This is a genomic window from Chromobacterium indicum (assembly GCF_039708975.1).
GTDB lineage: Bacteria > Pseudomonadota > Gammaproteobacteria > Burkholderiales > Chromobacteriaceae > Chromobacterium > Chromobacterium piscinae.
In genome coordinates this window covers 57672-102610 of sequence record NZ_JAYFSJ010000018.1, presented here as the reverse complement: position 1 = coordinate 102610, position 44939 = coordinate 57672, and the positions used below count along the sequence as shown (strand labels likewise).

Here is a 44939-nt window from a genome sequence, read left to right as displayed (position 1 = left end):
ACTTCGCGCAGCAGCTCCACCGCCCGCTTCCACGCCGCGCCGCGCCCCAGCCCGGCGTGCAGCGTCAGCGTCTCGACGATCTGCTCGCCCACCGTGAACACCGGGTTCAGCGAACTCATCGGCTCCTGGAAGATCATCGCCACGTCCTTGCCGCGCAGCCGGCGCAGTTCGGCCGCGCTCAGCTTCAGCAGGTCGCGCCCGTCGAAGCGCAGCTCCGACGCCGGATCGATCTCGCTCGATTGCGGCGGCAGCAGCTGCATGATGGCCATCGACGTCACCGATTTGCCGGAACCCGATTCCCCCACCAGCGCCACCGTCCGGTGCGCCGGAATGTCGAAGCTCACGCCCTTCAGCGCCTCGAAGCGCCCGCCGTCCTCCTGGCGGAAACTCACCCGCAGATTGCGGACCGACAGCAAAGTCTTGTTGTTGCTCATGGTGTGATCCTCACTTTACCTTCGGGTCCAGCGCGTCGCGCAGGGAATCGGTCAGCATGCTGAAAGCGGTCACCAGCAGCGACATGAACACCACCACCATCGCCAGCTGCCACCAGTAGCCCTGCATCAGCTCTTCCGGCACTTCGGACAGCATCGAGCCCCAGCTCACCTGGCGCACGTCGACGCCGAAGCCGAGGAAGGACAGGATCACCTCGTACTTGATCAGGCCCACCATCAGCAAGGAAAACTGCACCAGCAGCAAATGGGAGACATTGGGCAGGATGTGGACGAACATCCGCCGCGCGCTGCTGGCGCCAATGGCATCCGCCGCCTGCACGAACTCGCGCGAACGCAGCTTGATGAACTCGGCGCGCACCAAACGGAAAGTGCCCGGCCAACTGGTCAGCGACAGCACCAGGATCACGGTGCCCAGGCCGCGGCCGGCCACCGCGGCAAAAGCCAGCAACAGCAGCATGTCCGGCATCGCGGTGAACACGTTGTAGAACCACATCAGGAAATCATCGATCTTGCGGCCGAGGAAACCGGCGCAAGCGCCAAGCGACGCGCCGATCACCACCGACAGCAAGGCGCCGAAGAAGCCGACGAACAGCGAAGTGGACGTGCCCTTGACCACCTTGTCCAGGATGTCGCGGCCGCGGATGTCCGCGCCGAACGTCAGCGACTCCGCCTTCTTCACCTCCGGCACCACGTACTTGTCGCGGTTCTTCATCGCCGCCTGGGTTTCCGTCCAGATCGGGTCTTCCTCAGGGCGCAGGCCCGTGCCTGTGACCGTCTCGGCTTTTTTCGCGCCAGAGGCCTGGGCAGCATCATGCGCCTGCTGATACAGGAAAGTAGGCGGCGCATAGGACACCGCCACTTCGGCGCTCCAGCCGCGTCCGATCAGGCCCACCCAGCTGCACAAGGCCAGCAGCATGAAGCCGCTCACGATCCACAGGCACGCGAAGCCGATGCGGTCGCGTTTCAAACGTTGCCAACCCAGCGCCCACAGGCTGCGGGACGGGACGGCGGCCGGCGCGGCGCCGGCGGTATTCTGCAATGTCGTCATCGTCTCTCTCCCCTTACTTCAGCTGGACACGCGGATCGATCCACTTGTACAGGACGTCCGCCAGCAGGTTGAACACCATGGCCGCGGCGGCGATGGTGATGGTGATCGCCTTGATCACCGGGAAGTCGCTCTTGTCGACAGCGTTCAGCAGCTCATTGCCCATGCCGGGGATGCCGAAGAAACGTTCCAGCAGCATCGAGCCCAGCATCAGGAAAGGCAGCGACATGGTGATGTTGGTGACGACCGGGATCAGCGCGTTGCGCAGCACGTGCTTGAACAGCACGCGCGACTCGGGCAGGCCTTTGGCGCGCGCGGTGCGGACGTAGTCGTGGTTCAGCTCTTCCACCACGAAGCTGCGGTAGAAGCGCACGCTGGGCGCCAGCGCCACCAGAATGCCCAGGATAAGCGGCAACGGCAGGTAGACCAGCAGATTGGTGGCCAGGCTGCTGTCGTCCCACCCCATCACGGGGAACCAATCCATCACGAAGGCAAGCTGGTATTGGCCGACGATGATGTAGACCAGCGAACTCACCGACATCGCCACCGTGCAGATCATGGTGACCAGGCGGTCGGTCAGCGTGCCGCGGAAATAGGCGACGGCGACGGCGATGGGCAGCGCGGTCAGCAGTTCAAGCACCAGCAGGCTGCCCGCCAGTGTGAGCGATGGGCCGACGCGGTTGGCCAACGTGCCTGCTACCGACTGCTGCGTGGCCCAGGAGTTGCCGAAGTCGTAAGTGAACACCTGTTTGACGAACAGCAGGAATTGCTCCGGCAGGCTCTTGTCCAGGCCCAGCTGCACGCGGATATTGGCCAGCATCTCCGGCGTCAGGCGCTTGCCTTCCAGAATGAAGGTGGGGTCGCCGCCCACCCAGTTGAACAGCACGAACACCAGCAGCATGACGCCCAGCATGGTGGGGATCATCTGCCAGAGCCGGCGAATGATGAATGCGAACATGTTTTTTCCTTGCTCCGTCCGGCCATCCGGCGGAGTCGAACGAGATGGACTCAGCGCCGGTTGACGTCGACGTAGCGCCAGAAGCCGCCGACTGTGTAAATCGGGTGGGGCTTGTAGCCGAGCACGTAACCTTGCGACAACGAATTGGTGAAGCGGGTAACCCCCAAGACATAAGGCTGGTATGCCGCCACCACCCGGTTCATCTGCTCGAACTTGGCTTCGCGTTCCGGCCCGTTGGGCAGCAAGCGCGAGGCTTCGAAAAGCTGGTCAAACTTGGGCCGGCTGAAGGCGGACAGATTGCTGCCGCTGGCGATGCTGTCGGTCCACAGCTCCACCATGGTGTCGTCGCCGTCCGGCATCGAAGCCGACCCGCCCAGGCTCCACATCTGCAGCTTGTGGCCATAAGCGCTCTTCAGGTTCTCGTTCCACTTGGCCACCTTGAAATTCACCCGGATCTTGAGGCTGTCGAATGTCTTCTGCCAGATCTGGTTGAACTGCTTGTCCAAAGCCGAGGCCTGGGTTGCCTGGGTGATCTGCAGCGGCTTGCCATTGGGCAGCGTGCGGTAGCCGTCCGGCCCTATCTTGTAGCCGAACTGGTCAAGCAGAGCGTTGCCCAGCGCCGGGTCGTACTTGACTTCGCCCCGGAAGCCCGGGCTGGAACCCGCCATCCCGGTCGACACTGCGCCCTGCATCGGCACCGCCTGATTGCCATAGAGCAGCGGCACCACTTCCTGCTTCAGCGGATAAGCCAGCGCGATCGCGCGGCGCAGCGCGATCTTGTCCTTGCCGTATCCGCCGACGACCGGATCCAACATGTTGAAATAGGCGTAGGTCACGTCCAGGTTCAGCACATGGGACAGCTTGATGCCCCGCTTCGCCAGCACAGGGTTCAACGTGGTCTGGAAAGGATCATTGTCGGTCACGTGCAGCGCCGTCTTCATCGCGGCCTTGGGCACCGCGACCACATCCAGCTGCTTGTTCAGGAAAGACAGCCAGCGCGGCTGATCCTCCTCGATCACGCGGATCTCCACCCGGCCGACCACGGGCAGGGTCTTGCCGGCCATTTCCCTGGCGATCTCCTGGTCACGCGGGTCGCTGCCCGGCTCGCCATCGAACGCCACCTTGCGATAACCCGGATTCGCCAACAGCACGATCTTGCTGCCCTGCTTCCATTCGCTCAGCATGAAGGGGCCTGTGCCGACCGGGTGGGACATCGTGTCCTTGCTGTAGGCCTCAATCGCCTCGCGCGCCACCGCGCCGAATTGCTTGGCCGCCAGCGTGTACAGGAAGATGAAGTTGGTCTTGGTCAGCGTCAGCCGCAAGGTGTAGCGATCCAACACCTGGATGCCGGGGATCGGCGACGCGTAATCGAACTTGCCTGTCTTACTCGCCCGCTTGCCGGCTTCCGCCAGGCCCAGCACCCAGTCGGTCATCATATTGGAGACCGGCGAATTGACGACGGGATCGGCGAAGCGTTTGAAGGAGTAAGCGTAGTCCTCGGCGGTCAGCTCCCGCTTCTTGCCCTTGAACACCGGGTCATCGGCGAAATAGATGCCGGGCTGGATTCGTATCGTGTACACGCGGCCGTCGGCCGAAACCTCCGGCATCGCCGCCGCGGTGTTGGGCTTCATTTTCAGCGGCCGGGCCAGGTAATCGTATTTCAGCAGCGGCTCGAAAATGTTTTCGATCACGCCGATCGAATACACATCATTGACCTTGCCGGGATCGAAACCGGTTTCCGGCACCGGAAACGATATCCTGAGCACTTTGTTCGGGTCGGCTGCATGAGCGGACAGCGCGAGCGAACCGCCCAGCATCAGCATGGGCAGCCATTTCAGGTGCGTCATCTTGAATTGTTCTCCTTCGTAGCGCGGGGCCTTCCCGGCCCGCTTTATTCTTTGCGCCCGCCATCGCCAACTGCCGCAGCCATGACAAGCGCGAATGAATGTAAAGCCAATTCGCTACGCGGATCAACAAAAAAATATCAAGATGGCATCAGGAAAATTCAATTAAGGACTTGGATGCCTCATGTCGCGCCGCGGCAAGCGCCGTCGTACCAGCGCTGGGGCAGGAAACGCCGCAGGAACCAGAACAGTTTGGTGGGAAAGGTCACCCGGTAGCGGGCGCGTGGCCGGCGGCTGGTCGCGGCGTGCCACACGGCCTCGGCCACCGCGCTGGCCGGCAGCGTGAACGGCGCGGCGTGGCCTTCTTTTTTCAGCCTTTCCAGCTGCTGCTGATAATTGTCGCGATGCACGCTGCCGTCGATGTCAACGTTTTTCAAAAAACGCGCCAGCGCGTTGGGGCGGAAGCGGCTCTCAATCGGCCCCGGCTCTACCAGCGAGACATGGATATCCGTGCCGTGCAGTTCATGGCGCAAAGTGTCGCACAGGCCCTCCATCGCGAATTTGCTGGCGTTGTAGGCGCCGCGCCAGCGCATCGCGGCGAAGCCGAGAATGGAGCTGTTGTAGACGATGCGGCCATGGCCCTGCGCGCGCATCACCGCCATCGCCGCGTTGGTCAGCTCCCACGGGCCAAACAGATTGGTCTCGAACTGCTCGCGCATCGCCTGGCGCGAAATGTCCTCCACCGCGCCTGGCTGGCCGAAGCCCGCGTTGTTGAACAAGGCGTCGAGCGTGCCGCCGGTCCGCGCCAATACCTCGTCCAGCGCCGAGCGGATCGAGCCGGCGTCGTCCACGTCCAGCCGCAGGCTTTCGAAGCCTTCCGCGCGCAGCCGCTCCACATCTTCCTGTTTGCGGCAGCTGGCGAACACTCGCCAGCCTTTCTCGCGAAACCACTTGGCTGTGTGATAGCCGATGCCGCTGGAGCAGCCGGTGATCAGGATGGTGCGGGCGGATTCGGACATGTCAGGCCTCGGAAAAGAAAGGGAGCCGCCACCCTACACCATTCGCCGCCGCGCCGAAACCGCCCCATCTGACGCACATCGGGCCGGAGCACTGTCGTTTTTCATCGGAATTGGACTAGAATGTCGGCCTGACACGCACGAGGAACTCCGCCATGGCAAAAGCCGCAAAAGCGCCGGCCAGCTTCGAAACCGCGCTGGGCCAGCTGGAGGACATCATCCAGGCGATGGACAGCGGCGACATGCCGCTGGAAACAGCCCTTGCTTCCTACAAGCAAGGCACCGAATTGATCAAGTTCTGCCAGGGCAAGCTCGCCGACGCGGAACAGCAGCTGAAAATCCTGGAAAACAACGAACTGAAGGCGCTGGATCTGCCCAATGGCCAATGAAACCTTCATCGGCTGGATGACCTCCATCCAGCAATACATGGAGCAGGCGCTGGAAAAGCTGCTGCCGGCCGCCGGCTGCGCGCCGCAGCGCCTGCATGAGGCGATGCGCTACGCGACGCTGGAAGGCGGCAAGCGCGTGCGTCCGCTGCTGGTGTTCGCCGCCGGCGAGCTGGTCGGCGCGGAACGCGACAATCTGGCCCGCATCGGCGCGGCGCTGGAAATGGTCCACGCCTACTCGCTGGTGCACGACGACATGCCCTGCATGGACAACGACGTGCTGCGCCGCGGCAAGCCCACCTGTCACATCGCCTATGACGACGCCACCGCGCTCTTGGTCGGCGACGCGCTGCAAACCCGTGCCTTCGAGCTGCTCTCCCAGCCCATGCCCGGCATCGCCCCCGCCAGCCAGCTGGAAATGGTCCACACGCTGGCCCACGCCGCCGGCCATGCCGGCATGGCCGGCGGCCAGGCGATAGACCTGGCCAGCGTCGGCCTGCCGCTGACGCTGCCTGAACTGGAATTCATGCACATGCTGAAAACCGGCGCGCTGATCCGCGCTTCGGTGCTGGCGGGATCGATGGCGGGCCGCGAGCTGTCCGGCGCGGAGAAAGAGGCGCTGGACGCCTTCGCCAAGCGCATCGGCCTGGCCTTCCAGGTGGTGGACGACATCCTGGACTGCGAGGCGGACACTGCCACGCTGGGCAAGACCGCGGGCAAGGACGCCGCCAACGACAAGCCCACCTATGTCAGCCTGCTGGGCCTTGCCGAGGCCAAGCGGATGGCGAAGGATTTGCACGACCAGGCTTTCGCCGCGCTGCAGGGTTTCGGCCCGCAGGCTGATCGCCTGAAACAACTGGCCGACTACATCGTCGCCCGCTCGTTTTGAACCGCTCGTGGAGAAACCATCAGGACGGACCACCGCCCGGCGAGCCACCTCACTGCAGAATCACAACAATGTATCCGCTGCTTGAAAACATAAACAGCCCCGCCGACCTGCGGCAGCTGACCCGAGCCCAGCTGCCGCAGCTGGCGGGCGAATTGCGCGAATTCCTGGTGGAGTCGGTCAGCAAGACCGGCGGCCACTTCGCGTCCAATCTGGGCAGCATCGAGCTGACCATCGCCCTGCACTACGTCTTCGACACCCCGAACGACCGCCTGGTGTGGGACGTCGGCCACCAGACCTACCCGCACAAGATCCTGACCGGCCGCCGCGAGCGCATGCATACCATGCGCCAGCATGGCGGCCTGGCCGGCTTCCCCAAGCGCGAGGAATCCGAGTACGACACCTTCGGCGTCGGCCACTCGTCCACCTCGATCGGCGCGGCGCTGGGCATGGCGGTGGCGGCCAAGACGCTGGGCATAGACCGCAAGAGCGTGGCCATCATCGGCGACGGCGCGATGACCGCCGGCCAGGCCTTCGAGGCGCTGAACAACGCCGGCGCGATGGACACCGACCTGCTGGTGGTCCTGAACGACAACGACATGTCGATCTCGCCCAACGTCGGCGCGCTGAACAACTACCTGGCCAAGCTGATGTCCGGCCGCTTCTATGCCGCGATGCGCGAGGGCTCCAGCAAGGTGCTGGGCATCGCCCCGCCGCTGAAAGAGATCGCCAGCAAGGTGGAGGAGCACGTCAAGGGCTTCTTCACGCCGGGCACGCTGTTCGAGGAATTCGGCTTCAACTACATCGGCCCGATCGACGGCCACGATGTGGACGTGCTGGTGGACACGCTGAAGAACATCCGCAGCCTGAAGGGCCCGCAGTTCCTGCACATCGTCACCAAGAAGGGCCAGGGCTACAAGCTGGCCGAGAACGATCCGGTCAAATACCACGGCGTCACCAAGTTCGATCCGGCCAACGGCCTCGCCGGCGGCAAGAGCGGCGGCGGCAAACCGCAATACACCCAGGTGTTCGGCGACTGGCTGTGCGACATGGCCAAGCTGGACAAGCGCCTGGTCGGCATCACGCCGGCGATGCGCGAAGGCTCCGGCATGGTTCGTTTCGAGAAGGAACACCCGGACCGCTACTACGACGTGGCGATCGCCGAACAGCATGCGGTCACCTTCGCCGGCGGCATGGCCTGCGACGGCCTCAAGCCTGTGGTGGCGATCTATTCCACCTTCCTGCAGCGCGGCTATGACCAGCTGATCCACGACGTGGCGCTGCAGAACCTGCCGGTGATGTTCGCGCTGGACCGCGCCGGCCTGGTCGGCGCCGACGGCCCGACCCACGCCGGCGCCTTCGACCTCAGCTTCCTGCGCTGCATTCCCAATATGACGGTGATCGCGCCGTCGGACGAGAACGAATGCCGCCAGCTGCTGTACACCGCCTTCCAGCTCGACACCCCCTCCGCCGTCCGCTACCCGCGCGGCACCGGCCCCGGCGTGGAAATCCAGCAGCAGATGGAAGCCCTGCCCATCGGCAAAGGCGTGGTCCGCCGCCAAGGCAAGAAAATCGCGATCCTGGCCTTCGGCAGCATGGTGAGCCCCGCCCTCGCCGCCGCGGAATCGCTGGACGCCACCATCGCCGACATGCGCTTCGTCAAGCCGCTGGATGCCGAGCTGGTGCGCCAGCTGGCCGAAAGCCATGAGTTGATCGTCACCGTCGAGGAAAACGTGGTGATGGGCGGCGCCGGCTCCGCCTGCGTGGAGGCGCTGCAAGCCATGCGCCTGGCCACTCCCGTGTTGCAGCTGGGCCTGCCGGACGACTACGTCGAGCACGGCGATCCGGCGCTGCTGCTGTCGCTGTGCGGCCTGGACGCCGCCGGCATCGAGAAGAGCATCCGCGAGCGCCTGGCCGGCTGATGGCCTCGCTGCCGCTGCCCAGCCTGGAGACCCGGCTGCAACTGCACGCGGAAACAGCGCTGTCGCTGGTTTGCGCCGCGCTGTTCACGCTGCTGTGGCGCGGCGCGGATCTGCATGCCATGCTGCCGCGCCAGGGCGAGCAATGGCTGGCTTGGGCGGTGTTCTTCTGGCCGCTGTGGCGCACCGGCCGCCACATCCTGCGGCGGCCGCGCCAGCGCCAGCTGGGCGACTTGATCGGCCTCTATATCGGCCTCGTGCTGCAATTCGCTGTCGTCTACTACCTGTTTGCGTTGCTGCTGAGCGGTGGCAGCGCCTTCCACGGCATGACGCCGCTATACGACCGCCAGGGCGGCCCGCTGCCCGGCTTCTACGGCAAGGCCGCCCTGCTGTTTCTGGACTGTTTCCACCTTTCCATCGCTACCGCGGCCACCGTGGGCTACGGCGACATGTACCCCACCTACTGGCCGGTGCGGCTGCTGGCCGATCTGCAGATCATCTTCACCAGCGCGCTGGTGATCATAGGCTTCGGCCGCCATTTCGCCGGCCAAGGGCCGCGAAGCGCCGGCGATCAGGCCTCTTCCCGCTGACGGATGTAGACCAGGCTGAGCAGAATGAAGCCGACGAAGGCATAGGCCTTCATCTGGCCATTCCACTTGCTGGCCCACATCGCGAAATACTCGCCGCCCACCACCGCGAAGCCGAAATACCAGACCAGCACAGCCACCAGCGCGCCCAGCGTGAACAGGCTCTTGCCCCAAGCCAGGCCATCGCGCCCCGCCGCAGCCCTCAGCATGCCGATACCGCCCGCCGCGCATAGCAGTCCGCAGATCATTTCGCCGGCGATGATGGCGAAATAAGCCAGCTGCTGTCCGAACGGGTCTCGCACCGCCCGGCCCTCCAAAGCCGCGCCGTTGAACCACGGCTCCAAGGCGTCCATCGCCAGCACGCGGCGGACGAATTGCCAGTTGGAGTCGTAATCGATGATGTTTCCACTCGCCACCAACAGGCCAAACACGCCGATCGACAAGGCCAGCGCGGCCTTGCACAAGTATTGGATGCGCAGATGGATGCTCAATTGTTCTTTTTTCACGGATTTCTCCAGCATTTTGACAAACCCGCAGCATGCCATGATCAGCCGGCGGCCGATATAAAAAACGGCCTGGCAAGGCCAGACCGTTTTTCCATTGCGAGAAAAACCGCTCAACGCGCAGGAATCGCCTTCAGCGCCGCCTGCAGCAGCTGCCAGGCCTTGCCGACCGATTCCACTTCCACCCGTTCGCCCGGCGCATGCGCGCCGCGGATGTTCGGGCCGAAGGACACCATGTCCAGATTCGGGTACTTGGAGCCCAGGATGCCGCACTCCAGGCCGGCGTGGATCACCTGCACTTCGGCCTCGCCGCCGAACTCCTTGCGGTAAACGTCCTTGAACAGCGCCAGCAGCTTGGAGCCCGGATTCGGCGCCCAGCCCGGATAGCCGCCCTCCATCTCCACCTTGAACCCCGCCAGCTTGAACAAGCTTTCCACTTCGCGCGCCAGCATCCAGGTACCGGAGTCCAGCAGGGAGCGCACCATCAGGTTGGCGAACACCTTGCCGTCGACCACGTGCACCACACCCAGGTTGTTCGAGGTTTCCACCACGCCCTCGACGCGCTGGCTCATACGTTTGACGCCGTGCGGCGCCGCATGCAGCGCGGACAGGATGGCATCCTGATCGGCGACCGCCAGCACGCCGACGGCGGAAGCCGCTTCGGACAGCACAGCCACGCCTTCGTCGACGCCGGCCAGCTCGAAGCGCATCAGCGCCTGGAACGCGTCCAGCTTGGCCGCCACCTTGGCGGCGTCGGCAGCGGGATACGCCACCACGGCGAAGGCCTCGCGCGACAGCGCGTTGCGGGCGGTACCGCCTTGCAGCGAGGCCAGGCGCAGCTCGGTTTCGGCTTCCAACTCGCGGACCAGGCGGATCAGGATCTTGTTGGCGTTGCCGCGGCCCAGGTGGATGTCGGCGCCGGAGTGGCCGCCCTTCAATCCCTTGATGGTCAGGCTGGCTACTTGGTAGCCGGCCGGAACCGGCTCGACCGCGTATTCGCGGGTGACGTTGACATCGACGCCGCCGGCGCAGCCCATGTAGAACTCGCCCCACTCTTCGGTATCGATATTGATCAGGTATTGACCCTGCAACAGGCCGGTTTCCAGGCCCAGCGCGCCGCCCATGCCGGCCTCTTCGTCCAGCGTAAGCAGCACTTCCACCGGGCCGTGGGCGACGTCGTCGCCCGACAGCACCGCCATGCCCAGCGCCACGCCGATGCCGTTGTCGGCGCCCAGCGTGGTGTTTTCGGCGATCAGCCAACCGTCCTTCAGCACCGGGCGGATCGGGTCCTTGAAAAAGTCGTGCTCGGTGCCGCTATTGGCCTGGCACACCATGTCCAGGTGGCCCTGCAGCACCACGCCGGCGCGGTCTTCATAGCCCGGCGTGGCCGGCTTGCGGATGATCAGGTTGCCGACCTTGTCGACCACGGTTTCCAGGCCGCGCAGCTCCGCCCAGCCTTTCATGTAGTCGCGCACCTGCTCCTCGTGCTTGGACGGGCGGGGAATGTCGCACAGGGTTTGGAAGTGTTCCCAGACGGCGGTCGGTTCGAGCTTGGCGATATCAGTCACAACGCATTCCTTGATTCGGTGTCGCGGCGCGGCCCACGTTTGGCCGCGCCGCCGGATACAACATCCGCCATCCGGCGAAGGCTGGAAATATAGATGCCACATCGACATGCCGCGCCGGCGCTCAGCGTTTTTCCGGCCATGTCTGGTGGTTCGCGATGGGATCATTCTACACCATGCTCGATGAAGAGAAAGCATGCCATCCGCGCATGCGCTCTTGTAGTTTTCCCTGGCTAAACATAGCGGGCATTGAGCATATTGCATCGACGCGGCGCCATGCCAAACACATTAACCATGTAAAAACCGCATACATTGCAGCCCAAAAAACCGCCAGGACAAAACAGTCCTCCGCCTCGCCCCGGCAACCGCTCTTACAAGCTGAAGCGCAATGACTTGACCAGCGCGCCAGGCAACAGCTTGCTCTGGGTCGCGCGGCCGCCATAACTGCCCGCGTCCACCAGCAGCTCGCGCTCCGCGGTCAAGGCCTCCAGCTGCTCTCCCAGCAGGCTGTACAGACTGTCGTCGAAGCGCATCACGCCCAGGGGGGAGGCTATTTTTCCATTCTCCACCCAGAAGCAGGCGAAGCGCGTCATGCCGGTGACGCGGCAGGCGGCACGGTCGGAGAAGTTCAGGTACCACAGATTGGACAGATAGACGCCGGTGCCCAACGCCTTCAAGGCTTCATCGCGCGGCAGTTCGCCCGGTGCCAGCTGCATCGACTCCGCGTACTCGTCGGCTCCGGCATTCGGCTCGAGACCGAACTCCCGCGCGCTGCGCGGGCCGATCAGGCTGTTCTGGTGCGCTCCACCGGCGATCAGATCCACCCGCTCCGGCCGGATGAATCCTTCGGCCTGAAACAGCGGCGACAGCCCTTCCCCGGCCGCCTCAGCCAGACTGACCCGCGGCGACAGCTTGGCCTCGCCGTCGACCAGCTTCAGCAAGGGGCTGCGCTTGGCCCTCGCCTCTTTTTCCGACAAGCCGCCCCAGTTCAGCATGGACAGCAGGCTGCCCAAAGCGGTGGGCGTGAAGTAAGCGCGGTATTCGCCCGGCTCCAGCGTTTTCAGCGGCAGCTTCAGCAAGGCCAGCTGCTCGGCGGCCTCGGCGATGCCGCGCCGGATCGCGCCGGCATCCCAGACGCTGCCGGCCTGGCTGCGCTTCACCGCCTTGTCGCCATGCGAATACAGGCTCCAGTCGAAATTCCAGCTTTCGCCCTGCTGCCAGTTGAACTGGCCCAGATGGTTGGCGAAGCCGAAGCTCATCTCGCCGCAGGCCAGGATGCCCACCAGATCCAGCCCTTCCGCGGCGGCGAGAATGTCGGCGGCCATCGTCTCCGCCGATGGCAACGCGCCGGAGGCGATTCTTTCGGTGCTGTTCGGCTGCTCGCTCAACAGCAGGAAGGGATCGTCCTCCACCTGTTCCAGCGCCTCGCGCAATGCCGGCAGCGAGGCCTCCAGCAAGGCCAGGTCGTCATCGCCACCGCACAGCGAAAGCTGTTGCGTGGCCTGGCGCTTGCCGCGGATCAGCCTCAGATCCAGATAGGCCTGCTCCACTCCGCCGGCCTGGCGCACCTTGCCATGGTTGAAACGGACGAAATCGGTGCGCTCCGCCTCCAGCCACAACGTGAATCCCTCTTCCTCGCGCAGCACGTCGTTCAGCGCCGCCGCCAGTCTTTGCAAATGCGCGCGCATCATGCCGCCCCTCCGAAAACGTCCACCTCGCCGAACACGCAGGCCGGCGAGGCATGCCCCACCCGCACCACCTGATTGGGTTCGCCCTTGCCGCAATACGGCGTGCCCATCACCGTAAAGGTGCCGGCATCGCCCACCGCCTTCAGCGAGCGCCAGAAGCTGGCGGAAACGCCGCGGTAGTTCGGGTTGCGCACCACACCCTTCAGTTCGCCGTTTTCGATCAGTTGCCCCCACTCGCAACCGAACTGGAATTTGTTGCGCGAGTCGTCGATGGACCAGCTGACGTTGGTCTGCATCAGCACGCCGCGCTCGATGCCGGCCACCAGTTGCGCGAAAGTCTTGTCGCCGGGTTCGACATTGAGATTGGCCATGCGGTCTATCGGCGCGCGGTTCCAGTTGCATGCGCGGCTGTTCGCCACGCCGCCCAGCCCGAAACCGTTCAATCTGGCGCGGGCGGACGAGATGTCGCCGCCCAGCGGGCGCTCCAGGACGCCGTTACGGATCAGCCACACCTTCTCCGCCGGCTTGCCATCGTCGTCCCAGCCGTAGCTGGCCAGCTCATTGCGCTGCAGCGGGTCGAAAGTGACGTTGAGCAGCTCGGAGCCGTAGCGATAGCTGCCGAACATGTCCGGCGTGACGAAGCTGGTGCCGGCATAGTTGCGCTCGTCGCCCAGGATGCGGTCCAGCTCCAGCGGGTGGCCTATGCTTTCGTGGATCTGCAACATCATCTGCTCGGGCATCAGCAGCAAGTCCATCTTGCCGCTCGGACAGTTGGGCGCGGCCAACAGCTGCAAGGCTTCGTCGGCGACGCGGCGGCCCGCGCCGCGCAAGCCGGCCTCGGCGATCAGCTCCAGCCCGCCCTGGCGGCCCAGGCCGCCGTACTGTCCGCCCAGGCTGCGGGTTTGCACCCGTCCCTTGTCGAATGCCGTCACCGCCAGCGAAGGCGTCAATGCGCGCATGCGCTGCTCGGTCTCGCCGCCGCAGGAGGTCAGGTATAGCTGGCGGATATCCTGCCGCCACAGGCTGGCCGACCAATCCACCACCCGGTCGTCGCCCCCTTTGGCCGCCGCCGACTCGCTGAGCAGCAGATCCAGCAGCGCGGCGCGCGGCCACTCCGTCACGCCATCGCATCCCGGTCCCTGGTAACGGCCTTGCGGGCTGGGCAACTGGATCTGCCGATAATCGAACACGCCGCGTCCCGCCGTGGCGCGCGCCCAGCTCCGGGCGCGCTCGAAAGCCGCGCGCAGCCCGGCTTCGCTCAAATCGGCGGTAGCCGCATAGCCGTAGCCGCCGCCATCGAGCACCGTGATCATCGCGCCGCGGTCGTGCCGCCGCACCAGCGGCTGCTGCCGCCCCTGGCGCACGCTCAGGCGCTCGTTGTCTTCCTCCACATAGCGCAGCGAACAGAAGTCCGCCTGCGGCTGCAGCGCCAGAAAACGCTGTCGGATGGTTTCAAGCATGGTCAAGTCTCCGGAAGAGGCCGCGATGTCAACAGCATCGATACTAAGCAGCCAGGCCGCATCCTGTCCATGCCGCGCGCGAAAGTCGCAACGCGCAAGATGCCGCGCCCGGCCGTCCGGCTTGCAGGCCGCTCTTACAAACCCAGCTCGCTCAAACCGGGATGATCGTCCGGCCGCCGGCCCAGCGGCCAGAAGAACTTGCGCTCGCTCTCCTTGATCGGCATGTCGTTGATGCTGGCGTGCCTATCGGTCATCAGGCCGTCGGCGCCGAACTCCCAGTTCTCGTTGCCGTAGCTGCGATACCACTGGCCGGCGTCGTCACGCCACTCATAAGCGAAGCGCACGGCAATGCGATTGCCGTCAAACGCCCAAAGTTCCTTGATCAACCGGTAATCCAGCTCCCGCTTCCACTTGCGCTCCAGCATCGCCTGCGCCTCGACCCGGCCGCGCGGGAAATCGACGCGGTTGCGCCAACGGGTGTCCAGGCTGTAGGCCAGCGCCACGCGCGCCGGATCGCGGCTGTTCCAGCCATCTTCAGCCAGGCGGATTTTTTCGATCGCGGTTTCACGGGTGAACGGCGGCAGCGGAGGACGGGTTTCCATATCGGTTTCCTTTTCAAATTAAAGTAGACAGATCTGTCTACATACAAACCAGTCTAGACCAAAGTAGACAAGTCTGTCTACAATCACTTCATGAAATCGATTTCGCCCACCGACATCGCCGCGCTGCCCGCCCGCGACCGCATCCTCGCCACCGCCCACCGGCTGTTCTATCAGGAAGGTCTGCGCGCCACCGGCATAGACCGGCTCATCGCCGAGTCCGGCGTCACCAAGGTCACCTTCTACCGCCACTTCCCCAGCAAGAACGACCTGATCCAGGCCTATCTGGAGCAACGCCACAGTCTCTGGATGGACTGGTTCAACGCCGCGCTCGCGCGCCGAGACGGCCCCGCCGCGCTGGCGGACGCCATGCGCGAGTGGTTCGCTTCGGACGACTTCCGCGGCTGCGCCTTCATCAACGGCGCGGGAGAAATGCCGGCTGAGCCGGCGGTGACGGACGCCGCGCGGCGGCACAAGGCAGAGATGCGGCAAGCGATCGCCGAGCGGCTGCCGGAAGGCCCAGGCAAGGCCGAGATGGCGGAAATGCTGTCCCTGGCCGCAGACGGCGCCATCGTGCGCGCTCAGCTGGATGGCCAGGCGGATGCCGCGCTGGCGGCGCTGGAAAGCTTGATCGGAAAACTGGCGGGGTGACGCGCCGACGCCGGCCGTGATAGTTTCGAAGGGAACGAAAACGCCGGAGACGCCCGCATGGAACACGCCCTGTACCGCCTGCTGGACGAGCAGCGCATCCCCTACCAACGCTTCGAGCATCCGCCGGTCTACACCTGCGAGGAAGCCGCCCGACTGATCCCGGATCTCCCAGGTGCGGAATGCAAGAACCTGTTTTTATGCGACGCCAAGGGCCGCCGCCACTTCCTGGTGGCGGTGCCGGCCGACGCCGGCGTGGACATCAAGACGCTGGGCGAAACGCTGGAAGCCAAAGGCCTGCGCTTCGCCTCACCTGAACGGCTGAAGAAATATCTGGGGCTGGAGCCTGGATCGGTGACGCTGCTGGCCGCGGTCAACGATCGCGAACAGCAGGTGGAAGTGGTGGTGGACGAAGCGCTGTGGGCGCGGGAGGCGATACTCTGCCACCCACTGGTCAACACCGCCACGCTGAGCGTGCCGGTGGAAGGATTGGCGCGGCTGCTGGCGCACACCGGCCACGCGCCGCGCGTGATCGCGGTGCCGCGCCGGGACTAGCGCGGCTTGACGGCCGCCTGGTCGGCGGCCGGCCATTGCCGCTCAAGCGGACGAAGCGCCTCCGCCCAAGGCCTTGTACAGATACGCCAGGTTCTTCAGCCGCTCCAGATTCAAACCCAACAGCTTCTCCCTCGCCTGGCGCTCACCGCGCGCGGCCTCCAGCCAAGACTGCATATCGGTCTCTCCCGCGCGGTAGCGGCTCTGGGCCAGCAGGGCGTTTCGCCCCGCCAAACGCAGCGCCTCGCTTTGCAGCTCGGAGCTGGCGGCCAGGCGGCGGCGCCCGTCCAGTCCCTCTTCCACCTCGCGATAGGCGCCGTACAGCGTTTTGCGGAACTCCGCCTCCGCCAGCTGGTAATCGGCTTCGCTCGATTTCAGTTTCAGATCCAGTCGCCGCCAGTCTAGAAAAGGCAGGGACAGCGTCGCGCCCAATCCCAGCTGCGCGGCCGGGGAGGCGCTGCCTCGGCTAAGGTCTCCATTCAGGCTGAAACGCGGAAAGAAGTCCGCCCGGCGCTGGTCCGCATCGGCCAGTTTGCCCCGCAACCGCGCCTCGGCCGCCTGCAAATCCGGCCTGCGACGCAGCAAGTCGCCCGGCAGTCCGGCGGCGATGCCTGGCAACGACGGTTGCGCGGCCAGCGGCGGGATGTCCGGCAGCAGCGCGCCCGGCGGCGCGTCCAGCAGCAGCGCCAGCGCGTTTTCCTTCTTGCGCAGCTCTTCCCGCTGGCTCAGCAGGCTGGCGCGCTGCGCCAATGCCTCGCTGTCCGCCTGGGTCGCGTCCTGTTCGGCCAGCGCGCCCGCCCTCCGCCGGGAATGCGCCAGCGCCTGCATGCGCAGCGCGTCGGCCAGCGCGGCCTCGGTCAGGGCCAGCCTGGATTTCTGCGCGGCGATGTCCCAATACAGGCCCGCGGCGGCGCTGTCGGACAGCAAATCGGCGGTGATCTGGTCGTAGCGGCTGGCGGCGAAAGCCTCTCCTGCCGAACGCTGCGCGGCGTCCAGCCGTCCCCACAGGTCGACCTCGTAATCCACTTTCAGGCCGGCGCTGTGGCTGCTCGACCAAGCGCCGCCATCCAAAGGGCGGCTGCGGTTGCCCGATAGCGAACCGCTCAGCGTCGGCCGCGCGTCGCCATCGGCCAGACCCGCCTCCAGCTGCGCCTTGCGCAATTTCAGCAGCGCGATCTCCAGATCGGGATTGCGGCTGCGCGCTTGGCTCAGCACCCGCAACAACGCTGGATCGGCGAAACCGCCCCACCACGCCTCACGACTCATGTCCTGCTCCGCCGCATCCAGCTGCGCCCACTGCGCCGGCGTCAGCAAAGGCTGCCGCTGATACGGCGTGGCCTGACAGCCGGCCAGCAAGGCGGCCAGCGCCAGCCACGGCCATGTCTTGCGTCGATTCATTTTCTACTCCCTGGCCAGCGCGTCTATCGGGTTCAGCCTGGCGGCGCTGCGCGCCGGCAGGAAGCCGAACAGCACGCCTATCAGCGACGAGCACGCCACCGCCAGCAAAATCGCCGTCGGCGACAGCGACATCTTCCACGAGCTGACGAACAGCGCGAACACAAAGCTGATGCCATAAGACAGCGCCACGCCGATGGCGCCGCCCACCAGGCAAACCAGCACCGCCTCGGTCAGAAACTGCTGCAGCACGTCGCCCTGGCGCGCGCCCACCGCCATGCGGATGCCGATCTCGCGGGTGCGCTCGGTCACCGAGACCAGCATGATGTTCATCACGCCGATGCCGCCCACCACCAGCGAAATCACCGCGATCAGCGTCAGCAACAAGGCCAGCGCTCGGCTGGTGCTCTCCACCGTTTTCAGCACGTCTTCCATATTGTGGGTAAAGAAATCCTTGCCGCCATGGCGCTGGGTCAGCAGCGTGGTGATGGCTTTCTCCGCCAGCTTGGTCGGCTGGCCGTCCTTCACCCGGATCACGAAGCGGTCGAAATGCTGCTGACCGAACAAGCGGCTGGCGGTGGTGGAATACGGCATCCACAGCTGCAGCGAATTGCCGCCAAAGCCGCGGTCGCGCTGCGCCACCACGCCGATCACCGTCGCCGGCACCGTGCCCACCAAGATCACCCGGCCCACCGCCTCGCCATCGCCGAACAGCTTGCGGCGGGCGTTCTTGTCCAGCAGCACCACCTGCCGCTGCATGCGGATGTCGTCGCGGCTGAAGCCCTGGCCCTCGGCCAGCTTCATGCCCTGCACGCGGAAGAATTCGCGGCCGACGCCGCTGACCGAGCCATTGACGTCGACGTTGCGGTAGCGGATGCGCTGCGGCTGCGAGGTTTCCGGCGTCACGCTGTCGACATAGCCCTCCTCCGCCAGCGCGGCGATATCGCCCGGCAGGAAAGTGCGGATGCCTTCGGCCTTGTCGTCGCCCCAGTCCTTGCCGCGGAACACGGTGATGGTCTGGGTGCCCATCGCGCGGATGTCGTTGAGCACGTAGTCGCGCGCGCCCTCGCCGATGGCGATGATGGACACCACCGAGGTGATGCCGATCACGATCCCCAGCATGGTCAGCGCGGTGCGCAGGCGGTTGGACAGCATGGCCAGCATCGCCATCTTGAAAGCCTCCGCCATTCGTTCGCGCAAGGACGGGCCGCCGTCGGTCTGAGCCATCCCATCAATCTTTGCGGCCGGCGCCGCCGCGCCGCTGTCGCGCAGGATTTCGCCGTCGCGGATTTCGATCACGCGGTCGGTCTGCGCGGCGATGGCCGGATCGTGGGTGACGATGATGACGGTGTGGCCGGCGGCGTTCAGTTCCTTGAGGATGCGCATCACCTCCTCGCCGCTGTGGCTGTCCAGCGCGCCGGTCGGCTCGTCGGCCAGGATGATGCGGCCGCCGTTCATCAGCGCGCGGGCGATCGACACCCGTTGCTGCTGGCCGCCGGATAGTTGGCCGGGCTTATGATGCTCCTTGCCGGCCAGCCCCAGCCGCGCCAGCAAAGCCTGCGCCCGTTCGCGCCGCTCTTTCAGCGCCATGCCGGCGTAAACGGCGGGCATGGCGACATAGTCCAGGGCCGACAAATGCGGCAGCAGGTGGTAGCGCTGGAAGATGAAGCCGAAATGCTCGCGCCGCAGCGCGGCCAGCTGGTCCTTGTCCAGGCGGCCGGCGTCGCGACCGCCCACGCGGTAGCTTCCCTCGGACGGCTGATCCAGGCAGCCCAGGATGTTCATCAGCGTGGACTTGCCGGAGCCGGACGCGCCGACGATGGCCACCATCTCGCCGGGAGCGATGCTCAGCGACACATCCTTCAACACCGCCACCTCGTCCTCGCCGGACGGAAAACGCCGCCAGACGCCATCCAGCTGAAGGCCGGCGCCGCTCACGCGCTCACCATCACGGCGCCGCCCTCTTCGGGCTTGTCGGCCTGCTCTCCGGTCACCACCAGCTCGCCCGCCTTCAAACCATCCAGCACCTGGGCGCGGGTGGACGTTTTCAGGCCGACGCGCACCTGCCGCTCTTCCAGCCTGCCGTCCTTGCCCTTCACCTTAACCGCGTAGCGCCCGTCCTTGCCGGCCGCGCCCAACGCCGACAGCGGCACGCTCAGCGCCCCGTCCAAGCGGGAGAGCACGATGCTGACCTGGGTGGTCATGTCCACGCGCAGCTTGCCGTCGGGATTCGGCACGTCGAACAGCGCCTTGTAGAACATGGCGTTGTTGATTTTCTCCGGCATCGGCAGGATGGCGCGCAGCGTGCCCCAGTAGCGCTGGTCCGGCGCGCCCAGCACGGTGAAGTACACCGGCAGGCCGGACTTGATGCGGATCACGTCGGCCTCGGCCACATAGGCGCGCACCGTCACCTTGCTCAGATCGGCCAGCTTGAGGATCACCGGCACCGTCTGGGTGGCGATCACGGTCTGGCCCTGCTGGGTGACGATCTCCAGCACCTCGCCGTCCATCGGCGCCTGGATGCGGGTGTAGCCCAATTTGGTGCGGCGGCTGTCCAGCTGCGACTGGTCCTGGCGGATCTGCGCCTGCAGCTCCGCCAATCCGGCTTTCAAGGTTTGATAATTGGTATCGGCCGCCAGCAGGTCCTTGTCCGAGGTGGAGCCCTCGGCATGCATGCGGCGCTGGCGCGCCAGTTCCTGCTCCGCCTGTCGCAGCGCGGCCTGCTTGGCCTGGCGCTGCGCGACGCGCGCGTCCAGCGAGGCCTCGGCGGCGCGCAAATCGTTCAGGCTGTCCTCCGGGTCGATCTCGGCCAGCAGCTCGCCCTGCTTCACCTTGTCGCCCGCCTCCACCTTCAGCGATTTCAGCTGACCGTTGGCCTGGGCGCCAACATCCACCTGCCGCAACGCCTGGATCACGCCGCTGGCCAGCACCAGATCCTCCAGCTCGCCGCGCTCCACCTTGGCTGTCAGCACCGGAGGCGGCGGGTCCTCCGCCAGCCAGCGGTGCGCGCCCCAGCCGGCCAAAGCCAGAACCGCCAACAAAACCGCGGCATTGCGCCACGGCCGCTTGCCGAATCCCCAACTTCGGCAGCGCCGCCACAAGGCGGCCAACCCGCGCGCGGGGCGCAACAAAATGCCAAACCATTGCCTGAACCGCATCATCACCAACAATTCGTTAACAAAAGCAAACTTTGTCAGGCAATTTAGTTACAAAGTAGTTCCGCCCGCGCCTTGTTCAGCGCCTTCTCATGAGGCCGCTACTCCAGCCGCAAGCGCTCGCGCAGCAGCGCGGATGCCCACTCGACAAACACTTGCACCCGCCGCGACAAATGCCGGCGATGCGGATACAGCACCGATACCGGCATCGCCGGCGGCGGCCAGCCGGCCAGCACTTCCATCAGTCGCCCGGCGGCGACGTGCGGCTCGGCGTCGTAGCGAGGCAACTGGATCAGGCCCAGTCCGGCCAACGCGCAGGCGATATAGCTTTCCACCTGGTTGACGCTGACCTGGGACTGCAACGCCAGCTCGCGCCGTTCGCCTTCTTGCAGATACTCCCAGGCAAACACCTTGCCGGTGGACGGCGACGCGTAGTTGACCGCGCGATGGCCAGCCAGCGCGTCCGGCGAGGCCGGCGCGCCGAAAGCGGCCAGATAATCCGGGCTGGCGTAATTGCCCTGCGGCAGCATGCCGATCCGGCGCGCCACCAGCCGCGACTCGGCCAGCGCGCCGACGCGGATCACACAGTCGACGCCTTCCTGAATCAAATCCACCGGCCTGTCAGTCACCCCCAGCTCCAGCTCGATGTCGGGATAGAGCGCAAAGAAAGCCGGCAACGCCGGCGCCAGCACCTGCCGCCCGATCGGCCCCGGCACGTCTATCCGCAGCTTGCCGCGCGGGCTGGCGCCCTGCTGGCTGAACAAGGACTCCAGCTCGTCGAAATCCGCCAATAACTGCTGACAGCGCTCGTAGAAAGTGCCGCCATCCAGCGTCAGCTGCACCCGCCGCGTAGTCCGATGCAGCAGCCGCGCCCCCAATTGCGCCTCCAGTTGCTGCACCGCGCTGGACACTGTCGCCCGCGGCAGCTGCAACTGCTGCGCCGCCCGGGTGAAGCCGCCGCAATCGACGACGGCGGCGAAAACCCGCATCGACATGATCCTATCCATATCCGCTCCAATTGGTACGATTTTCTGGATAGTGTAAACAATAAAGCGCCGTTTATCCGGATTGAGGCTGGCAATACACTGCAAAGCGTCAACAGCAAGCCGCGCTAGCGGCGAACCCAACGGAGAACTGACATGAGCCAAGCCAACTTTGCAGGACAAGTCGCACTGATCATCGGCGCATCGCGCAATATGGGCCGCGCCTTCGCCGAAGCGCTGGCCGCCGACGGCGCCGCCGTCGCCATCCACTACCACAGCGCCGGCTCCCGCGCCGGGGCGGAAGAAATCGCCGCCGCGATTCAAGCCGCCGGCGGCCAGGCCTTCGCGGTCCAGGCCGACGTGACCAAAGTGGCGGAAGTGCGCCGCCTGTTCGACGCGGTGGAGGACCGTTTCGGCCACCTGGACATTCTGATCAACACCGCCGGCATGATGGTGAAGAAAGCGATCACCGAAGTCAGCGAGGAAGAGTTCGACGCCATCTTCGCGCTGAACACCAAGGCCGCGTTCTTCGCGCTGCAGGAAGCCGGCCGCCGCATCCGCGACAACGGCCGCATCGTCAGCGTGGGCACCTCGCTGCTCGCGGCCACCACGGGCCATTACGGCGCCTACGCCGGCAGCAAGGCGCCGCTGGAGGACTTCACCCGCGCGCTGGCCAAGGAAATCGGCCACCGCGGCGTCACCGTCAACGTGGTCGCTCCCGGGCCGATGGACACCGAGTTCTTCTACGCGGCGGAAACGCCGGAGGCTGTCGCCTACCTGAAGCGCGCCAGCATCAACGGCGAGCTGGGCCAGGTGGCCGACCTGGTGCCGTTGGTCAAGCACCTGGTTTCGCCGGAAAACCGCTGGACCACTGCCCAGACCCTGTTCATCAACGGCGGCTTCGTCTCCCGCTAACCGCCCTCTGCTCAGAAAAGCCGCTGCCAGGCGGCTTTCTCCTTCATGCGGCCTGGGCAAGGGGCCCGCTCCCGCATCGCGCCTTCTTGCGCCAGGTGCCCGGCAAAACCTGTCGGCTGTCAAATATCGCGCTTTGCTAATAATTCGCGGGATGAGTTAGCATCCACCATCGCCACACCGATTCCGAAAGCCCCGCCATGTCCCAGATCGACATCATCCAGCACCTGCGCCACCAACCCTTGTTCCAGCGGCTGTCGGACAGGCAGCTGGCCACGCTGGAGCCCCACGTTCACGCCAAGCGCGGCGACAGGGGGCAGCTGCTGTTTCAGCGCGGCGACGAATGCGACGGCATGTACGTGGTGGTGTACGGCAAGGTGAAGCTGGCGATTCCCTCGCCGCAGGGCGTGGAGAAGGTAGTGGAGATCATCCACCCCGGCCAGAGCTTCGCCGAGGCGGTGATGTTCCTGGGCAAGCCCTACCCGGTGCTGGCCCAGTTGCTGGAAGACAGCCTGCTGCTGCACATCGGCGCGGCCGGCGTGTTCCAGGCATTGGCCGAGGACCCGGGCTTCGCGCGCAATATGCTGGCCGGCATGTCGCTGCGCCTGCACGGCATGGTGCGGGACGTGGAGCGCTACTCGGTGGAAACCGCGCTGCAGCGCGTGATCGGCTACCTGCTGCAGCAAATGGACGACGCGCCCGCCGGCGAGAAAGTCGTGCTGACGCTGGAAGCCAACAAAAACCTGATCGCTTCCCGCCTGAACCTGACGCCGGAAACCTTCTCCCGCGTGCTGCAGCAATTGAGCAAAGCCGGCCTGGTGGAGGTCGATGGCAAGGACGTTGCCCTGCTCGACCCCGCCGCGTTGGCCGACTACGGCATGACGCCGGCCGCCTGAGTCTCTCTCCAGTTTCTCGCGCAGGCGCGGTGGCGCCATACCGCCCTGCCCGCGTCCCAAGCCACTAGCGCGGCCAGCGCGCATGTTCCAACGCCTGCCGCCGTTCCCGGCAGCTCCCCCAAGGCCAGCGCGCACCCCATCGCCAGGCAGGCTGAAAACACAAACAGGCATCGACGCTGCGCCGATTCCGGCAACAGCGCCAGCGTGGCCGGCGGCCGCGCGCCGGGCGGCGCCTTGCGCTGCAGATCCAGCCACAACAGGAAGGGCAATATCTTGTAGAACATGCCCAGCACCGCGCCTGCGCCCAGTCCGAACAGCAGCAGCCAGCCGCTCAACGCCGCCCAGCCGGCGGCCAGCATATCCGCGGCGACAAGCCAGGCCGCCAGCAACCCAAGCGCCAATGCCGCCATCGCCATTTGCCAGAAGCGCCGCCCGCAGTCTCCGGGACGCCGGCTTCGCCGCTGCAAGCGCCAGGTCATGGCAGCAAAAGCCAGCGCCGCCATCCATGCCGGCAGCCAGGCCAGCCAACTCGCCGTCAGCTGCCATCCCAAACCGGACGCCAGCAACGACGCAGGCCAAATCATCGCGGCATGCCGCATCCAACGCGCCGGATACGCCGGCGTGATCTGGAACATCGGCACCACCGTGGCCGCCACCGCCATGATCAGGCCCAGCAGCCATCCGCCCAGCGCCCACAGCGCATGCCAATCCAGCAAGGTTTTCCAAGGCAGCGGCCAGGCCGCGCCCAGGGTGCCCGCCAGAGCGATGCCCAAACCGGCTGCGGCCAACAGCGCGACCAGCGCCGACGCCATGCCGCGGGTGGTGGCGTCGCGCGCCGGACTCCTGGCGATGCCATGCAGGCCGAAGCCGGCGAAAACCAGCAAGGCCCAGCCCAGCAGCGCGGCGGCCGGCAGCAACAGCGCCGGCAGGAAGCCATTCAGGAAAGCCGCAGCCAGCAGGCCGCAGCCAAGCTGCAATGGCCAGAACAGCGCATGCAGCAGCAAACGGGGGCGGGAAAACGAAACTCCGGCCACCACCGCCAGGATCTGCAGCGCCGCACCGAACATCGCGTTGCCCAGCACGCCCAGCGCCAACAGATGCGCGGCCGCCAGCGACGCCGGGTCGAAGCGGTCCAGCGGACCGGGCCCCACCAGCATCAGGCACAAGCCGGCGATGAACAGCCAGCACGGCGACGCCAGCAGAAAAGGCAGGGGAAGGCTCAGCGGCGGCGCCCGGTCATAGGACGGCCATCCCTGCATCAGCTGCGCTCCATGATCAGCAGCACGCCGCCGTCGCCCGATAATTCGAAGCGGTAAGCCAGGCCTGCCATCCTGTCCAGCAAAGGCAGCAAGGGGGTCGGGAAATGCGGCAGCACGAAGCTCACAGACTGGCCCGGCGACAACAGCTCGGCCTCGCCCAGTACGATGTCCATCGGCTCCGGCGGCGGCAGATCTCGCAGGTCAAGCGGCATGGCCGGCCTCCTCCAGCAAGCGCCCCAGATCCGGCACGGATTGCTCGCACATCGGATACAGGATGTTCTCCTCCTTCATATTGTGCTGTTGGGTCAGGATCAGCAGCGTGTCGGCCTCGGCCAGAAAATTGTCGCCGTCGCGCGCGGCCAGCGCCTGGGCCATGCCGTCCAGCAACTGCCGCATCTGCGCATGTTCGGCGCGCATCACCACGGTGGGGCCGGCGCGCATGCCGCTGGCCTGTTCGAAGGCGGGGAACAGCCTCTCTTCTTCCAGCCGGAAGTGGTCTTCCATCTCGCCGCGCATCGCGGCGAAAGCGGATTCGGCAGCGGGCCAGTTCTGCGCGCGCGCGGCTTGCTCGGCGTCGGCGAAACGGGCGTCGCAATCCCGGTGCTGGCCGGTCAACAGTTCGGATGGGGTCATGATGGTCTCCAGTTTGAAATTTGTAAGCCGATCAACCGTCTTTGCCGTCGGCGCGCGGACGCAGGTAAACCGGCAGAAAGCGGCTGCCCCACAGCAGCAGGGTCAGCAGCCACCCAGCCGCGGCCAGGCCATACATTCCGGCGCGCCAGCCGACCGGCAGCAGATCCGCAGCCACACGGGCCAGCGCCAGCCACTGAGCGGCCAGATACAGCCCCCACAAGGCCTTGCCGGCCTCCAGCGGCCGTCCTGAGTGTCCCAGCGATACCCGCGACACGAAGGCGATCATCATGGTCAGAAAGAAGCCGACCGAGATCGCGTGCAGCGGCGCCCAGGCCAGGCCGCCCAGCGCGCCCTGCCAGGCATACAGCGCGAAACCGGCAGTCAGCCAGGCGAAAGACAGGTGCAGCATGGCCAGCAGCTTCACCCGCAGCGAGGCCAGCAGCCCCCAGCGCCAGCTGGTGTAGCCAAACAAGACGGCCAGCGCCAGATCCAGGCCCCAGGACGGCCAGCCGGCGATGGACAACAGACCATGCCCCAGCGAGCCGCCCAGCATCGCCGCCAACAGCCACCACGGCCGCCAGGGCTGATACGGCGCCAGCACGCTGGAGGAGAAGAACGGCAGCATGCGGTGGCACACGGTCAGGAATACCGGCAGCAAAAAGCCCCACAAGGCCAGGTCCCGCATCCACAGCCAACCGCGGACATCGCCGCTCAACAGCCAATAGCCGGCCGCGCCAAGCGCCAGGACGCCGATGCCGAAAGCCGACAGCACCGCCCAGGCATGGCGCCGATCCGGCGCCGGGCTGGCCAGCAACAAGCGAGCGAAGCCTCCGGCCAGGCCGAGAAAACCCAGGCTGTACACCAGATGGCCGGCCAGCAGCCAAACGCCACCGACTGCCGCGCCGGCCAGCCAAAGCAGCAGGCCCGCAGCCAGCAACGCCGGCGTCAGCAGATAGGCCCCGCGTCCGGGCGGCGGCACATTCAGCCAGCGCGGTCCGGCGGTGAACAGAAAACCGGTCATGAACAAGGGAAAGAAACCGAACAGCATCAGGAAGCCGTGGGCCAGCATCGCCGGCAGCGCCAAGGGCAGGCCGAGGCCGAACAGGCGCGCCGCGAGTTCGGCGCTCCAGCCCGCCAGCAGCAAGATTGCCAGCAGCATGCCGGGCAGGAACGCCGCCCGGTGCGGGGCGGAAAAGAAAGGATGAGCGCGCGCCATGGCGAAACTCCGACGGGTGGGTGTGCCCGCAGTATCCGGCCCGGCGGAGAGAACGAGAATGATTTGAATCAAGCATCCGAAACGATGTCCGCCCCGCCGGGCTTGCCATCCCGCCTGATGTTCTGCATGATGGCCCATTCGTTGTTGTCAACATAGAAGCCAGCATGTCCGACATTCTCAACACCATCATCGCCACCAAACATCAGGAAATCGCCGCCGCGCTGGCCAGCCGGCCGCTGTCCTCGGTACGGGCCGACGCCGAAGCGCGCGGCGACCGCCGCGATTTCGTCGCGGCCCTGCGCGCCAAGCATGCGCTGGGCAAAGCCGCCGTCATCGCCGAAATCAAGAAAGCCAGCCCCAGCAAAGGCGTGATCCGCGAGGACTTCCAGCCGGCCGCCATCGCCGAGAGCTATGCCGCCCACGGCGCGGCCTGCCTGTCGGTGCTGACCGACCGCCAGTATTTCCAGGGCGACGCGAGCTACCTGGAGGCGGCGCGCGCCGCCTGCCACCTGCCCGTGCTACGCAAGGATTTCATCGTCGACGACTACCAGGTGTACGAAGCCCGCGCGATGGGCGCCGACTGCATCCTGCTGATCGCCGCCGCTCTCGAACTGCCCAAGATGAAGGCGCTGGAGGCATTGGCGAACGAGCTGGGCATGGCGGTGCTGGTGGAGGTCCACAACGAAGAAGAGCTGGACGCCGCGCTGCAGTTGAAAACCGAGCTGGTCGGCGTCAACAACCGCAACCTGCGCACTTTCGAGGTGAGCCTGGCCACCACGCTGAAGCTGCTGCCGCGCATCACCGACGGCCGCATCGCCGTCACCGAGAGCGGCATCGCCACTATCGAAGACGTGCGGCTGATGCAGGCCAGCGGCGTGCACACCTTTCTGGTCGGCGAGGCCTTCATGCGCGAGCCCGAGCCGGGCGAGGCGCTGAGCCGGTTGTTCTTCGCCCACGCCTGAGCGAAGCCGCTCCACGAAAAACAGGCGCCCTTGGGCGCCTGTTTCGTTTTCCTCATCGGTCAGTTGGGCAAATACGCCGGCAGGCGCAGCGCCTCCTGCGGCGAAAAACGCTGTGACTGCAGTTGGGCGACCGCCTGCTGCCGTTGCTGCTCGCTCAGTCCGCCGTTGCCGAGGATCGTCGCCCGCTCGCGCTTGAAATCGTCCAGCCGCTTCTGCCAGCCGGCCTGCTCCCGATCCAGCTCGCCCAGCCGGTCCGCCGCCGCTTGCCCCACCATGCCGGCGCGCAGTTGATAGAGCTGCTGCTCGTCCCCGCCCCCTTGCCGCAGCCGGGCCTCGGCATCGGCCAACGCCAGATGCTTGACCGGCTCCTCCCGGGCGGCTCGCAGCGCGGGCGGCAGCTGGCTCTCCAGTTGCGCGACCAGCCGCTGCTTGTCGGCGGCGCTCAGCGCCGGATTGGCCTCTATCGCCAATCGCCTGGCGGTGAAGTCGTCGTAGCGGTCCTCATCGCCGAACAAGCCATCCAGCTCCGCCTGGCTGAAATACTGTCGCCTGGCCGCCTGCACCATCGCCAGCCTGCGCGACACATCCGTGGCCGCCGCGGCCTCCTTGCCCGCCAGCGAGCGCTTGTAGGCGACATAGCGGTCGAACAGCCCCATCGCCTGCGTCAGCGCTCCGCCTCCCAGCGCTCGCTTGAGCTGGCTCTGCAACTCGGTCCGGATGGTGGCCAGATCGCGCTCGCCCAGCGTGGCGAGGTAATAGTCGAACAGCTGGCGCAGTTGCTGATCGACCACCAGCTTCCCGCCGGTTTCGGCGGCGGCGCCGTCCGGCCGGGTGCCGATCAGCGACGGCGCGAAGCCGCCGCGTGAAGCCTGGCGGGCGGCGGCGGCCTCCGAGTGCGCGCCATCCGGCCAGACCCACCAGGCCAGCAAGACGGCGCAGGCCGCCGCCAGCGTCAAGCCGAGGCGGCGCATCTCACAGTCCCGCGTTCTTCAGCCGGTTGGCCTGCTGGCGATACAGCGAGACCGGGCTCACCTCGAACAGGCTGACCAGGCCGAAACTCTGATTGATCTCGTTGACGTGGTTCATCTTGTAATCGTCGCGGATCACCTGGCCCAGGTGGGCCGAGCATACGCTGACCAAGCCATCCGACGGCGTGGAGCCGAAAGCCAGCCCCAGCGCGCCCATCGGCACGGTCAGCGGGTCCAGGACATTAGTGGTGGTGGCGGCGCCGGTCCACGAGTAGTAACGCACGCCCTTGGCCTGATAATCGCCCTCGCCGCAAGCCGAAGTCGGTACGCCGCCCGGGAACTTGGCGCTGAACGCCAGCGAACCGGCCGTGGTCAGGGAGTTCAGCGCATCGATAGGCTGCTGCGGCAGATCGCTGGTGCCGGAGAAGAAGGCCAGCACCTTGACGAACGCGCCCGTCACGGCTGCGGCCACGGCTTCGCTGACCGATCCCGGAGGCGCCACGCCGCGAACGATGTCGGCCACGACCGAACCCTTGTTGACACCGCCGACGGTGGTGACCGAGGCCACCAGATCCGGCCGCACGCCCGCCACATAGCGCGCGGTGGGCGCGCCCTGGCTATGGCCGATCAGGTTGACCTTCTGCGCGCCGGTGATGGCCAGGATGCGCTGCACCTGCTGCAACAGCTGCTCGCCGCGCGCCTCATTGCTACCAGTGGCCGACACTTCGGCGACGAACACCTGCGCGCCATCCTCCTTCAGGGCGGCCGGCACACGGTAGAAGTAATCGACTCCCAGCACCTGGCCGAAGCCGAACAGGCCGTGCACCAACACGATGGGGTAGCGGGTCTGGGTATAGCCGGAGGATGCGTGGGCCGAAGCGAACGGCAGCAGCAACAAGGCAAGCAAGAAGGCAGTGCGTGACAACAGCTGTTTCATTATCTCTCCCGTTATATCGTGATTGCGGGCCACCAGGATGGCGGCCCTTACCGGGATAGATCATGACATTGGCAAAATCCAGGATTAATTCAAACGTTTGTCTCAGATATCGGGCGATCCCATACCTAAGGACAGGCCATCCGCGCGACATCAGCCGCGCGGATGGCCTGGATCAATAGTCTACGCCGAGATAAATGTAGCCGGTCAGCCTGCCCCCCTGCGCGCTGCCCATGCCGACGAAGAACGGCCCGAGAATGGTATCCGCGCCCAGAAAAACCGAACCGGCCGGAATCCAGCGATGCGCAAGCTTGTTAGCAGGGAAGTCATTACCCCAAAGCTTGCCGGCCTCAAGCGACACGCCCGCATATACACCGGACCCCAGCACCGCTGGCAACGATGCCGCTCGCCAATACACCATCAGCCTGGCAAGCGCTACCTGGCTGGCTAGGAGTTCGCCATTCTGATAGCCCGTCAAATTCAGGAAGCCGCCCAGGGTTTGCGGGATGAATTCATCGTCCGACTTGGTATCGACATAGCCTTTGGCCTTAGCAGTGAAGCGCGCGGTGAAATCCCCATAGGTATGCGCGACCTCCCCGGTGAAATCATAAAGCTTCTGGTTGACCTCGCTGCCCAAACCCGGCACGCCGGCCGCCAGCTTGCCGCTGAAGTAATAGCCGGAACGCGGCCAGCGCGGGTTATCGAACTGGTCCACCACCAAGCGAGTCTGCACACCGACATCGCGGAAACGGAAATTGTTAGCATCGTCAGGAATGCCTTGCGACAAGGTGAAATCATTATCCTGCCGATAAAGGCCAAACCGCCACTCGCCATACTTGCCCAGCGCCACGCCCGCATTCACCTGCGTCTCGACTATGCTGTTGTTGAACGTGGCGAACACCGTGTGGTCTTCATTGAACAGTTTGAACGGACTCTGCTGATACCCTAGCGAAGCGGCGACGAACATCGGGCTGCCGCGCCACAACGGTTGGTACAGTTCGGTCTTGAAAGCCTTGTCATCGCCAATGGCCACATCGTTGCGCCAGGAGCCTCCCGCCGCGTTCAACGATGTCCACTCATGCGCGGCGCGCAGCGTGAAACGGCTGTCGCCCGGTGTATCGCTGCTGAGGTTGAGGCCAAAATGCAGGGTATTCTGGCCTATGCTGCGCTCCACCGGCATCACCATCATCACGTTGCGCCCGGAAACGCTGTCCACGCGATAGCCCAGCTTGTCGTACTCGCCCCCGGTGAATATTTCGGCCAGGCGGTTGCGCGCCTCGCCCACCGGTATCGTGTTCGATGAGAAAGCCAGCGACTCCTGCAAGGACGACATCTTGGTGAAGTCGCCGTCTTTGCCGTCCACCTTGACTTCGTCCAGCACCGGGTAGCGCGGCCGGCCAAGCTTGCTCTTCCAGGCTTGGTACTCCGTCTCCGAAACCGAATAGGTAGACAATTGCCGCGCCATCTTGCGGGCCGCCTCCGCGCCGCGCTCGACAATGGCCTTGTGGTCGCCGAAAGACGCCACGGTATAGCCGTTCAGATCCGGCCGGATCACGATGTCGCGCTTGTCCAGCCGCTTCATCTGCTCTTGCTCGTTGCGCATCACCGCCAAGTTGGAGCTTTGGTCGACCACGTCGAACAAGGTGTGGATCTCGTCCGCCTTCAGCAGCGGCGTGCTCACGTCCACCACGATCACGTGCTCGGCGCAGCGGCCCTTCACTTCCTGCACCGGGATATTTCGGGCGATGGCGCCGTCCACCAGCAACTTGCCGTCGTCCTCCACCAGATCGAACACGCCGGGAACCGCCATGCTGGCGCGCAAAGCACGCGACAGGGATCCCTTGTCGAACACCACCGCGTCGCCGGTCAGCAAATCGGCCGCCACCGCGCGGAATGGAATAGGCAGCTTGTCGAAGCTGTCGATGTCCCGGTCCCGCGTCATTTTATGGATGTAGAGTTCGATGCCCTGGGAGTTGATCGCGCTGCGCGGAACCCGCAGCGCGCCGCCCTTGAGCCCGAAGCTGACATCCAGATAGTTCTGGTAGTCGTTGCGCTTTCGATCGTATGGGATGTCGGTGCGCGCCGGCTTGCCGGACAGCATCTGGTCCCAGTCGGCGGCATTGAACTCGCGCTCCATCTCATCCAGCGGCAGGCCGTTGGCGTAAATGCCACCGATCAGCGCCCCGGCGCTGGTCCCGGAAATGCAGGCCACGGGTATCCGCAGACGCTCCAGCTCCTTCAAAACGCCCAGATGGGCGAAGCCGCGCGCGCCGCCGCCGCCGAGCACAACGCCAACACCCTCAGGCACTTGCGTCGCATCCGCGGCGTCCACAGCTGTCGAAATGAACAGTCCGGCCGCGCACAAGGCGAGAATCAGACGACGATAGGGGAAAAACTTGCTTTTTGGCATGCCCGATAAATTTGCGATTATGGTTTCACCAGCATCAATGCGTGACGTAAGATAGAGTGACATATAAGTGAGAACATAAATCCCATATCCAGAAGCCCGGTTCAATGTTTGACTTCAAATCTCTAGTCAGCTCACTTCTCAGCAAGAACACGCCCGCCTCAGGCGTGGCGCAATCTGCCACCCTGCTGGTGCGCGATCTGCCGCAGGCTGAATACTTTACCGCCCTGGTGGAAATCATCAAGGCCGTATCCAAAATCAACGCGGATAGCGAGATGTCGTTGAAAGAACGCATCAAGACGCTGCTCTACGTCGACGACAAGGCTGCCGGCATACACCATCAGCTATGCCAGGATTATCTTCATTCCAGAGGCGGCAGCAAAGGCTATCTGCCCACCATTCTCGCCTATTGGCACGAATTGGCCAGCGCCTACCAGATCTGCCTTCGCCTGCACCGCGGCTCCTCCAGCCAGGCTGGCGACGCGGAGCTGCAGCTGGTCACCACCCGCGGCCTGCATCACCAGATGCGGCTGCTGGCCTGGAATGCGTTGCGCTATCTGAAACCTGAAGGCAGCGCCTGGCAGCAAGGATTCCGTTTCTACACCTACGCGGAGGAAGCGGGCTTCGCCCGTTCGCCCATCCTGCTGTATCCGGACGCCAAGCAGGAGATCAGCTGCGAGCACCTGCTGGTTCAGGCCGGCATGCTGCACCTGGCTCAGACCGAGAACATGCTGCACAAGGAAATCGTCGCGGTGGACCAGCTGCTGATGCTGATTTGCCAGAACATCCCGCTGGACAAGCAGCCGCCGGTCGAAATGCCGGTCTTCGTCTACAACCTGTCCCTGCCGGAGCCTCCGCAGCCGATGCTGCGCGGCATGGCCGGCAAGTGGCACCGTTACTGGTCCTCCTACGAGATCACCACCCGTCTGGCCGATCTGATGTTCGACCTCGACGCCCGCATCCCCTCGCAAATCGCCGCGCTGGATTGCGAGCTGGAGCGCGAGGAGTGGTCGGTGCTGTGCGAAAAGCTCGCGGTCCGCTGGTCCAGCGACGGCGGCAAGTCGCTGCGCAAATCGGAACGCTCGCTGCACTCCTCCAACGCCCAGGTATCGATAGGTTTCGACCGCGTGGCCTTCCACATCAAGGTTCAGGATGTAGGCGGGCTGGAAGCCGACCGCATCGATGAGTGGCGCATCAACGACATCAGCAGCACCGGCATGGGACTCACCTTCATCGGCAAGACCATAGACCAGCTGGCGATAGGCCGGCTGATCCTGGTCAAAACCGAGACCCATCCGCTGCTGCTGGGCATAATCCGGCGCATTCTACGCCAGAATAACGGCACCAAGGTCGGCATCGAAATATTGGGGCAAACGCCGGTCGGCGTCTCGCTGCAAGATCCATCTCAGCCCGACAGCGCGCCCTTCTCAGCCATTTACATCACGCAACCGAACTCGCGCAAGGGCCAGCGCTGGTTCCTGATGCCCAAGACGCTGCTGGACGATGACAAGCAGCTGGTGCTCAGCGCTCAAGGCAAATCCTATCAGATCAAGCTGAAAGACCCGCAACAGGAATTCGAAGACTGCAGCCACAGCAACTTCGACACGCTGTCCAAAATGGACTGACCCCGCCGCCGGCCCGACATGGGCCGGCGCTTCTTGCTTTTCTTCTTGCCGCTTTCCCCAGCGCTCCCTTCTTTGCCCATTCGCGCGAGAACCGCAAATTCTTGTCGCCGATCGCGATATGACAAAAAGATATTTGCGCAATAAAAATTAACAAATATGATCTTCTGGCGACCACAATCGCAAAACAACAAAGGCAAATAGAGGATCTCAATCATGCACGTTCGCATCACCAGCAGCGCAGTCATGCTGGCGCTGGCCTCCCTGGCCAGTCATGCCGCCCCTTCCGCGCCGGATCGCAGCGTCCCGTTGCTGCCGGGCGACCCTCTGGTCAACCAGCAATGGCACCTGAAAAACACCGGCCAGAACGCCTTCTCCAAGCGCGGCGGCGTCAAGGGCGTCGATCTCAATCTCGCCTTCACCCACTTGCGCGGCATCCGCGGCATCGGCACCACCATCGCCGTCATCGACGACGGTCTGGAAATCAAACACCCCGACCTGGCCGCCAACATCGTGCCCGGCTCCAAGAACCTGGTGAACGGCAGCAACGACCCGACTCCCGAATCCGGCGGCAACGGCCACGGCACGGCAGTGGCCGGCATCGCCGCGGCGGTAGCCTTCAACGGCATAGGCGGCCGCGGCATCGCGCCTTCGGCCGGCCTCAAGGGCTTCAACTGGCTGCTGGCTCAAACCCTGGACGGCTGGCTGCTGGCGCACGGCAAAAAACCGAATGGCGGCCCGCTGGAAGCCTTCACCGACGCCCGCGTATTCAATCAGAGCTACGGCTCCTCCACCCTCACCTCCGTCCCCGGCAACCCGGATCAGGACATCGAGCTGAAAACCGAGGAAGAAACCTACGAAGACGTCAGCCGCAACAGCCACTGGGGCCGCGGAGCGGTATTCGTCAAGTCGGCCGGCAACGCCTACAACTCCTTCCGCCTGAGCAGCACCGAGGTGATACTGGGTTACCAGGGGAACAACGGCTTGCCGGTACAAGACGCCAACCTGTCCACCGACAACAACAACTACTGGAACGTGGTGGTGTCGGCGCTGAACGCCGACGGCGTGCGCTCCTCGTACTCGTCGGTCGGCGCCAATGTGCTGCTCACCGCTCCCGGCGGCGAGTACGGCACCGACTCTCCGGCGATGGTCACCACCGACCTGTCGGGCTGCGCCCGCGGCTACAACGTCACCGGCAACACCGCCAACGGCCTGCACGGCGGCACCGCGCTGGATCCCAACTGCGACTACAACGGCATCATGAACGGCACCTCGTCCGCCGCACCGTCCACCTCCGGCTCGTTCGCGCTAGTGATGTCCGCCAATCCGGCGCTCAGCGCCCGCGACGTGCGCCATATCCTGATCACCACCGCCCGCCAGGTGGACGCCGCCCAACCGGGCGTGACGCTGGCATTCAAGGACAAGAGCGGCGGCGCGCACAGCTACCAGGCCATTCCCGGCTGGCAGAAAAACGCCGCCGGCCTGCCCTTCCACCAGTTCTACGGTTTCGGCCTGATCAACATCGACAAGGCCGTGGAAAAGGCGCTGTTCTACAGCAAGCCGCTGCCGCCGCTGCAGAAAACCCGCTGGCAGACTGTCTCGGCCCAGGCCGCCATCCCGGATGCCGACGAACGCGGCGTGGAAAGCGCGTTCAACCAACCCGACGACCTGACTGTCGAGGCGGTGCAGGTCCTGGTGGACGCCGAGCACGGCCGCGCCAACGATCTGGCGGTGGAACTGATCTCGCCGTCCGGCACCCGCTCGGTGCTGTTGTCTCCGCGCACCGCGCTGGTGGCTGAAACCTACGGCCTCAACCAGCAACGCCTGCTGTCCAATCAATTCTACGGCGAACAAGCCAAGGGCCAGTGGCGGCTGCGCGTGATCGACACCAATGGCGCCGAATACCAGTACGTCTATCGCGCAAACGGCCAAAACAACGTCTACTCGCTTCCCAATGCGGAAGGCAAACTGAAATCGTGGTCGATCCGCTTCTTCGGCCACCGGAGCGCAGCATGAAACAGATCATCCGACTCATCCCCCTCGCCCTGCTGACCCTGGCCGCCAACAGCCAGGCCGCCGAGCCGCCCTTCCTGGCCCAACCGGCCGGCCAGGCGGTGGTGATCAACGGCAAAACCTACTACAAGCAGGTTCCGCAATCCAAGATCCCCAACGGCGTTTCCGCCCGCAGCACCGGCACCCCGGCGCCATCGCTGAAGCGCGGCGACGTGGTGCAGGCGCCCAAGCAACGCGTGCCGGCCACCGTCAGCGGCACTGTGCTGGTGCAACTGGCATCGCCCAACGACGAAGCCGCCGTCGCCCGCGATCACGGCCTGACCGTGCGCTACCGCACCGCCAGCATCGTCATCTTCAACACGCCGGCCCAGGCCGATCTGCTGGCGTTGCAGCAAAAGCTGTCCGCCGACAAACGGGTGAAAAAGGCCCAGCTGGAGCTGGCCAGCAACGACAAGCAGGCTGAATAAGCCCCGGCTCGCCGCTCGGCACACGGCCCCGATCATCGATCGGGGCTTTTCTCCGTCTTGCGCAAACGACCGCCGAGACCCCCCGCTCTCACGTCGCGCAAACTGAAATAAAAAACGCCACAGCGCAAGGCTGTGGCGTTTCCGTAAACCGTCGCTTCAATGAGCTTGGCTTACAGCACCTCGATGATGCCCGCGGCGCCCATGCCGGTGCCGATGCACATCGTCACCATGCCGTGGCCCTTCAGGCCAGCGTCGCGCATGCCATGCACCAGCGTGGCGGTGCGGATCGCGCCGGTCGCGCCCAGCGGGTGGCCCAGGGCGATCGCGCCGCCGTGCGGGTTCACCTTGGACATGTCCAGCTCCAGATCGCGCGCGACGGCCAGCGCCTGGGCGGCGAAGGCTTCGTTCAACTCGATCCACTTCAGGTCGTCCTGCTTCAGGCCGGCCTGGGCCAGCGCGGCCGGGATGGCTTCCTTCGGACCGATGCCCATGATTTCCGGCGGCACGCCCTTGACCGAGAAGGTCACGTAGCGGGCCAGCGGCACCAGGTTGAACTCCTTCAGCACCCGCTCGGACACCAGGATCACCGCGCCGGCGCCGTCGGACATTTGCGAAGAGTTGCCGGCGGTGACCGAACCCTTGGCGTCGAACACCGTCTTCAGCTTGGCCAGGCCTTCCAGCGTAGTCTCGCGGCGCGGGCCTTCGTCGGTGTCCAGCACGCGGGTCTTGCTCACCACTTCGCCGGTTTCCAGATTCGGCGTGCGGTAGGTCACTTCCAGCGGCGTGATCTCGTTCTTGAACTTGCCGCCGTCGATGGCCGCCAGCGCGCGACGGTGCGATTCCACCGCGAACGCGTCCTGGTCTTCGCGCGACACGCCCCATTGCTGGGCCACTTTTTCAGCGGTCAGGCCCATGCCGTAGGCGATGCCGTAGTTCTCGTCCTTGGCGAAGATTTCCGGGTTCAGCGACACCTTGTTGCCCATCATCGGCACCAGGGACATCGACTCGGAACCTGCCGCGATCACCACGTCGGCTTCGCCGAGGCGGATGCGGTCGGCCGCCATCTGCACGGCGTTGATGCCGGACGAGCAGTAACGGTTGATGGTGATGCCGCCCACCGTATTGGGCAGGCCGGCCAGCAGCACGCCGATGCGCGCCATGTTCAGGCCCTGCTCCGCTTCCGGGAAAGCGCAGCCGACCACGCAGTCGGAAATCAGCTTCGGATCCAGGTTCGGCACTTGCGCCAGCGCGCCGGTGATCACATGCGCCAGCATGTCATCCGGGCGCACATTGCGCATCATGCCGCGCGGCGCCTTGCCCACCGGGGTGCGGGTGGCGGCGACGATGTAAGCTTCTTGTACTTGCTTAACCATTCTTTTGCTCCTTCGCGACCAGCGGCTAGGTCTTCATACCTGCCGCCAGCCTTTGCATTCTTGGATTTTCGAACAGTTCACAAGCGCCTGAGGCAAGGCGCGCCGACGCAGACAGTACATCTAGTACGGCAAGTCGGCGCAACGCAGCATCAGGTGCCTTGTGGACGGTTCATATTAGTTGCGCAGCGGCTTGCCGGTGGTCAGCATGTTCGCGATGCGGTCCTGGGTCTTGGAGTTCTTCAGCAGGGCCATGAAAGCCTTGCGCTCCAGTTCCAGAATCCATTGCTCGTTGACCAGGGTGCCGGCCTCCAAATCGCCGCCGGTCATCACGTCGGCGATCTGCGAGGCGATGAAGAAGTCGTGCTGGCTGATGAAATTGCCTTCCAGCATGTTCACCAGCTGGCCCTTGATAGACGCCGCGCCGGAACGGCCGGCAACCGGGAAGCCCTTCACCTTCAGCGGCGGACGGTAGCCGGATTCGGCCAGCGCCAGCGCCTGCTTCTTGGCGACGTACAGCAGCTCGTAGGCGTTGAACACCACCGGATCGCCCTTGCGGAAGAAGCCCAGCTCCTGCGCTTCCACGCCGCTGGTGGCGACCTTGGCGGTGGCGATGTTCATGAAGTAGTCCTTCAGCGCGGCCAGCAGGTCGCCCTTGGACTCTTGCGAAGCGCGCAGCGCGAACTCCTTGCAGCCGCCGCCGCCCGGCAACAGGCCGACGCCCACTTCCACCAGGCCGACATAGGATTCCAGCGCGGCCACGGTCTTGTCGCAGTGCATCGCGAACTCGCAGCCGCCGCCGAACACGTAGCCCTGGGTGGCGGCCACGGTCGGAACCTGGCTGTAGCGCAGGCGCAGCGCGGTGGACTGGAAGCGGCCGATCATCGCGTCGATCGCGTCCCAGTCGCCCATCATGAAGGCCGGCATCATCGACTGCAGGTCGGCGCCGACGGAGAACGGCTCTTCGGTCTGCCAGATCACCAGGCCCTTGAAGCGGTCCTCGGCGATGTCCAGCGCGGTGTTCAGGCCATCCAGCACGGCCGGGCCGATGGCGTGGGCTTTGGACTTGAACGACACCACCAGCACGTCGTCGCCGGTGGTGAAGGCGCGCACGCCCTCGTTTTCGAACACGGTCTCGCCCAGCAGCTCGGACTTCTCGCCCAGCACCTTGGCCGGCGCCAGCTGGCGCTGGTACACGTCCAGGGTGGAGCGGCCAACCAGCTTCTTGTCGGCGGCATTGTAGGAGCCGTCGGCGAAATGCACGCCCGCGCGATCGCCTTCCAGCACCCAGGCCGGCAGCTCGGCCTTGGCCAGAGACTTGCCGGCAGCGATGTCTTCCTTCAGCCACTTGGCCACTTGCTGCCAGCCGGCGGATTGCCAGGTCTCGAACGGACCGGCGGACCAGCCGAAGCCCCAGCGAATGGCGAAGTCCACGTCGCGCGCGCAGTTGGCGATGTCGCCCAGGTGGAAGGAAATGTAGTGGAACACGTCGCGGAAGCAGGCCCACAGGAATTGCGCCTGCGGGTGCTCGCTGTCGCGCAGCTTCTGGAATTTCTCGGCCGGATCGGCGATCTTCAGGATGTCCTTGACCGCGTCGTCGCCCTTCTCGCCGGAGCCGACGTACTCGCCCTTGGCCGGGTCCAGCACCAGCATGCGCTTGCCGTCTTTCTTGTATATGCCGGCGCGGGTCTTGGAGCCCAGCGCGCCGTTGGCGATCAGCTGCTGCATCCAGTCCGGCGTGGCGAACAGGCTGTGCCACGGGTCTTGCGGCAGCGTGTCCTGCATGGTCTTCACCACGTGGGCAAAGGTGTCCAGGCCTACAACATCGGCGGTGCGGAAGGTGGCGGACTTCGGACGGCCCAAGCGCGGGCCGGTCAGGTCGTCCACCACATCGAAGCGGATGCCGTACTTGGCGGCATTGGCGATGGTGGCCAGCATCGAGAATACGCCGATGCGGTTGGCGACGAAGTTCGGGGTATCTTTGGCGCGCACCACGCCCTTGCCCAGCGAGGACACCAGGAAGCGTTCCAGATTGTCCAGGATGTGGGCGTCGGAGGTCACGCAGGGGATGATCTCAACCAGGTGCATGTAGCGCGGCGGGTTGAAGAAGTGCACGCCGCAGAAGCGCGGGCGCACCGAATCCGGGCAGCCTTCGGCCAGTTTGTTGATCGACAGGCCGGAAGTGTTGGTGGCGAAGATGGTGTGCTCGCCCAGATGCGGCGCCACCTTGTGGTACAGGTCCACCTTCCAGTCCATGCGCTCGGCGATGGCTTCGATCACCAGATCGCAGTCTTTCAGCAGATGCAGGTGGTCATCGTAATTGGCGGGCTGGATGTGGGCGACCACATCGCTGCCAGCCAGCGGAGAGGGTTTCAGCTTCTTCAGACCGTCGATGGCCTTCAGCGCGATGCCGTTCTTGTCGCCTTCCTTGGCCGGAAGGTCGAACAGAATGGTCGGTACCTTGGCGTTCACCAGGTGGGCGGCGATCTGCGCCCCCATCACGCCAGCGCCGAGCACGGCAACCTTGCGTACATTGAATTTGGTTTGAGACATGGTTTCCTCGTTTTGTTGAAACACACATGAGACAGGCCCCTCTCAACCTGTCCTGCTTGCTTCAAGGACGGGCGTTGAAATCGTCCTTGCCCATTGCCCTGCGCCGGCAGGGGCTGACGCGGCGCGGGCGGGTACTGCTTGATAGAAACGACCGGGGATAATCGCTATTGTTCCGGCCTGGACCGCAATCGGCTCTCCTCGAGCGCGAACCGCAGCCATATCGCGGGCGTAGATAAAATATCAAACACTCGCTTTTATGCTGGATTAGTCTAACCCATTTTGGGCAAAATCAAAGCAGGTTTTGTAAAAAAATCGCATGCGGCGCTGGCGCAAGCGCAACAACGCCGCCCGGCCGCCCAAAGCAAGCGGGGCGAACGCTTGCGCGCCCGCCCCGAACCGGTTTTACGACGGCGCGCCGCCGCTTAGAAACGGTAGTTGTATTGCACGCCGATCAGTTGCAGATAAGTCTTGTAGCTGCCCTTGACCGTGCCGCCGTTGCCGGTGCACAGGGAACCGTCTGCCTTCTGGCCCGAGGGATTGCAGGAGTCAGTATAGTTGACGTTGGCGTTCTTGAAGTCGATGAAGCTGTAGGCCAGATCAAGCGAGCTCTGCTTGTTGATCTTGTAGTTGGCGCCGAACGACAGCCAGATGCGGTCGCTGTCCGGAATCGCCGGGTGGCGCTGATCGTCCGACTGCAGCGGCGCCTGCTCCCAGGCCACGCCGCCGCGCAGCATCCAGGAATCGTTCAGCTGATAGTTGGAGCCGAACGACACGCGCCAGGTATCCTTCCAGTTCTGGTGCAGCACAAGATCACCCTGGGCAGGCGTGCTGTATTGTTTGATGTCGATCTGCTGCAGCTGCGAGTTGCGCACCCAGGTCACATCGCCCATCAAAGCCACTTTCGGATTCAGCTGATGGAAAAAGTTGGCAGACGCGGTTTCCGGGGTGGTTACGTCAACAGAGGCCGAGGCATTCGGGTGTTTCAGCTTGGCAATTTGAGCAGGTGTCAACGGAGAACCAGCAATCGAGCCGGTTACATTATCAAAAGTCCATGTCGATGTACCTTTCAGCGACTGCTTAATGCTAGAACGGTATGCCAAACCAAAACGCGTACTTTCATTCAATTGGAACATATAGCCAATATTCCAACCAAAGCCCCAGTCATTGCCTTCTACATGAGCCAAGCCATCGCCACTGATATTTGCCGCTTTGACCGCCCCCTGAGCTGCAGTTGCCGCAGCCGCAGGCGACAAGCCCAAACCAAGCGCTCTGGCATACGCCGCCTGGAAAACGCCTGCATTCAAACCGGTAGTAGCATCCGCCATCTGCTCCAGCGTCGCGTCCATATACTGGGCGGACACGCCGAAGCCGAAGGAATGGCGCTCGTCCAGCTTGAAGGAAATGGACGGGTTGATGTTCAGCGACTGCAGATTGATGCTCTTCAGCGCGTAGCGGCCGGCCCAGTCGAAGCCGTAGTCCAGCTTGGCGCCGTAAGGCACGTACATGCCGATGCCGGCGGTGATCTTGTCGTTGATCTTGTGCGACAGGTAGAAGGTCGGCGCGGCCACGGCCTTGGGCGCAAAGGTGCCGCCATTATTGCCACCAGTTGGCTGAGCCGAACTGCCGGGAATCATGACAGTCCTGACCGAACCATTGTCGGTGTATTCGGAGTGCGGAACCACCAGAGTGCCGCCGATGACGAGCTGGGTGCCGTCCAGCCGGGACAGGCCGGCCGGGTTGGTGAAGATGGTGGAAGGATCGTTGGCCTCTGCTCCGTTGGCGTGGGCGGTGCCCTGGCCGGAGACGCTCTGCGAGCCGAACTGATAACCCGAGGCCGCAGCCTGAGTCGATGCCAGACCGAGCGCGGTGCCCATGATCATCACGGACAGGCTGAGATGCTTGAGCTTCATGCTTCCCTCTCTTTTGTAGCTTGGATATTTTCATTAGCGATGACTCGGTCATTGACCTCATCATCGTCGATGCTACCAGAGAATTAGAGCAATCCAACCAGATATCAGAGCTTTTGTTCCAAACGTTCGTTTAATGCAACATTTCCACAACAATTTGTTTCCGCCACCACATTTAGGCTAGGCGTCGCCCAGCAATCTGGACTTGCCGTCGGGATCGATCGCGACAAAAGTGGCGATCACCTCGGTGATGCGGATGTGCGAGCCGTCCATGCGCTCGGCCTCCACCGAAATCTTCAGCGTGATCGATTTCTGGCCGATGCGCAGGCGCTCCACGTACAAATCCACCACGTCGCCCAACAGGATGGGCGCGGCGAACTGGAAGGCGTTGACGGCCACCGTGGTCACCGGGCCGCGGGACAGCCGCTCGGCATCCAGGCTGCCCGCCATGTCGATCTGGCTCATCAGCCAGCCCGCCTGGACCCGGCCATAGGCATTGGTGCTGGTGGGCAAGGCGCGCACCCGCAATACCGGCGTCCGGTGTTCCTGCTGTTCCATCCCCTATCCCCTTGAAAGCGAAGCGCTGAGAAAAACGGCCGCAACAAACGCGGCCGCTTTGCTCAACGCCGGATGCATGCGGCATCCGGCGCATGGTACCACGTTGCCGGATTTAGAAAATCAGGCGCTGCAGCAATTGCTCGTCATGCTGATCCAGCTTCTTGTCGAAGTCGTCCACCATGATCACGTCGCGCTTCAGCTTGCGGGCGCGCGTGACCGCGTCGAACTCTTCCTGATTGATCAAGCCGGTTTGCAGCGCCTCCGCCAAGCGCTCGCGCGCGGTGATGGTCTTGAACTTGCCGTCGCGCGCCAGCTTGCGCAGCTTCTGCTCCACCGGTTCGGTGGCCAGGATGGCGTGCAGCGCGTGCTCCAGCACGCCCACCGGATCAGCCTCGGACTTCGGCACATACATGCCGTGGGTCAGGCGGTCGCGGGTGGCGCCCGGCTCCATCATCGCGCGGGCCACCTTGGTGCCGACGCGGTCGGAGGCCGGCTTCAGGGTCAGGCCCCACGGGAAGATCACGCGGCGCAACACCCAGGCCAGAGGCCGGCTAGGCAGGTTGGCCAGGAAGCCGTCCATCGCCACCTGAACATCGTACAGCGCGTTCTCTACCGCCCAGCTCATCACCGCGATATCTTCCTTCGGCGCGCCTTCGCGCTCGAAGCGCTTCAGGCTGGCCGTGGCGATATAGAGGCCGGACAGCATGTCGCCCAGGCGCGCGGACAGCTTCTCGCGGAACTTCAGCGAGCCGCCCAGGCTGAACATCGCCATGTCGGACAGCAGCGCGAAAGCGCTGGACAGTCGGGTGACGCGCTTGTAGTACGCCGCGGTCGCGCCGCCCTTCGGGCTGGACGCGAAGCGGGCGCAGGTCAGGCCCAGCCACAGCGAACGGACGAAGTTGCTGATCACGAAATTGATGTGGCCGGTGATGGCCTTGTCGAACTCGGCGCCGTCGTTGGCCATCGCCGACTTCATCTCGCGCAGCACGAAGGGATGGCAACGGATCGCGCCCTGGCCGTAGATGATCATCGAACGGGTCAGGATGTTGGCGCCTTCCACTGTGATCCCGATCGGAACCGCCTGGTAACCGCGCGCCAGGTAGTTGCGCGGGCCCAGCACCACGGTCTTGCCGCCGTGCACGTCCATCGCGTCGTTCAGCGTTTTGCGCATGCGCTCGGTGTTGTGGTACTTCAGGATGGCGGACAGCACCGACGGCTTTTCGCCATTGTCGAGCGCGGTCAGCGCCAGGTCCTGCGACGCTTCCATCTGGTAGGTGAAGCCGCCGATGCGGGCCATCGCCTCGTCCACGCCCTCGAACTTGCCGATGGGCAAGCCGAATTGGTCACGGATGCGGGCGAAGGCGCCGGTGGTGTAGGTGGTCAGCTTGCCGCAGGCGACGGACATCGCCGGCAGCGAGATGCAGCGACCGACCGACAGGCACTCGACCAGCATGCGCCAGCCCTGGCCGGCGTATTCGCGGCCGCCGATGATCCAGTCAAGCGGAATGAATACGTCCTTGCCCCAGGTCGGGCCGTTCATGAAGGCCGAGCCGCCCGGGAAGTGGCGACGGCCGATTTCAACGCCCTCGTGCTCGGTCGGCACCAGCGCGCAGGTAATGCCGATGTCTTCCTTGTCGCCCAGCAGATGCTCCGGGTCGTACATCTTGAACGCCAGACCCAGGATGGTGGCGACCGGCGCCAGCGTGATCCAGCGCTTTTCCCAGCTGACGCGCACGCCCAGCACGTTCTCGAAACGCTCACCGGTGCGCGGGTGAGTGTAGGAGCCGCGGCAGACCACGCCGTAATCCGGAATGGCGCCGGCGTCGGAGCCGGCGTACGGGCTGGTCAGCGCGAAACACGGCACTTCCACGCCCTTGGCCAGACGCGGCAGATAGTAGTCTTTCTGCGCCTCGGTGCCGTAGTGCTGCAGCAACTCGCCCGGCCCCAGCGAATTGGGCACCATCACCGTCACCGCGGCGGTGCCGCCGCGGGTGGCGATCTTGGTCACGACTTTAGCGTGGGCGTAGTTGGAGAATTCCAGGCCGCCGTATTTCTTTTTGACGATCATGCCCAGGAAGCCATGATCCTTGATGAACTGCCAGACTTCCGGCGGCAGATCCTTCAGCTCATGGGTGATCTTCCAGTCGTCGATCATGCCGCACAGCTGCTCGGTCGGGCCGTCGATGAAGGCCTGCTCTTCCGGCGTCAGCTTCGGATCCGGGAAGGACAGCAGGCGGTTGTAATCCGGCTTGCCGGAGAACAGGTCGCGATCCCACCAGACGGTGCCGGCGTTGATGGCCTCCTGCTCGGTCTGCGACATCGCCGGCGTGATTTTCTTGAACACGCCGAACACCGGGCCGGTGAAAACGGCGCGGCGCAGCGGCACGATGTTGAGCGCCGCGGCGACCACGGCGAACACCGCCCAAGCGGCGACAGGCACCGGACAGTGGAATACAAACTGGAGCGCGGCGAGCCAGGCGGCGACACCAACGGTCCAGACCAGCACCGGCGCGGCGAAATACGCCAGCGCGCCGAGCAGCACGACCAGAAGAACGGCAGCAATCATTGTGTTTACCCTCGTGTTGACCCCTCAGTTCCGCATGCGCCGCCGTGATCTTGTA

Annotated in this window: 38 protein-coding genes; 12 read left to right on the top strand and 26 right to left on the bottom strand. The window is 64.7% G+C overall.

Features of this window, described 5'->3' with window-relative positions:
• The 5 genes from VA599_RS20835 to VA599_RS20815 form a co-directional block, all read right to left on the bottom strand.
• A partial coding sequence (locus VA599_RS20835; protein ID WP_346790414.1) for an ATP-binding cassette domain-containing protein occupies nt 1–434 on the bottom strand: 434 nt, incomplete at its 3' end.
• Between the two features lie 10 nt (nt 435–444).
• Entirely contained in the window at nt 445–1500 is a 1056-nt protein-coding gene (locus tag VA599_RS20830) for an ABC transporter permease (RefSeq protein ID WP_346790412.1), read from the bottom strand.
• 13 nt (nt 1501–1513) lie between these two features.
• Nucleotides 1514–2455: an ABC transporter permease gene (locus tag VA599_RS20825; RefSeq protein ID WP_346790410.1), complete on the bottom strand. Its 942-nt coding sequence runs from the start codon at nt 2453–2455 to the stop codon at nt 1514–1516.
• 50 nt (nt 2456–2505) lie between these two features.
• Nucleotides 2506–4302 carry an ABC transporter substrate-binding protein gene (locus tag VA599_RS20820; RefSeq protein ID WP_021476071.1) on the bottom strand — a complete coding sequence of 599 codons (1797 nt, stop codon included), beginning with the start codon at nt 4300–4302 and terminating at the stop codon, nt 2506–2508.
• Nucleotides 4303–4481: 179 nt separating this feature from the next.
• Complete coding sequence (locus tag VA599_RS20815) at nt 4482–5318, bottom strand: SDR family oxidoreductase (RefSeq protein ID WP_021476070.1); 837 nt, start codon at nt 5316–5318, stop codon at nt 4482–4484.
• 152 nt (nt 5319–5470) lie between these two features.
• Here VA599_RS20815 and VA599_RS20810 point away from each other — a divergent pair, with 152 nt between their 5' ends.
• From VA599_RS20810 to VA599_RS20795, 4 genes are all read left to right on the top strand, one after another.
• Nucleotides 5471–5704, top strand: a complete 234-nt coding sequence (locus VA599_RS20810; protein WP_021476069.1) for an exodeoxyribonuclease VII small subunit — start codon at nt 5471–5473, stop codon at nt 5702–5704.
• Nucleotides 5694–6590 carry a polyprenyl synthetase family protein gene (locus VA599_RS20805; RefSeq protein ID WP_021476068.1) on the top strand — a complete coding sequence of 299 codons (897 nt, stop codon included), beginning with the start codon at nt 5694–5696 and terminating at the stop codon, nt 6588–6590. The genes VA599_RS20810 and VA599_RS20805 overlap by 11 nt, the downstream gene beginning before the upstream one ends.
• A 68-nt stretch (nt 6591–6658) precedes the next feature.
• Nucleotides 6659–8509 carry a 1-deoxy-D-xylulose-5-phosphate synthase gene (dxs, locus tag VA599_RS20800; protein WP_021476067.1) on the top strand — a complete coding sequence of 617 codons (1851 nt, stop codon included), beginning with the start codon at nt 6659–6661 and terminating at the stop codon, nt 8507–8509.
• Complete coding sequence (locus VA599_RS20795) at nt 8509–9096, top strand: ion channel (RefSeq protein WP_021476066.1); 588 nt, start codon at nt 8509–8511, stop codon at nt 9094–9096. Before dxs ends, VA599_RS20795 begins: the two co-directional genes overlap by 1 nt.
• Here VA599_RS20795 and VA599_RS20790 read toward each other — a convergent pair.
• The 5 genes from VA599_RS20790 to VA599_RS20770 form a co-directional block, all read right to left on the bottom strand.
• Nucleotides 9078–9599 (bottom strand): DUF2165 family protein, encoded by a 522-nt coding sequence (locus VA599_RS20790; RefSeq protein WP_234004406.1) that lies wholly within the window; start codon nt 9597–9599, stop codon nt 9078–9080. The two genes, VA599_RS20795 and VA599_RS20790, sit on opposite strands and share 19 nt — an antisense overlap.
• A 110-nt stretch (nt 9600–9709) precedes the next feature.
• Nucleotides 9710–11164 carry an aminoacyl-histidine dipeptidase gene (locus VA599_RS20785; RefSeq protein ID WP_021476064.1) on the bottom strand — a complete coding sequence of 485 codons (1455 nt, stop codon included), beginning with the start codon at nt 11162–11164 and terminating at the stop codon, nt 9710–9712.
• Nucleotides 11165–11532: 368 nt separating this feature from the next.
• Nucleotides 11533–12852 (bottom strand): TldD/PmbA family protein, encoded by a 1320-nt coding sequence (locus VA599_RS20780; protein ID WP_346790407.1) that lies wholly within the window; start codon nt 12850–12852, stop codon nt 11533–11535.
• Complete coding sequence (locus VA599_RS20775) at nt 12849–14309, bottom strand: TldD/PmbA family protein (RefSeq protein ID WP_346790406.1); 1461 nt, start codon at nt 14307–14309, stop codon at nt 12849–12851. The genes VA599_RS20780 and VA599_RS20775 overlap by 4 nt, the downstream gene beginning before the upstream one ends.
• 134 nt (nt 14310–14443) lie before the next feature.
• Nucleotides 14444–14911: a nuclear transport factor 2 family protein gene (locus VA599_RS20770; protein ID WP_021476061.1), complete on the bottom strand. Its 468-nt coding sequence runs from the start codon at nt 14909–14911 to the stop codon at nt 14444–14446.
• Nucleotides 14912–15001: 90 nt separating this feature from the next.
• On the opposite strand from VA599_RS20770, the gene VA599_RS20765 reads away from it, so the two are divergent.
• Both VA599_RS20765 and VA599_RS20760 read left to right on the top strand, forming a co-directional pair.
• Nucleotides 15002–15559: a TetR/AcrR family transcriptional regulator gene (locus tag VA599_RS20765; protein ID WP_346790404.1), complete on the top strand. Its 558-nt coding sequence runs from the start codon at nt 15002–15004 to the stop codon at nt 15557–15559.
• A gap of 57 nt (nt 15560–15616) precedes the next feature.
• Complete coding sequence (locus VA599_RS20760; protein ID WP_021476059.1) at nt 15617–16111, top strand: prolyl-tRNA synthetase associated domain-containing protein; 495 nt, start codon at nt 15617–15619, stop codon at nt 16109–16111.
• A gap of 42 nt (nt 16112–16153) precedes the next feature.
• Here the strand turns inward: VA599_RS20760 and VA599_RS20755 are convergent, their stop codons facing one another.
• From VA599_RS20755 to VA599_RS20740, 4 genes are all read right to left on the bottom strand, one after another.
• Nucleotides 16154–17506, bottom strand: coding sequence for an efflux transporter outer membrane subunit (locus tag VA599_RS20755; RefSeq protein WP_346790402.1), 1353 nt, complete (start codon nt 17504–17506; stop codon nt 16154–16156).
• 3 nt (nt 17507–17509) lie between these two features.
• A complete protein-coding gene (locus tag VA599_RS20750) occupies nt 17510–19441 on the bottom strand; it encodes a MacB family efflux pump subunit (RefSeq protein ID WP_346790401.1) in 1932 nt (643 codons plus the stop codon).
• Nucleotides 19438–20541, bottom strand: a complete 1104-nt coding sequence (gene macA / locus VA599_RS20745) for a macrolide transporter subunit MacA (RefSeq protein WP_346790399.1) — start codon at nt 20539–20541, stop codon at nt 19438–19440. Before macA ends, VA599_RS20750 begins: the two co-directional genes overlap by 4 nt.
• Before the next feature lie 218 nt (nt 20542–20759).
• A complete protein-coding gene (locus tag VA599_RS20740) occupies nt 20760–21653 on the bottom strand; it encodes a LysR family transcriptional regulator (RefSeq protein WP_346790398.1) in 894 nt (297 codons plus the stop codon).
• Nucleotides 21654–21797: 144 nt separating this feature from the next.
• On the opposite strand from VA599_RS20740, the gene VA599_RS20735 reads away from it, so the two are divergent.
• Entirely contained in the window at nt 21798–22556 is a 759-nt protein-coding gene (locus tag VA599_RS20735) for an SDR family oxidoreductase (protein ID WP_021476054.1), read from the top strand.
• Between the two features lie 197 nt (nt 22557–22753).
• Nucleotides 22754–23449, top strand: a complete 696-nt coding sequence (locus VA599_RS20730; protein ID WP_021476053.1) for a Crp/Fnr family transcriptional regulator — start codon at nt 22754–22756, stop codon at nt 23447–23449.
• Here VA599_RS20730 and VA599_RS20725 read toward each other — a convergent pair.
• From VA599_RS20725 to VA599_RS20710, 4 genes are read right to left on the bottom strand one after another with little or no spacing between them, the layout of a single operon-like run.
• The gene (locus VA599_RS20725) at nt 23425–24708 is read right to left on the bottom strand and encodes a hypothetical protein (protein ID WP_346790395.1); all 1284 of its coding nucleotides are present in this window, start codon (nt 24706–24708) and stop codon (nt 23425–23427) included. The two genes, VA599_RS20730 and VA599_RS20725, sit on opposite strands and share 25 nt — an antisense overlap.
• Nucleotides 24708–24920: a DUF2249 domain-containing protein gene (locus VA599_RS20720; RefSeq protein WP_021476051.1), complete on the bottom strand. Its 213-nt coding sequence runs from the start codon at nt 24918–24920 to the stop codon at nt 24708–24710. Before VA599_RS20720 ends, VA599_RS20725 begins: the two co-directional genes overlap by 1 nt.
• The gene (locus tag VA599_RS20715; RefSeq protein ID WP_021476050.1) at nt 24910–25341 is read right to left on the bottom strand and encodes a hemerythrin domain-containing protein; all 432 of its coding nucleotides are present in this window, start codon (nt 25339–25341) and stop codon (nt 24910–24912) included. Before VA599_RS20715 ends, VA599_RS20720 begins: the two co-directional genes overlap by 11 nt.
• 31 nt (nt 25342–25372) lie before the next feature.
• Entirely contained in the window at nt 25373–26557 is a 1185-nt protein-coding gene (locus VA599_RS20710) for an NnrS family protein (RefSeq protein ID WP_021476049.1), read from the bottom strand.
• A 164-nt stretch (nt 26558–26721) separates the two neighbouring features.
• Between VA599_RS20710 and trpC the strand changes: the two genes are divergently transcribed.
• Nucleotides 26722–27519: an indole-3-glycerol phosphate synthase TrpC gene (gene trpC / locus VA599_RS20705; RefSeq protein ID WP_021476048.1), complete on the top strand. Its 798-nt coding sequence runs from the start codon at nt 26722–26724 to the stop codon at nt 27517–27519.
• 59 nt (nt 27520–27578) lie between these two features.
• On the opposite strand, the gene VA599_RS20700 is transcribed toward trpC, so the two are convergent.
• From VA599_RS20700 to VA599_RS20690, 3 genes are all read right to left on the bottom strand, one after another.
• Nucleotides 27579–28490 carry a lipase secretion chaperone gene (locus VA599_RS20700; protein ID WP_346790393.1) on the bottom strand — a complete coding sequence of 304 codons (912 nt, stop codon included), beginning with the start codon at nt 28488–28490 and terminating at the stop codon, nt 27579–27581.
• Between the two features lies 1 nt (nt 28491).
• Nucleotides 28492–29424: an esterase/lipase family protein gene (locus VA599_RS20695; RefSeq protein WP_021476046.1), complete on the bottom strand. Its 933-nt coding sequence runs from the start codon at nt 29422–29424 to the stop codon at nt 28492–28494.
• A gap of 172 nt (nt 29425–29596) precedes the next feature.
• Complete coding sequence (locus tag VA599_RS20690; RefSeq protein ID WP_346790392.1) at nt 29597–31831, bottom strand: patatin-like phospholipase family protein; 2235 nt, start codon at nt 31829–31831, stop codon at nt 29597–29599.
• 104 nt (nt 31832–31935) lie between these two features.
• Between VA599_RS20690 and VA599_RS20685 the strand changes: the two genes are divergently transcribed.
• The 3 genes from VA599_RS20685 to VA599_RS20675 all read left to right on the top strand — a co-directional run bounded on the left by VA599_RS20685 (nt 31936) and on the right by VA599_RS20675 (nt 35930).
• Nucleotides 31936–33453 carry a hypothetical protein gene (locus VA599_RS20685; protein ID WP_021476044.1) on the top strand — a complete coding sequence of 506 codons (1518 nt, stop codon included), beginning with the start codon at nt 31936–31938 and terminating at the stop codon, nt 33451–33453.
• Nucleotides 33454–33666: 213 nt separating this feature from the next.
• Nucleotides 33667–35466: a S8 family serine peptidase gene (locus tag VA599_RS20680; RefSeq protein WP_021476043.1), complete on the top strand. Its 1800-nt coding sequence runs from the start codon at nt 33667–33669 to the stop codon at nt 35464–35466.
• Nucleotides 35463–35930 (top strand): hypothetical protein, encoded by a 468-nt coding sequence (locus VA599_RS20675; protein ID WP_021476042.1) that lies wholly within the window; start codon nt 35463–35465, stop codon nt 35928–35930. The genes VA599_RS20680 and VA599_RS20675 overlap by 4 nt, the downstream gene beginning before the upstream one ends.
• A gap of 170 nt (nt 35931–36100) precedes the next feature.
• On the opposite strand, the gene VA599_RS20670 is transcribed toward VA599_RS20675, so the two are convergent.
• From VA599_RS20670 to VA599_RS20650, 5 genes are all read right to left on the bottom strand, one after another.
• Nucleotides 36101–37303: an acetyl-CoA C-acyltransferase gene (locus VA599_RS20670; protein ID WP_166440670.1), complete on the bottom strand. Its 1203-nt coding sequence runs from the start codon at nt 37301–37303 to the stop codon at nt 36101–36103.
• 174 nt (nt 37304–37477) lie between these two features.
• Nucleotides 37478–39853 (bottom strand): 3-hydroxyacyl-CoA dehydrogenase/enoyl-CoA hydratase family protein, encoded by a 2376-nt coding sequence (locus VA599_RS20665; protein ID WP_346790391.1) that lies wholly within the window; start codon nt 39851–39853, stop codon nt 37478–37480.
• A gap of 422 nt (nt 39854–40275) precedes the next feature.
• Nucleotides 40276–41763, bottom strand: coding sequence for an OmpP1/FadL family transporter (locus VA599_RS20660; protein ID WP_346790389.1), 1488 nt, complete (start codon nt 41761–41763; stop codon nt 40276–40278).
• 177 nt (nt 41764–41940) lie between these two features.
• Nucleotides 41941–42318, bottom strand: coding sequence for an acyl-CoA thioesterase (locus tag VA599_RS20655; RefSeq protein ID WP_346790388.1), 378 nt, complete (start codon nt 42316–42318; stop codon nt 41941–41943).
• 112 nt (nt 42319–42430) lie between these two features.
• Nucleotides 42431–44884 (bottom strand): acyl-CoA dehydrogenase, encoded by a 2454-nt coding sequence (locus VA599_RS20650; protein WP_021476036.1) that lies wholly within the window; start codon nt 44882–44884, stop codon nt 42431–42433.
• Between the last annotated feature and the right edge of the window lie 55 nt (nt 44885–44939).

Bases quoted from the DNA above. Each gene is read 5' to 3' on its own strand.
- VA599_RS20720 (WP_021476051.1), bottom strand. From the start codon at position 24,920: ATGCCGCTTGACCTGCGAGATCTGCCGCCGCCGGAGCCGATGGACATC.
- VA599_RS20665 (WP_346790391.1), bottom strand. From the start codon at position 39,853: ATGTCTCAAACCAAATTCAATGTACGCAAGGTTGCCGTGCTCGGCGCT.
- VA599_RS20765 (WP_346790404.1), top strand. From the start codon at position 15,002: ATGAAATCGATTTCGCCCACCGACATCGCCGCGCTGCCCGCCCGCGAC.
- VA599_RS20775 (WP_346790406.1), bottom strand. From the start codon at position 14,309: ATGCTTGAAACCATCCGACAGCGTTTTCTGGCGCTGCAGCCGCAGGCG.
- VA599_RS20735 (WP_021476054.1), top strand. From the start codon at position 21,798: ATGAGCCAAGCCAACTTTGCAGGACAAGTCGCACTGATCATCGGCGCA.
- VA599_RS20830 (WP_346790412.1), bottom strand. From the start codon at position 1,500: ATGACGACATTGCAGAATACCGCCGGCGCCGCGCCGGCCGCCGTCCCG.
- VA599_RS20795 (WP_021476066.1), top strand. From the start codon at position 8,509: ATGGCCTCGCTGCCGCTGCCCAGCCTGGAGACCCGGCTGCAACTGCAC.
- VA599_RS20695 (WP_021476046.1), bottom strand. From the start codon at position 29,424: ATGAAACAGCTGTTGTCACGCACTGCCTTCTTGCTTGCCTTGTTGCTG.
- VA599_RS20715 (WP_021476050.1), bottom strand. From the start codon at position 25,341: ATGACCCCATCCGAACTGTTGACCGGCCAGCACCGGGATTGCGACGCC.
- VA599_RS20690 (WP_346790392.1), bottom strand. From the start codon at position 31,831: ATGCCAAAAAGCAAGTTTTTCCCCTATCGTCGTCTGATTCTCGCCTTG.
- VA599_RS20680 (WP_021476043.1), top strand. From the start codon at position 33,667: ATGCACGTTCGCATCACCAGCAGCGCAGTCATGCTGGCGCTGGCCTCC.
- VA599_RS20760 (WP_021476059.1), top strand. From the start codon at position 15,617: ATGGAACACGCCCTGTACCGCCTGCTGGACGAGCAGCGCATCCCCTAC.
- VA599_RS20725 (WP_346790395.1), bottom strand. From the start codon at position 24,708: ATGCAGGGATGGCCGTCCTATGACCGGGCGCCGCCGCTGAGCCTTCCC.
- VA599_RS20780 (WP_346790407.1), bottom strand. From the start codon at position 12,852: ATGATGCGCGCGCATTTGCAAAGACTGGCGGCGGCGCTGAACGACGTG.
- VA599_RS20810 (WP_021476069.1), top strand. From the start codon at position 5,471: ATGGCAAAAGCCGCAAAAGCGCCGGCCAGCTTCGAAACCGCGCTGGGC.
- trpC (WP_021476048.1), top strand. From the start codon at position 26,722: ATGTCCGACATTCTCAACACCATCATCGCCACCAAACATCAGGAAATC.
- VA599_RS20685 (WP_021476044.1), top strand. From the start codon at position 31,936: ATGTTTGACTTCAAATCTCTAGTCAGCTCACTTCTCAGCAAGAACACG.
- VA599_RS20655 (WP_346790388.1), bottom strand. From the start codon at position 42,318: ATGGAACAGCAGGAACACCGGACGCCGGTATTGCGGGTGCGCGCCTTG.
- VA599_RS20710 (WP_021476049.1), bottom strand. From the start codon at position 26,557: ATGGCGCGCGCTCATCCTTTCTTTTCCGCCCCGCACCGGGCGGCGTTC.
- VA599_RS20770 (WP_021476061.1), bottom strand. From the start codon at position 14,911: ATGGAAACCCGTCCTCCGCTGCCGCCGTTCACCCGTGAAACCGCGATC.
- VA599_RS20675 (WP_021476042.1), top strand. From the start codon at position 35,463: ATGAAACAGATCATCCGACTCATCCCCCTCGCCCTGCTGACCCTGGCC.
- VA599_RS20755 (WP_346790402.1), bottom strand. From the start codon at position 17,506: ATGAATCGACGCAAGACATGGCCGTGGCTGGCGCTGGCCGCCTTGCTG.
- dxs (WP_021476067.1), top strand. From the start codon at position 6,659: ATGTATCCGCTGCTTGAAAACATAAACAGCCCCGCCGACCTGCGGCAG.
- VA599_RS20740 (WP_346790398.1), bottom strand. From the start codon at position 21,653: ATGTCGATGCGGGTTTTCGCCGCCGTCGTCGATTGCGGCGGCTTCACC.
- VA599_RS20820 (WP_021476071.1), bottom strand. From the start codon at position 4,302: ATGACGCACCTGAAATGGCTGCCCATGCTGATGCTGGGCGGTTCGCTC.
- VA599_RS20815 (WP_021476070.1), bottom strand. From the start codon at position 5,318: ATGTCCGAATCCGCCCGCACCATCCTGATCACCGGCTGCTCCAGCGGC.
- VA599_RS20730 (WP_021476053.1), top strand. From the start codon at position 22,754: ATGTCCCAGATCGACATCATCCAGCACCTGCGCCACCAACCCTTGTTC.
- VA599_RS20650 (WP_021476036.1), bottom strand. From the start codon at position 44,884: ATGATTGCTGCCGTTCTTCTGGTCGTGCTGCTCGGCGCGCTGGCGTAT.
- VA599_RS20825 (WP_346790410.1), bottom strand. From the start codon at position 2,455: ATGTTCGCATTCATCATTCGCCGGCTCTGGCAGATGATCCCCACCATG.
- VA599_RS20670 (WP_166440670.1), bottom strand. From the start codon at position 37,303: ATGGTTAAGCAAGTACAAGAAGCTTACATCGTCGCCGCCACCCGCACC.
- VA599_RS20700 (WP_346790393.1), bottom strand. From the start codon at position 28,490: ATGCGCCGCCTCGGCTTGACGCTGGCGGCGGCCTGCGCCGTCTTGCTG.
- VA599_RS20660 (WP_346790389.1), bottom strand. From the start codon at position 41,763: ATGAAGCTCAAGCATCTCAGCCTGTCCGTGATGATCATGGGCACCGCG.
- VA599_RS20805 (WP_021476068.1), top strand. From the start codon at position 5,694: ATGGCCAATGAAACCTTCATCGGCTGGATGACCTCCATCCAGCAATAC.